General features: G+C 59.4%; 45 protein-coding genes and 1 tRNA gene (1 of these 46 only partly in view). 19 read left to right on the forward strand and 27 right to left on the reverse strand.

Features of this window, described 5'->3' with window-relative positions:
* From G8764_RS22570 to G8764_RS17145, 4 genes are all read right to left on the reverse strand, one after another.
* On the reverse strand, positions 1–4,615 hold the 5' end (the start) of the coding sequence (locus G8764_RS22570) for a PKD domain-containing protein (RefSeq protein WP_243748880.1). The gene continues 9,311 nt to the left of window position 1, outside the view; the window shows 4,615 of its 13,926 coding nt (coding positions 1–4,615); it begins with the start codon at positions 4,613–4,615; its stop codon lies off the left edge, out of view.
* 189 nt (positions 4,616–4,804) lie between these two features.
* Entirely contained in the window at positions 4,805–5,467 is a 663-nt protein-coding gene (locus G8764_RS17135; protein ID WP_166165896.1) for a cohesin domain-containing protein, read from the reverse strand.
* Between the two features lie 401 nt (positions 5,468–5,868).
* A tRNA-Arg gene (locus tag G8764_RS17140) sits at positions 5,869–5,945 on the reverse strand.
* Positions 5,946–6,065: 120 nt separating this feature from the next.
* Entirely contained in the window at positions 6,066–7,241 is a 1,176-nt protein-coding gene (locus G8764_RS17145; RefSeq protein WP_243748858.1) for a type III PLP-dependent enzyme, read from the reverse strand.
* A 246-nt stretch (positions 7,242–7,487) separates the two neighbouring features.
* Here G8764_RS17145 and G8764_RS17150 point away from each other — a divergent pair, with 246 nt between their 5' ends.
* Positions 7,488–7,673 (forward strand): NF038104 family lipoprotein, encoded by a 186-nt coding sequence (locus tag G8764_RS17150; RefSeq protein ID WP_166165758.1) that lies wholly within the window; start codon positions 7,488–7,490, stop codon positions 7,671–7,673.
* Between the two features lie 197 nt (positions 7,674–7,870).
* Here the strand turns inward: G8764_RS17150 and pspC are convergent, their stop codons facing one another.
* From pspC to pspA, 3 genes are read right to left on the reverse strand one after another with little or no spacing between them, the layout of a single operon-like run.
* A complete protein-coding gene (pspC, locus tag G8764_RS17155) occupies positions 7,871–8,260 on the reverse strand; it encodes an envelope stress response membrane protein PspC (RefSeq protein ID WP_166165898.1) in 390 nt (129 codons plus the stop codon).
* 1 nt (position 8,261) lies between these two features.
* Complete coding sequence (pspB, locus tag G8764_RS17160; protein ID WP_166165899.1) at positions 8,262–8,531, reverse strand: envelope stress response membrane protein PspB; 270 nt, start codon at positions 8,529–8,531, stop codon at positions 8,262–8,264.
* A complete protein-coding gene (gene pspA, locus G8764_RS17165) occupies positions 8,531–9,241 on the reverse strand; it encodes a phage shock protein PspA (RefSeq protein ID WP_166165900.1) in 711 nt (236 codons plus the stop codon). The genes pspB and pspA overlap by 1 nt, the downstream gene beginning before the upstream one ends.
* Before the next feature lie 206 nt (positions 9,242–9,447).
* On the opposite strand from pspA, the gene pspF reads away from it, so the two are divergent.
* From pspF to G8764_RS23145, 8 genes are all read left to right on the forward strand, one after another.
* On the forward strand, positions 9,448–10,548 hold the full coding sequence (gene pspF / locus G8764_RS17170; protein WP_207951936.1) for a phage shock protein operon transcriptional activator: 1,101 nt from the start codon (positions 9,448–9,450) through the stop codon (positions 10,546–10,548).
* Positions 10,549–10,730: 182 nt separating this feature from the next.
* A complete protein-coding gene (locus tag G8764_RS17175) occupies positions 10,731–12,794 on the forward strand; it encodes a TonB-dependent receptor plug domain-containing protein (protein WP_166165901.1) in 2,064 nt (687 codons plus the stop codon).
* Positions 12,795–12,870: 76 nt separating this feature from the next.
* A complete protein-coding gene (locus G8764_RS17180) occupies positions 12,871–13,431 on the forward strand; it encodes a YfiR family protein (protein WP_166165902.1) in 561 nt (186 codons plus the stop codon).
* A gap of 3 nt (positions 13,432–13,434) precedes the next feature.
* Positions 13,435–15,534, forward strand: coding sequence for a sensor histidine kinase, YfiR-like protein-associated (locus G8764_RS17185; protein ID WP_166165903.1), 2,100 nt, complete (start codon positions 13,435–13,437; stop codon positions 15,532–15,534).
* A 117-nt stretch (positions 15,535–15,651) separates the two neighbouring features.
* Positions 15,652–16,608, forward strand: coding sequence for a DnaJ C-terminal domain-containing protein (locus G8764_RS17190; protein ID WP_166165904.1), 957 nt, complete (start codon positions 15,652–15,654; stop codon positions 16,606–16,608).
* A gap of 2 nt (positions 16,609–16,610) precedes the next feature.
* Positions 16,611–16,913 (forward strand): chaperone modulator CbpM, encoded by a 303-nt coding sequence (locus G8764_RS17195; protein ID WP_207951937.1) that lies wholly within the window; start codon positions 16,611–16,613, stop codon positions 16,911–16,913.
* A 63-nt stretch (positions 16,914–16,976) separates the two neighbouring features.
* Positions 16,977–17,750: a ribonuclease H family protein gene (locus tag G8764_RS17200; RefSeq protein WP_166165905.1), complete on the forward strand. Its 774-nt coding sequence runs from the start codon at positions 16,977–16,979 to the stop codon at positions 17,748–17,750.
* A gap of 77 nt (positions 17,751–17,827) precedes the next feature.
* Positions 17,828–18,274 (forward strand): VF530 family protein, encoded by a 447-nt coding sequence (locus G8764_RS23145; RefSeq protein WP_166165906.1) that lies wholly within the window; start codon positions 17,828–17,830, stop codon positions 18,272–18,274.
* Positions 18,275–18,656: 382 nt separating this feature from the next.
* Here the strand turns inward: G8764_RS23145 and G8764_RS17210 are convergent, their stop codons facing one another.
* Complete coding sequence (locus G8764_RS17210; RefSeq protein WP_166165907.1) at positions 18,657–20,246, reverse strand: dynamin family protein; 1,590 nt, start codon at positions 20,244–20,246, stop codon at positions 18,657–18,659.
* 72 nt (positions 20,247–20,318) lie between these two features.
* Between G8764_RS17210 and G8764_RS17215 the strand changes: the two genes are divergently transcribed.
* Positions 20,319–20,561 (forward strand): hypothetical protein, encoded by a 243-nt coding sequence (locus G8764_RS17215; protein WP_166165908.1) that lies wholly within the window; start codon positions 20,319–20,321, stop codon positions 20,559–20,561.
* A gap of 47 nt (positions 20,562–20,608) precedes the next feature.
* Here the strand turns inward: G8764_RS17215 and G8764_RS17220 are convergent, their stop codons facing one another.
* From G8764_RS17220 to G8764_RS17250, 7 genes are all read right to left on the reverse strand, one after another.
* Positions 20,609–21,925 (reverse strand): DEAD/DEAH box helicase, encoded by a 1,317-nt coding sequence (locus G8764_RS17220; RefSeq protein ID WP_166165909.1) that lies wholly within the window; start codon positions 21,923–21,925, stop codon positions 20,609–20,611.
* A 664-nt stretch (positions 21,926–22,589) separates the two neighbouring features.
* Positions 22,590–23,978 (reverse strand): ATP-dependent RNA helicase DbpA, encoded by a 1,389-nt coding sequence (gene dbpA / locus G8764_RS17225; protein WP_166165910.1) that lies wholly within the window; start codon positions 23,976–23,978, stop codon positions 22,590–22,592.
* A 120-nt stretch (positions 23,979–24,098) separates the two neighbouring features.
* Positions 24,099–25,484, reverse strand: a complete 1,386-nt coding sequence (locus G8764_RS17230; RefSeq protein ID WP_207951938.1) for a lipase — start codon at positions 25,482–25,484, stop codon at positions 24,099–24,101.
* 447 nt (positions 25,485–25,931) lie between these two features.
* Positions 25,932–27,734, reverse strand: coding sequence for a DUF3300 domain-containing protein (locus G8764_RS22340; protein ID WP_207951939.1), 1,803 nt, complete (start codon positions 27,732–27,734; stop codon positions 25,932–25,934).
* Positions 27,735–27,906: 172 nt separating this feature from the next.
* Positions 27,907–29,202, reverse strand: a complete 1,296-nt coding sequence (stpA, locus tag G8764_RS17240; RefSeq protein WP_166165911.1) for a glucosylglycerol 3-phosphatase — start codon at positions 29,200–29,202, stop codon at positions 27,907–27,909.
* A 133-nt stretch (positions 29,203–29,335) separates the two neighbouring features.
* Positions 29,336–30,670 (reverse strand): mechanosensitive ion channel family protein, encoded by a 1,335-nt coding sequence (locus G8764_RS17245; RefSeq protein ID WP_166165912.1) that lies wholly within the window; start codon positions 30,668–30,670, stop codon positions 29,336–29,338.
* Between the two features lie 179 nt (positions 30,671–30,849).
* Positions 30,850–34,878, reverse strand: coding sequence for a hypothetical protein (locus G8764_RS17250; protein WP_166165913.1), 4,029 nt, complete (start codon positions 34,876–34,878; stop codon positions 30,850–30,852).
* A 701-nt stretch (positions 34,879–35,579) separates the two neighbouring features.
* On the opposite strand from G8764_RS17250, the gene rhlP reads away from it, so the two are divergent.
* The 3 genes from rhlP to G8764_RS17265 all read left to right on the forward strand — a co-directional run bounded on the left by rhlP (position 35,580) and on the right by G8764_RS17265 (position 37,953).
* A complete protein-coding gene (gene rhlP / locus G8764_RS17255) occupies positions 35,580–36,467 on the forward strand; it encodes a rhombotarget lipoprotein (protein ID WP_166165914.1) in 888 nt (295 codons plus the stop codon).
* 149 nt (positions 36,468–36,616) lie between these two features.
* Complete coding sequence (rrtA, locus tag G8764_RS17260) at positions 36,617–37,318, forward strand: rhombosortase (protein WP_166165915.1); 702 nt, start codon at positions 36,617–36,619, stop codon at positions 37,316–37,318.
* 44 nt (positions 37,319–37,362) lie between these two features.
* Positions 37,363–37,953, forward strand: a complete 591-nt coding sequence (locus tag G8764_RS17265; protein ID WP_207951940.1) for a YceI family protein — start codon at positions 37,363–37,365, stop codon at positions 37,951–37,953.
* Between the two features lie 479 nt (positions 37,954–38,432).
* Here G8764_RS17265 and G8764_RS17270 read toward each other — a convergent pair whose 3' ends face one another.
* Together G8764_RS17270 and G8764_RS17275 are read right to left on the reverse strand one after the other, a co-directional pair.
* Positions 38,433–39,860: an OmpA family protein gene (locus G8764_RS17270; protein WP_166165916.1), complete on the reverse strand. Its 1,428-nt coding sequence runs from the start codon at positions 39,858–39,860 to the stop codon at positions 38,433–38,435.
* A gap of 170 nt (positions 39,861–40,030) precedes the next feature.
* Positions 40,031–40,654, reverse strand: coding sequence for a glutathione S-transferase family protein (locus G8764_RS17275; protein WP_166165917.1), 624 nt, complete (start codon positions 40,652–40,654; stop codon positions 40,031–40,033).
* 253 nt (positions 40,655–40,907) lie between these two features.
* Here G8764_RS17275 and G8764_RS17280 point away from each other — a divergent pair, with 253 nt between their 5' ends.
* From G8764_RS17280 to G8764_RS17295, 4 genes are all read left to right on the forward strand, one after another.
* Positions 40,908–41,702, forward strand: coding sequence for a universal stress protein (locus G8764_RS17280; RefSeq protein WP_166165918.1), 795 nt, complete (start codon positions 40,908–40,910; stop codon positions 41,700–41,702).
* Positions 41,703–41,987: 285 nt separating this feature from the next.
* Complete coding sequence (locus tag G8764_RS17285; RefSeq protein WP_166165919.1) at positions 41,988–43,784, forward strand: FAD-dependent oxidoreductase; 1,797 nt, start codon at positions 41,988–41,990, stop codon at positions 43,782–43,784.
* Complete coding sequence (locus G8764_RS17290; RefSeq protein ID WP_166165920.1) at positions 43,772–45,679, forward strand: 2-oxoacid:acceptor oxidoreductase subunit alpha; 1,908 nt, start codon at positions 43,772–43,774, stop codon at positions 45,677–45,679. The genes G8764_RS17285 and G8764_RS17290 overlap by 13 nt, the downstream gene beginning before the upstream one ends.
* Positions 45,680–45,710: 31 nt before the next feature.
* The gene (locus G8764_RS17295; RefSeq protein ID WP_166165921.1) at positions 45,711–46,763 is read left to right on the forward strand and encodes a 2-oxoacid:ferredoxin oxidoreductase subunit beta; all 1,053 of its coding nucleotides are present in this window, start codon (positions 45,711–45,713) and stop codon (positions 46,761–46,763) included.
* A gap of 50 nt (positions 46,764–46,813) precedes the next feature.
* Here G8764_RS17295 and G8764_RS17300 read toward each other — a convergent pair whose 3' ends face one another.
* The 7 genes from G8764_RS17300 to G8764_RS17330 all read right to left on the reverse strand — a co-directional run bounded on the left by G8764_RS17300 (position 46,814) and on the right by G8764_RS17330 (position 53,704).
* A complete protein-coding gene (locus G8764_RS17300; RefSeq protein ID WP_166165922.1) occupies positions 46,814–47,494 on the reverse strand; it encodes a Fe2+-dependent dioxygenase in 681 nt (226 codons plus the stop codon).
* Positions 47,482–48,621 (reverse strand): alpha-hydroxy acid oxidase, encoded by a 1,140-nt coding sequence (locus tag G8764_RS17305; protein WP_341806410.1) that lies wholly within the window; start codon positions 48,619–48,621, stop codon positions 47,482–47,484. Before G8764_RS17305 ends, G8764_RS17300 begins: the two co-directional genes overlap by 13 nt.
* 67 nt (positions 48,622–48,688) lie before the next feature.
* Positions 48,689–50,986: a TonB-dependent receptor gene (locus G8764_RS17310; protein ID WP_166165924.1), complete on the reverse strand. Its 2,298-nt coding sequence runs from the start codon at positions 50,984–50,986 to the stop codon at positions 48,689–48,691.
* Positions 50,987–51,037: 51 nt separating this feature from the next.
* Entirely contained in the window at positions 51,038–52,009 is a 972-nt protein-coding gene (locus G8764_RS17315) for a TonB family protein (protein ID WP_166165925.1), read from the reverse strand.
* A complete protein-coding gene (locus tag G8764_RS17320; RefSeq protein WP_166165926.1) occupies positions 52,006–52,446 on the reverse strand; it encodes an ExbD/TolR family protein in 441 nt (146 codons plus the stop codon). The genes G8764_RS17315 and G8764_RS17320 overlap by 4 nt, the downstream gene beginning before the upstream one ends.
* Positions 52,436–52,885: an ExbD/TolR family protein gene (locus tag G8764_RS17325; protein WP_166165927.1), complete on the reverse strand. Its 450-nt coding sequence runs from the start codon at positions 52,883–52,885 to the stop codon at positions 52,436–52,438. The genes G8764_RS17320 and G8764_RS17325 overlap by 11 nt, the downstream gene beginning before the upstream one ends.
* A 21-nt stretch (positions 52,886–52,906) precedes the next feature.
* Positions 52,907–53,704: a MotA/TolQ/ExbB proton channel family protein gene (locus G8764_RS17330; RefSeq protein WP_166165928.1), complete on the reverse strand. Its 798-nt coding sequence runs from the start codon at positions 53,702–53,704 to the stop codon at positions 52,907–52,909.
* 86 nt (positions 53,705–53,790) lie between these two features.
* Here G8764_RS17330 and G8764_RS17335 point away from each other — a divergent pair, with 86 nt between their 5' ends.
* Positions 53,791–54,810, forward strand: coding sequence for a LysR family transcriptional regulator (locus G8764_RS17335; RefSeq protein ID WP_166165929.1), 1,020 nt, complete (start codon positions 53,791–53,793; stop codon positions 54,808–54,810).
* 362 nt (positions 54,811–55,172) lie between these two features.
* Here G8764_RS17335 and G8764_RS17340 read toward each other — a convergent pair whose 3' ends face one another.
* Positions 55,173–55,766: a phosphoribosyltransferase gene (locus tag G8764_RS17340; protein ID WP_166165930.1), complete on the reverse strand. Its 594-nt coding sequence runs from the start codon at positions 55,764–55,766 to the stop codon at positions 55,173–55,175.
* A 135-nt stretch (positions 55,767–55,901) separates the two neighbouring features.
* Between G8764_RS17340 and G8764_RS17345 the strand changes: the two genes are divergently transcribed.
* Complete coding sequence (locus tag G8764_RS17345) at positions 55,902–56,228, forward strand: hypothetical protein (protein WP_166165931.1); 327 nt, start codon at positions 55,902–55,904, stop codon at positions 56,226–56,228.
* A 50-nt stretch (positions 56,229–56,278) separates the two neighbouring features.
* Here G8764_RS17345 and G8764_RS17350 read toward each other — a convergent pair whose 3' ends face one another.
* The gene (locus tag G8764_RS17350) at positions 56,279–56,506 is read right to left on the reverse strand and encodes a DUF3094 family protein (RefSeq protein WP_166165932.1); all 228 of its coding nucleotides are present in this window, start codon (positions 56,504–56,506) and stop codon (positions 56,279–56,281) included.
* Between the two features lie 273 nt (positions 56,507–56,779).
* On the reverse strand, positions 56,780–57,649 hold the full coding sequence (locus tag G8764_RS17355; protein ID WP_166165933.1) for a putative metalloprotease CJM1_0395 family protein: 870 nt from the start codon (positions 57,647–57,649) through the stop codon (positions 56,780–56,782).
* Positions 57,650–57,671 lie beyond the last annotated feature (22 nt).

Here is a 57,671-nt window from a genome sequence, read left to right on the forward strand (position 1 = left end):
GCAGTTGATCGAATACCCCGGCACTACCCGCGCGCAGCTGGTTGTCCGTCAGCAACCAGTCGGTGGCTTCGGTATTGCCCTGATTGGTAAAGTAAACCTCCTCCACGTTGAATGTCGTCAAACCCGGAGCAAGCGTCGTACCGGCCAGTTCGCCGTTAAGGGTTGCAGTGGCGCTGTCTTCGCCACCCCCCAAATCGAGGATGATGCGGCGAGTCAAATCATCGATTTGAGCCTGGTCATCACCCAGTCCCAGGCGCAACTCTACCTTTTCAATTGACTGGTTGTAACGCAAGGCACCAGGCGCTGCCAGGCCAACCAGGGCCAGGGTGCCTATCTCCGCCAGGCGGCCGGACACATCGGCACTGGAATCAAAAATCAAATGATCCACACCAGTACCGCCGCTGACATCCAGGTCGGCAGCAATACCTTCAACAGAACCGTCTTTGCCGACGGTTACCGTATTGTCGCCCCCAACCAGATTCACCAGGGTATAGCCGGCCAATGTCTCCAGTGCAATGGTATCGCCAAACTCACTGGCGTTGATGATTAGGTCGCCAGCGATGGTGTTATACACCCGCAAATCACTACCGGCGGTGGTTGGCCCCAGGTCCAGCTGGAAGCTTTCAATGCCGGTATAATTGATCTGGTCGGTGACGGCGCCTGCGTCGGTTTCCATGCGGGTAACCCGCAGGGTATCGTCAAATAACTCCAGCCCGGCAACACCGTCGAGGCTCTTGCCGTCGCCCTTGACTATCGCCGCGTCCTCACCGTCGCCACCGATCAGGGTCACGTTATCGAACGCCGTTACCAGAAGGTCGTTATCGCCACCACCATCAAGGGTGACGGTAATCAGGTCGGAGACATCAATATTGTTGCTGCCGGCGGAGACTTCCAAGCGATCATTACCCCCCAGCCCCAGCACCTCCAGTTCATCCTTGTCGGGCGAGCTGTTGATAATAAAGGCCGTGGAATCGCGACCCGGTGTGCGATCCTGTAATTGCACTATGTCCCGGGAAATCTTTTTACTGCTGCCCCCTTCAGGGTCGCCTTCCAGGTCGGTCTCATCGAAGCTGGCGAGCACACCGGTGACCACCAGGTCGTCCGCCTCGCCCGTGCCGGTAAAGACCACCCTGTCGACGTCGGCATTGGCTTTGGATTTATCCGCTGAACTCAAATCCACTGCCAGTAATTCGATGTCTGTACCGGTCAGGTCGCCAATGGTTAGCTGATCGGAACCCCCTGCAGCCGTAATGGACAAATTTTCGATATTGTCGATTACCAGGTTTTCCAGCTTGCCGTTACCACTGGCCATGGTGGTCAACAATACCTTCTGCTCGCCGCCCTCCATAAAGCGACTGAGCAATATATTGTCATCGGCTTCAACCGCTCCCACCACACCTCCGCCGTAGGTGCCTTCCGTCAGGGCGAAGCTACCCCCGACGGTCAAACGATCCGTATCGCCAGTGGCATCTGCCGCTTCGATAAGGGTGTCGACACCTTTGCCCGGTGCCCAGAGGTAGGTGTCACTGCCGCTGCCCCCGGTCGCGGTGTCATTGCCGTCCCCGCCTGCGAGGCGATCATCTCCCTCGCCGCCAATCAGGTTGTCGTCACCACCGCCGCCCTGCAGGCTGTCATCGCCCGAGCCACCGTCCAGCGTATCCCCGTTGCGGCCGCCGACCAGGCGGTCGTCGTGTTCATCACCACGCAGCATGGCGACACCACCACCGGCATAGGAGAGTACGTCGTCGCCACTGCCACCTCTGAAATTGACACTGGCCATCACGGTGCTGTCGACCACGATAGAGTCGTCACCCGTACCCCCGACCGCCGTTATGTGTTTGACGTTCTTAAATTGCTGCTGGGCGCGCTCTTCGCCGCCGTTGACGTGAAAACGCACCAGCAGGGTTTCACCGCCGGCCGGGTTGTTCTCATCGGTCAAACCCAGCGACGTCACCGTGAAGCCTTCATTTACCTCTGTGTCGGAACCCTGGCGACCGACTCCGGTATTGACCCGCCGGTCGGCGGTACCACCGGTACCATCACCCATATGCAGCTTCAGCGTTCCGTTGCTGTCCACCGCGCCGATCTCCGGTGGATTCAGCACTACGCCTGCGAGCACCTTGGCATCGTCAAGCTGGTAAATATCAAAATCAAAAATAAGTGCACTGGCCAGGAGATAGGTTTCGTCGGCCAGAATCACTTCCAATGGGCTGACACCCACGGAAGCAAAAATAAATGCTTCCAATCCGGCGTAGAGGGAGCCGGACATATTAAACAAGCCAAAGGGGTCGGCATTCAGAATAAGGTCCTGCTCGCCGAGGCGCACTCTACCGTCGTAGGTAAACGGGCTTTCAGGAACCTCAATGGCGGTGCCATTGCGCACTCGATTTACGTAGTCGTTCTGGGAGTCGTTCTGTGGCTCGGGCAGGTCATTCAGGTCAAAATAAATATCGGTGGCAAAAAATACTTTCACACCGGCTTTGAATTCAGCAACCAATAGATCGGGACCAACACTGGCGCCCGCAGACAGCTTGGCGCTAATAGTAATTTCAGGGCCATCACCGGCATCCGCATCGGTGGGCACATAGACACCGTCCTGCAGATTGGCGGGAGCATCTTCACCGATATGGTCATCCCAAAAAAAGCCATCGGCGAGTCGATGAGCATTGTCGTCGATACTCTGTTGCAAAGCGTCATCGCTGGAAAAATCCAGGCTTTGGGTAAGGGCATTGGCCCCAAACAGGTCGAAGCCGGCGTCGATATCAAATGCCGCACCGATATCAAAACGAAAATCTGCGGTTAAAAACGGCGCAATAATGGGTATGGATATTTCAAAGAAATAACCGAAATTAAAATCCAGGGCGGCGTTAATCAGCACCGGCGAAGTGTCGCCCAGTAGCATGGCCTCTACCAGCGATGGATCCTGCAAGAACGGAAAACTGATCGCGCCACTGACATCGCCGAAAAACTTGGATGTTTTTTCACTCTCTGATTTTACTTCTTCCAACAGTGTCTTGTTGGGGTCTCTGCCAATTACCTTGACCGGGCGCTTCTTGGCGGCCTCTGCATTGGCCTCATCGTCATCCGGATCCGGATCTTCCCCGACATCGCGTTTGCCGTTAGCGCCAATCTGGAGGGTAAAGCTGAGCATACTGGGGGCATCAGGCAAGCCCTCGGCAATAGGCCCCATCTGAAAAATAACATCCAGCAATTCGACCACAGCCTTGGCCTGGGTCAAATCCTCCAGCAGTGCATCTTTTTCCTTTTTAGAGAGGTCTGTGCGAAACGGCGTTGAGATAATACCCAGGTCGATGGGCGTCACCTTGCCGAGGTCTAACGCCTCACCGATATCGCTGAGTACCGGGATAGGCAGGGTGAGAAAATCGATCACCGGCTTGAGCGGCGCAGCGCCCAATTGAAAACCCGCGATAAACGGGTCCACCGTTTCGGAAATAAAAGTGCCCAGATCCAGGCGCACGTCTTCATATTTGAAAATAATATCATCGCCAAAAGCATTCGCCTGGGTGTTGTCATTGGCGAAAAACTGTTTGATATTGACGTCACCCTCTACCCCGAGATTAAAAGTACGGCTGGACTCCGCCACATCGGCAAAGTCCGGCAACATGGCAGCGTCGATATCCAGATTGATTTCAGCGGCGCCGCTGACTACACCGTCCACCACCAGGGAATCGATCTCAGCGCGAGTCATGCGACTGTCGTCATCAGTGCCGGCAATATCAATCGTCATTTCACCGAGGAACTGGCTGCCGCGGGCAGCGATGGGCGCGATCGCGGGATCAATCAGGGTTGCGTCCTTGCCCGGGCGCCCGACATCCATCTGGATCAGGGCGCCGAAAATTCCCGCCGTACCTTTGGCCTGCAGTATTCCATCCGTGCCGCCATCAAGTACGGCGCTGAGGTTATCCAGCATCAATTCATTGCTGAATCCGGTTTCGACAAAAAAGATTGAGAAATCATCGACGTCCTCGTACACACCAAAGACCAGGTCGAGACTCCAGTCGTAGCTGAGAGAGACTTCTTCATCAATGCCGAGTTTGGCATCGAGTACGGCATCCGGGCCAAGCGCCAGGTCCAGCGCTATGCGCGCGCTTTCAGTGCCGCCCAGGGTAAGGGAAAAGAGGTATTCGGAATTGTCGCCGTTGGTGCTGTCGAGGATACTATTACCGACGATCAAGTCGCCCAGGGAATTGCGCAGGCCTTCTTTGACATCTTCGGCATCGGGTCCAAACGGGCCCGACGATACTACGCTGAAACTGTCCAGCCGTGCCGATATGCGCTCGGCAATTTGCCCCACCTGTTTGTCCGCCAGCTGGGTACCGATCAGAGGGATCGGCGCAGAGAATATTTTGTCGTTGAGTTCGCTTTGCAGCTTATCGAAATAGTCGTTGAGGCCGCCGTTATCGAGAATGCCAAGGTCGGCCGATAACAGTAATCTCGGTTCCAGCGCTTCGAACTGCACTTTGCGCTGCACTTGTTGCGGTCGCCTTGCTGACGCCAGTGATTTTCCCAGTGGAGGTTTGGGCCAGTTTTTTTTTCTTGTACCCAGTAGTGAACCAATAAGTCCCTTGCTCTTGGCGGCAAATGGAAATGCCATGCCCCTTCTCCCTGCCAGGCTTGCGCCGTGCGGCGGTATGTGTCGGCTTCCGGTGCACACTTGAAGTAAAACGCGGAGCTGGGCAGTGCTGATCGGCTAACAGACAATGAATTTAGGTATCACGAGTGTTTTTCGAAAAATCCTTGCAGCAAACTTTTTATAAGGCAATAAAACCGGGCTGTCCATACTTTAGTGGCAGCGTGTTGTTCTGCGCGCCAGCCGTAACCCCAGTAACCCCAGTACCAACAAGAGACCGGTGGCCGGAGTGGGCAGGGTGCCGGCATTGGGGTTGGTGATAGTGATGGTTGCGGCAGCACTACCGAATACCAATTCAACAGCGAATGGATTGGTCAGCTCCGTCAGGGACGAATCAACGATGAAGCTATTGTTGCCGGAGCTGAGGGCATCGAAGCTCACGGTTGCAAGCAGGCCTTCAATCGCTGGCGGAGCGGATAACAAAAAATGCTCGGCATATCGCACGTGACCTGGTGCTAGAGAAGTAAGTAGCACCAACGGAACAGGGAAAAAGCCGCCACTTACAACACCCGTTGCAGCTACCAGGGAAGGGTCGAACAGCAGGGTAAAATCAAACCCTCCCAAACCTGGTGGTGGTGACAGCCCACTGACCCAAATATCAACACTAAACGAATCGCCCACCTCAATGGAGCGGGCAGCCTGAATCCCCGCAGTAGACGGGTCAGCGTCCACAGAAAGTATCGGTATCGCACTCGCGGGTGCCGCCAGCAGAGGGCACAGAACGCAGAGCAGCAGCATTAGCCGGTGGCGATAGCTGGCGATACCTGCGGGCATCCCGAACTGACTGCGTTTGGTTGACAGCGTATACGTGGTCAACTGTGTGCCTGGCGCAGACAATTCCCGCGCCGGCGCTCCGATCAAGCTCCAGCAGTGCATACGCTTCCCCCAAAATTTGATGTTTCGGCCCGAATTGCAAGTAACGCAAGATTCAGTCCAATGGGGGTTATGCCGCTAATACCGGGGCCTGAGTCGCAGCGGACGGTGCCGCCAAAGACAAACTGTAAATTATACTGACAGTGCCCTGCAGCACAGGAGTGAGACCGGATCGGTCCGGGATAAAGCGACAAGGAGCCGAAAAATAAATGATATTACGTTGCAGGGCACGCAGATTGCGGCTGGACAAGCGCCATCCCTGCCGACTATGTATGCTGCGAGATGTTGCGGTAACGACAAGCGTCAATCTGTAGAGGAACAGACAGGGGAATAAAGAAATAAATTGGCGCGCCCGGAGAGATTCGAACTCCCGACCAACTGGTTCGAAGCCAGTTACTCTATCCAGCTGAGCTACGGGCGCACGGGCGGCATTATAGAGGTTTTGCCGGCGATCACAATACAGCCGCTCACTTTTTCAACGCTCGCCCCTTTTCTTTAATCCAATACGTACTGGGCCTTTAATCCAATACGTACTGGGCCTTTAATCCAACACGTACTGGGCCAGCGGCGGAAAGCCATTGAATTCCACCGAGCTGTAGCTGGTGGTGTAGGCTCCGGTGGAGAACCAGTAGAGGCGATCGCCGATCTCCAACGCCAGTGGCAGCGGGTACTTGTGGTCCTCATAGAGAATATCGGCACTGTCGCAAGTAGGGCCGGCAATGACCGTATCCTCCAATGGCCCCTGGCGCTCGGTATAAATGGGGTATTTGATCGCCTCTCCCAACGTCTCGATCAAACCGGAAAACATACCCACATCGGTATAGACCCAGCGATGCAGGGAGGTCTGGGACTTGCGTGAAATAAGCACCACCTCGCTCACCAGGATACCGGCGTTGGCACACAGGGAGCGGCCGGGCTCGAGGATGATTTCCGGCAGGTCATCGCCGAAATCGTCGTGCAGGAAACGCTGGATCTCGCGGGCGTAGGTGTCGATATCGTGGGTGCTGGACAGATAATTACCCGGCAGGCCGCCGCCCATATTGAGCATCTTCAGGTCGATACCCATCTCTTTGTGCAGCCGGTCAAAAATGACCTTGGCCTTGCCGATCGCCGCATCCCAGGCGCCGATATCGCGCTGCTGCGAGCCGACGTGAAAGGACAGGCCGTAAGGCTCCAGCCCCAACTCCTTGGCCAGCGCCAGCAATTCCACCGCCATCTCCACCTGGCAGCCGAACTTGCGCGACAGGGGCCAGTCGGCCGTGTGACTGCCTTCGGTCAGGATACGCACATAGACCTTGGCCCCGGGGGCATCGGCGGCGAGATTGCGCAGATCCGCCTCCGCATCGGTAGCGAAAAGGCGCACCCCCTTGGCGTAGAAATAACGTATATCCTTGCGCTTCTTGATGGTGTTGCCGTAGCTGCAGCGCTCCGGCGCCACCCCCAAAGCAAGAATCTTGTCCAGCTCGTACACCGAGGCAACATCGAAACTGGAGCCGGCATCGCGCAACAACTGCAGGATCTCCACCCCCGGATTGGCCTTGACCGCGTAGTAAACCTTGGCCGCGGGAAAGCAGCGAGTCAAATCAGCGTAGTTCTTGCGCACGATTTGGTTATCGATAACCACAAAAGGGGTTTCCTTGCCGTCGGCAAACGCCTTGATGCGGTTGAAGGTTTCGGCCGGGTAATAGTCTTCGATACGAACACTGTAGTCTTGCATAAAATTCCAATTCATTTGAAGGAGATACACTATACTGGCTGTAACGCAGAGCAGAGCTGCCGCGGCGAGAGGCCTGGAGTAACGCCCTCAGCGCGCAATTCATTGTGTTTGGCAACAACTTCCTGGTTTATTGACTCCATTGCCTCGCGGCTTAGTCACCGCGAGCAGCGGCCCTTTGCGGGCTTGAGAGTCAGCCTTCAGGGGTGGAAACCAGGCCACAAAATCCAAATTACAGAGACCACTATTTTGCTGAAACTGTCCCTGAAAGTAACTCTTTTTCTTGCCTTGACCCAATTATTCGGCTGCACCGCCATTGCCGTTGTCGATGCAGTCGCCAGTACCGCAGTCGGCGTCACCAAGGTGGCGGTCAAGGGCACCGTAGCAGTGGCGGATGCAGTTATTCCGGACGGGGACGACGACGAGGAAGACTGAACCGCAACTGACCGGCAGCCTTCACGCCAACACTAGGAGCCTGTCGGACTTAGGGTTGCCCTGCTGCGAAAAAGCCGAGCTTGGCCATTTTTTAACCACTTTCTCGTTAAATAGAACCACTATTCGCCTCAAAAATGGTTAAAAACTGACTCAAATCGGACTTTCTCTCGCTACGGGCACCTAAGTCCGACAGGCTCCTAGAGCTTGCGAAACGCCTCATTCACCTGGTAGCGACTGGACGTCACGTAGCGCTCGATAGCCTGCAGCCGTACATCCATTTGCTCCAGCCGCTCCACCACCCGCCTGGCCCGGGTCGAGGCACGCTCGCCATAATCAAACAGGGGCGGCGAATGGGTCACAGAAGCCACGTTTTGCGGCCGCACCGCCAGCAAAAAGTAACCGGCACAGTAGATCAACACGGCCAAACTGCCGCTGAACAAAAACAGCGTCAGCATAGCGATGCGGGCCAGCCAGATGGGCTTGTCGTAGGCCTGGGCGACACCGGCACACACCCCCAGCAACCAGCCCTTGTCGGTATCCCGGTAGAGATTGCGATCGTAACCGCGGGATCTATTGTCACTGCTCATATCAATGCTCCCTGGCGCTGGCGTTTGGCCCTGCGTCTCTGGCTGCGGTGCGCCAACCCTCGTGGTCGGCATCGAGAATGGTTTCCAGCGTGGCCAGGCGCTTCTCCAGGCGCTCCACCGTGCGCTGACTCTCCAATAACAACTCCCGCTCCTCCTGAGACAGGCCGCGCCGATTGCGGGCCTGGGTCCAGTAGTGCAGGATCAGCCACAGCGGCGCCACCAGGGTCAGGAAAATGACCGCGGGTATAAAAAACTGCATGGCGGAGGACATTATTGGCGCCCTCCGCGATCACTGCCGGCCGCTCCGGCAGGGGCAGATTCGGCAGCCGCCATGGAGGCCTTCAACTCGGCCAGGGCAGCGTTGATCTTGTCGTCTTTTTCCAGCTCCGCGAATTCATCACTGAGACTGCGGCTGCCCCCCAGATCCTCGGCTTCGACCCGCGCCTCCAGGTTATCGACCCGACGCTCATAGCTTTCGAATTTATTGAAGGCGTCCTCCAGCTTGCTGCGGTTGCCGGAGCGGCGCAGATCCATCCGCGAACGCACCGTTTGCTCCCGCGCAATCAGCGATTTCTGCTTGGCTTTGGCGTCGTCCAGTTTTTGTTGCAACTGCTGGATATCCCCATCGAGCGCCTGTAACTGGTCATTGATGGCGCTCACCTCAGCCACGGCCATATCCCGGTTTTCCTGCACGGTTGCCTTTTCCAGCAGTGCCGCCCGGGCCAGGTCTTCCCGCCCTTTGCTCAACGCCAGGCGGGCTTTTCCCTCCCACTTTTCGATTTCCCGCTCCAGGAACTGACTGCGCCGCTCCAACTCCTTGCGATCGGCGATAATCCGGGCCGACGCGGTACGCACTTCAATCAGTGTCTCCTCCATCTCCTGGATCATCATGCGGATCATCTTGGCCGGATCCTCGGCCTTGTCGAGCAGTGCATTGAGGTTGGCATTAACAATGTCACCAAACCGCGAAAAAATACCCATGAGCCATCTCCTGATTAATTGCTGTAAACACGGTCTGTATAGCGAGAGCTGTGCCAAAAACTACAAGCCTTTGTTTTATATGGGGATTTGCACAATCAAGTGCATTATCCCCGCGCTCCCACGCAGAAATAATGGCTTTTTTAACCAATTACTGGTTAAATAATTCAACAAATAGGTTTATTTAGCCACTCGGTAACTTATAGCCAATGCCTGTGATTGAACAGCGCCAAAACCTGATCGGCAGCTCCGAAACCTTGCATCGCACCCTCGACCAGGTCTCCCAGCTCGCCCCCCTGAACCGGCCGGCGCTGATCATCGGCGAGCGCGGCACCGGCAAGGAAATGATCGCCGAGCGGCTGCACTTTCTGTCGCGCCGCTGGGACCAGCCCTACCTGCAGGTAAACTGCGCCGCCCTCAACGAAAACCTGCTGGACTCGGAACTGTTCGGGCACGAAGCGGGGGCCTTTACCGGCGCCAGCCGCAGCCGCGCCGGCCTGTTCGAGCGCGGCGACGGCGGCACCCTGTTTCTCGACGAGCTTGCGGCCGCCTCCCAGGCGGTGCAGGAGAAGTTGCTGCGGGTCATTGAATACGGTCACTTCCAGCGGCTCGGCGGCAACACCACCCATCAGGTGGACGTGCGGGTGGTGGCGGCCACCAACGCCGATTTACCAGAGCTGGTGACCCAGGGCCAGTTTCGCGGCGACCTGCTCGATCGGCTGGCGTTTGATGTGGTCTTGCTGCCCCCCCTGCGCCAGCGCGAAGACGACATTCTCGAGTTGGCCGACCACTTCGGCCTGCGCATGTGCCAGGAGCTGGGCTACGAAATGTTTCCCGGTTTCAGCGCCAGTGCCCGCCAGCGACTGCGCGCCTACCACTGGCCCGGCAACGTGCGCGAACTGAAAAATGTGGTGGAGCGCAGCGTCTATCGCAACCCCAATCCCAGCCAGCCGGTGGCAAACATTGTGCTCGACCCTTTTGTCGCGCCCTGGCAACAACCTGCAGATGCAGCCGCCAAGCCCGGTCCAGCCATCGCCACGCCCAGCCTGCCTATCGAGACGTCAAATCTACCTGCCGAGACGTCCAGCCGCGGCGCCGCGCCGCCCAAAGACGACCCGTCCAGCCCGTCTGCCGCCATCGACCTGCGCGACCAGCTGCGCGACCTGGAGCAGCAGTTGATTCGCCAGGCCTTGCAGCGTCACGGCTATCAACAAAAGCGCGCCGCTACCGCCCTCGGCCTGAGCTACCACCAGTTGCGCGCCGCCCTGCGCAAATACCCGCAATTGCTCAGGGGCGAACCGGCACAGTAGCCAGCGCTAAAATTCGCGCAATCCCGATTTGCAGTCTACATTAGAGGTTACTGATGCGGCCTGCCGAACCTGTGAATCCACTGGCGGGGCAGACCCGGTTTAAAGCAGTCGACCCGGCTCTGCCGGCAAGGCATCTGCGAACCCTGAACAGGCCACCCTGGGCATTCCACCAGCCACTGACGATGACGACCATGACACGCCCCGCCACGGACCATCCCACTGACCCGAACGCGACCACAGCCGCCTCGCCGAGGATGGCTGCCGCGTTGCTGACGGGCCTGCTGCTCACCTCGGTATGCAACCCCATAAGCGCGGCCGCAGCGGCGGCGGATGATGACCCCGAGCAGCCCGTGCCCGCCTTTACCGACATGTCACTGAAACAACTGCTGGACCTGGATGTTTTTACCTCCGCATCGCTGCTACCCACCCAGGCCAGTAGCGCACCGGGCACCGTCTACAGCTTCCGCCGGGCCGAGTTTTCCCGCTTCGGCGTGCGCCGGCTGGACGGATTGCTGCAGTTTGTACCGGGCTTGCAACTCAACCAGGACCGCAAACGCCACCAGGCGGTCTGGGCGCGCGGCATGCTGCAGCGCCACAACAACAAACTGGTGCTGATGGTGGATGGCGTACGGGTACGGCATCTATATTACGAACACTTTTCCCTGGGCGATAACTTGCCGCTGGAAAAAGTCGAGAAGGTAGAAATTATTCTCGGACCCGCCTCCAGCCTCTACGGTGCCAATGCCTTCGCCGGCATCATTTCAGTGACCACCAGGGATTTCGCCAGCCAGCCCCGCTTTGAGGCGAGCCTGGAGGTGGCCGCCAATCAGCGGGGCAAAGCCTCGCTCACCTACAACAGCCCGGGCTTGCAGGCTTTCGCCAGCCACCTGGCCCAGAACGCGCCATTTCGCGAACAGCGCAAAAGCTTTATCGGTGGTGAGGTAGTGCAGCCGCTGGAGGAGGAGTACCAGACCCTGCTCCTCAAGGCCAGGCCCATTGCCGACCTGACCCTGGCGCTGGATTACAGCCGTAACGACACGCCCTATCTGTTTATTCCCGCCAGCCAGGATGCCTTTATTGAAGAGCGCGCCCTGAGCCTGAGCGCAACCTACCAGTACGGCGACCTGGAACGGGGCAAAATCGACGCCAACATCTTCTACCAGAACGACCGGGGTCATGAGTACGAACTGGAGCAGGAAAGCGGGGCGCTGGGTTACAGCGAGCGACACGACAGCGTGATGGCCGGCGGCACCATCACCGGCCTGAAGCGACTGGACAACCATGTCGTCGCTCTGGGCCTGTCCTGGCAGCACGAAGAAGTGCGCAATATGCGTTTCGAGCGCCGCTTTCGCTTTGACCTGGGCTTCCTCGACACCCCGGACCAGGGCTCGCTGGTGTCCAACCCCGACCTCAAGAACGACAACCTCGCCGTCTATATCCAGGATGTATGGGACATCACCCCCGCGCTGGCACTCACGATTGGCGCCCGCCACGATCGCTTCGAGCAGTTTGACGACTACCTGAACTACCGCGGCGCCATGGTCTACACCCCCAATGACCGACAAACCTGGAAGCTGCTCTACGGCACTGCGATTCGCACGCCCGGCCTGCGCGAATACCTCAAGGTGCTGGAAGGCACCAGCTTCCAGCCGCCGGTCCCTGACGCCGAACACATCGAGTCAGTGGAACTGGGCTACTTGCATCAGTGGGAGCAGGCCAATATCAGCGTCAACCTGTTTCACAACCGCGTGGTGGATTTTATCCACGAAACACCGACCCCCGACGGCGCCGACGAGTATTTCACCAACAGCGCAACCGACCTGCACCTGATCGGCGCAGAATCCCTGCTTCACATCCGGCCCACTGAGCGCCTCGACCTGCGTCTGGGGCTGGCCCTGCTCGACGCAGACGGCGACGAACTGGACGGCTCCATGTTCCTCGCCTCAAACTCCGGCAGTTTCAATATTGACTACAACTATGGCGGCCAGCACCATATTGGCCTGGCACTGATCTACAACAGCCCGCGCGACGATGAAAATGGCTTTGCCGACGACGCCGAGTCCTTTACCCTCGCCCACCTGTTTGGGTCCGGCCCCATCACCTCGGAGCTGTCCTACTCATTCGGCATTAACAACCTTTTCAATCGCCGCATCTACGACCCGGCCGCCGACTTCGGCAACCGTCACAACAGCGAGAAGAGCGAACGCGAGATCTGGTTGCGCCTGCAATGGACCCCGGGAAACTGATGCCATCTGCCCCGTCATCAATAGCGCAATGCCTGCCGGTTGCAACCAGTGCAAACCGCGGCCAGGAGCAAGCCCCATGAACTTGCGTTCGCTTGTGCCAGCGTTGGTGCTGCTGTTCGCCTCCTGCCTGGGGGCGCCCGCGCTGGCGGACCAGGTGTCCGACCGCGCCAACCGGGTCAAGGCTGCGTTTATTCTCAATATTGCGAAGTTTGTCAGCTGGCCTGCAACCGCCCTGCAGCAGCCCGACAACCTGACCCTGTGCACCTATAGATTCAACAGCCTCGGGACTGCCCTCAATACTATTACCGCAGAGCAAATCTCCGGCCGTCACCTGCTCAGCCTGAACATCAAACACCTCGACCAAAGCGGTAACTGCCATATTCTGCTGGTCCCCACCAGTGAGCTGGAAGCGTTCAAGCGGCAAGCCGAGCCGGGTTTTGCGCAGCCGCTGCTGACCATCGCTGATATGACCGACGGACAGCCCAGCGGCCAGCCACAGACCGGCGTGCTGGTGGCGCTGGTGCGCAAGGGCAAGGGCATTGGCTTTGAAATCAACCTCAAGCAAGCGACCAAAGTCGGCCTCAGGATGCGCTCCGAACTGCTCAAGCTGGCCCACATTGTCGAGGCAGACTCCTGAAGCATGACCTTCTATAAGCGCAAGTCCATTCGTAAAACCCTGATGCTGGTGCTGCTGTTGACCAGCAGCAGCGCCCTGGTGCTGGCCACGCTGGGCTTTGCCATCAACGACCGGTATTCACTGCGCGCAGAGATGATTGCACGGCTGCACTCCCAGGCCGGTATCATCGGCAACAACAGTATTGCGGCGCTGGTTTTTGGCGACGCCGAGTCCGCCGAGGCAACCCTGGCCAGCCTCAGGGGCGAGGCCTATATCGTCAGCGCCACTCTGTTTAACCGCACCGGCAAGCCCTTTGCCACCTATCGGCGCGACGGCGAATCCACTCCCCCTAAAACCCTGCCGGCAAGCGATTCCGGCGCCATTGATAACGCCCTGTTTGTCATGCAGCCCGTGTTGCTGGACCACCAGCCGGTCGGCAACATCGTGATCGTGTCGCGGCCCGATTATTGGCAGTCCAGTCAACGCAACCAGCTGTTTACCTTGCTGGGGCTGTTTGTGCTGTCCCTGTGCTTGTCCGCGGTGGTCTCAGCCCGCCTGCAGCGAGTGGTTACCAAACCCATCTTAAAGCTGGCCGCCACTGCCCGCCAGATTACCCTCAGTCGCGACTACTCACTGCGTGCGAAGAAGCTGTCCAAAGATGAAATAGGTCATTTGGTCGAAGACTTTAACGGCATGCTGGAGCAGATCCAGCTACGCGACAGCGAACTGCAGCGCTCCCGGGAACTGCTCGAGCAAAAGGTGGAGGAGCGCACCCAGGAGCTTACTGAGCTGACCCGGGAGCTGGAGCACCAGGCCTATCACGACATGCTGACCGGGCTGGCCAACCGCATCACCTTCGACAATCACCTGAGCATGGCGATCAGTGATGCCCAGCGCAGCAATAGGCGGGTTGCCACCCTGTTCCTCGATCTCGATCGATTCAAGGTTATCAATGACACCCTGGGTCATCCCATCGGCGACAAACTGCTGATCGAGATCGCCCGGCGCCTGAGCTTATGCCTGCGTAAAAGCGACACCCTGGCCCGGCTCGGCGGGGATGAGTTTGCGGTGCTGCTGCTGCACAGCAACCCGCGCGCGGCAGAGGAAGTCGCCCACAAAATCATCGCCAGTATCAATGAGCCCATCATTATCGACGGCTACAACCTGCACATGAGCACCAGTATCGGCATCAGCCTCTACCCGGACGACGGTGCCACCGCGGCGGAAATCCTGAAGAACTCCGATACCGCCATGTACCGCTCCAAGGACAGCGGCAGGAATCGCTACACCTTTTTCACCCAGGAGATGAACACCCGCGCCACTCGCCGCCTGAACCTGGAAAACAAGCTGCGCGCCGCCATCCGCCACAACCGCCTGAGTGTCTACTATCAACCCAAGCGGGATGCCGAAACGCTGCGACTGGTGGGCGTTGAAGCGCTGGTGCGCTGGTTCGACCCAGAGGAGGACGCCATCTCGCCGAGCGAATTTATCCCGCTGGCCAACGAGTGCGGCCTGGTCTCTGCCATTGACGAGTGGGTAATGGAAACCGCCTGCCGCGAAGTACTGAGCTGGTTCCGCGGCGCTACGCCGGATATATCCCTCTCGGTCAATCTGTCTCCGGCCAATTTTATTCGCAAGGACCTGAGCCAGGTCATCGCCAATATCCTCGCCAAAACCGGGTTCAACAGCCAGCGGCTGGAGCTGGAAATCACCGAGGACCTGTTTGGCCCCAACACCGAAGACAGCTGCAGTGTACTCAAGGACATCCAGAAGCTCGGTGTGGAAATCTCTATCGATGACTTTGGTATCGCCTACTCCTCCCTCAGCCGGCTAAAACAACTGCCCCTGCACACCCTCAAGATCGACCAATCATTTATCCGCGACCTGGGCCAGGACCCGGACGATGAGATTATTGTCAAAACCATCATCAATATGGCCCACAGCATGAACCTCAAGGTCGTGGCCGAGGGCGTGGAAACCCCGGCCCAACTCGACTTTGTCAAACGCAATGGCTGCGATACCGTGCAGGGTTACCTGCTGGGTCGCCCCGCTCCCGGAGCGGAAATCCAGAACCTGCTGGCAGCCCGCCGACAGGTGGCGGCGGAGTTGCGCGCCCACTTCTGACCCACAGCAATAGCACCGGCTCCTGCCCCCTGCCCGGCAACCGCTTAATACAGTTGCTACCGCGCCAAATCACAGTAATATTGTGTACGACCATGGCCGAACCAGGTGGTGACACACATGGAGTTTAAAGACTATTACAAAATATTAGGGGTGGCAGCGGACGCCGACGACAAGGCGATAAAAACCGCCTACCGCAAACTCGCGCGCCAATACCACCCGGATGTCAGTACCGAACACCAGGCGGAAGACAAATTCAAGGAAGTCACTGAAGCCTACGAGGTGCTGAAAAGTTCCGAAAAACGCGCCGAGTACGACGAACTGCGCCGCTATGGCCGCGGCGGCAAGTTCCAGCCACCACCGGGTTGGCAAGCGAATCGCGACTCGCATGCAGGCGGCTTCGGCGGCGGAGAGCACGTCTATGAAGGCGACTTTTCCGAGTTCTTCAGCTCCATATTCGGTGGCGCTGGCAACTCCGGCTTTACCCGCCAGGGCGGCAACTTCGCCCAGCGCGGCCAGGATATCGAAACCGACCTGCCCATCTTCCTGGAGGACACCCTCAAGCCGGAAGAGCGCACCATTGAATACAATATGCCCCATATCGACGCTCAGGGGCGGCGAAGCAGCGTGCGCAAGACCCTGAAAGTCAAAGTTCCCCCGGGGGTCGGCGACGGCGAGCGCATCCGTTTGAAAGGCCAGGGTGGCCCCGGTTTGGGGGGCGGAGCCAGCGGTGATCTGTACCTGCGCATTCGTCTGGTGCCGCACCCGTTGTTTGATGTGGAGGGGCACAACCTGCTGGTAACCGTGCCCATCAGTCCCTGGGAGGCGGCGCTGGGAGCCAAGCTCACCGTGCCGACCCTGGAAGGGGATATTCGCCTGACTGTGCCCGCCAACAGCCAGACTGGCCAGCGCCTGCGCGTGAAGGGCCGCGGTCTGGTTATGAAGCAGGGGCGCGGCGATCTCTACGCCGTACTAAAAGTGGTGATGCCCCCCGCTGCCGATGACAAACAACGGCAGCACTGGCAGGCCATGGCCGCAAGCAGCGACTTTAATCCACGCGCCGAGTGGAGGAAGTAATCGTGAGCAAACTCGTATATTTCAGCTTTGAACAGTTTTGTGAAACTGTCAACCTGCCCGGCGACCGGGTGCAATACATCGTCGAACTGGGCATTCTCACCCCAAAGGGCGAGCAGCCCGAAGAGTGGCAGTTTGACGCCGACATGCTCAGCACCGCGCGCCGGGCGCAGCAACTGCACCGCCAGCTGGAGGTCGACTGGCCGGGGGTCGCCCTGGCATTGCAACTACTGGAACAGATCGACAATTTAAAGTCCGAGAACCAGCAGTTGCGCCAGCGCCTGGCCCGATTTATCGACGAGCTTTAAACGCGTCTTTCCTTTGCATCTCGCGCCAATAGGCTATATAAGGTGCGGCAAAAGGAAACCATCATGGCAGCAAAGAAATTTTACGTGGTCTGGGCCGGCGTCGAGCCCGGCATCTACAGCACCTGGAAAGAAGCGGAACGGCAGGTCAAGGGCTTCCCCAACGCGCGCTACAAGTCCTTCCCGACCCAGCAGCAAGCGGCCGCCGCATTCGCTGGTAACAAACCTGCAGCCCGGTCATCAAGCGCCACCAAGGCCGCTCGAAAACCTAAGACCAGCAATGCGGTCAGCGCTAGCGAGTATTCACTCACAGCCGATATCGATATTTTCTGTGACGGCGCCTGTGACCCCAACCCCGGCCAGGCCGGTACCGGCATCGCCGTTTATCAAAAACAGCAGTTAGGGCAACTCTGGTACGGCCTCTACAACCCCGCCGGTACCAATAACACGGCGGAATTGCTGGGCTTGCATCACGCCCTGTTGCTGGCCCGGGAGCAGCTCCAGCAAGAGCTCTCGGTGACCATTCACTGCGATTCAAAATACGCTATCGACTGCGTAACCAAGTGGGCCTACAGCTGGAAAAACAAGGGCTGGAAAAAGGCCGGTGGCGAAATCAAAAACCTCGACATCATCAAGCTCGCCCACCAGCTCTACACGGAACTGGCCAGCGCCGCCGGTGCACAACTGCAAGTGCTGCACGTCAGGGGCCACGCCGGGGTTGAAGGCAACGAACTGGCCGATCGCATGTCGGTGGTGGCCATAGAGCGCGCAGAAACCGACTTATGCCTTTATACTGATAGCCACTCCATCCCGGAACTGTTGGCACTGAGCCGGGGTTAGCAGTTGCACTGGCTGTATTCTTGGAAACAGACACGGTTAAGCAGGCACAATTGAGCAGAGATCGATAAAGAACAGATATGACTGAAGAGCAGAGAAACAACCCGCTGCACGGCGTCAAACTCGAAGCCCTGCTCACCGAGTTGGTGGAGCACTACGGCTGGGAGGCGCTGGCCAGCGCCCTCAACCTCAATTGCTTCAAGAGCAACCCGAGCATCAAGTCGAGCCTGAAATTTCTGCGCAAGACCCTCTGGGCGAGGGAGAAGGTGGAGGCGTTCTACCTGTATAAATACAAGCGCTTGCCCAAGCCCGACGACACCCAGTACGCCCTGCCACCGCGGGATCGAACCGTACCCCTCGATCAAAAGCCGCGCTCGCCGGCGCCGATAACGGCAGCGCCCACCAAGCAAGACCGGGCACCTCGTACCGAAGCGCGCCGCACAACCGCGCCGGAATCCCGGCGCGACTCCGGTAAAACGGCGACTGACGACGTGTGGAGCAAGTGGCGCAAAAAGGATTCTGATTAATTCAGCCGATCAGCGCTGTGAAACCCCTGCCTTCCAGCCCTGGCCGCAAACTCTTTGCGCTATCAATTTTTTCGCTGTACCTAATTACCCCTATGAATAAGCCAGCTCTCGGCGATAGCAGACATATACCTCGTAAACCTTGGGACATCAGCTTTTTTCCCGGCCTGGCTCCAGGGGCTTGCTTTCAAGACTCGCCGAATACCCATCCTTGGGGGCTCCACGACAGCATCCATGCTGTCGAGGGTCTTGAAAGCAATCCCCAGGAGCCAGACCTACCATACTGCCAGCCGGACGACGCTTGGCTTTAGTGATAATTAGGTCGCTGTAAGACTTTCCCGTCGCTAATTGATGCGCCGGCTGGTGACTGTGCGCCGGCACCTGACTACTTGACCGGTTCCGCCGTTGCAGACGGCCCCTTATCCGCTGAAGGCTCTTTACTGGCTGAAGGCTCTTTACTGGCTGAAGGCTCTTTACCGGCTGAAGGCTCCTCACCCGCGGCGACCGGTTCAGGCCGGGCCTTGCGTTTGCCCTTGCGGCCGGGCTCCATGCCTTCCCCGGAGGGGTGCGCGTAGCGATCATTGAGGGATTGCACGAAGGCATCGGCCTCCGCCAGCACCTTGTTCAACTGGCGCTGTTTGCGCCGCCCCCAGCCTCTTGGGTTGGCATTGCCAACCGAGCGCCACCAGGCCTTGAGGTTGTATTTAAAGGCTCGCAGGATGGCCTGCCGCTCTTCCCCAAAGGCGCTGTCACGCTCCAATTTGGCCAGCGTCAGCTTGCCCGCCACCCGTCGAAGCTGATGATAAATCACCACTACCAGTAATGTCAGCGCGGCCGCCACGGCAATCTGGGTGGTTGTGTTAAGGTTTGCCAGCGGCGTAAAAGTGAAGCCATCCCAATAGTCGGCGCTGACTGTATACCACCCCAGCAGGATCAGCAGCAGGCCAAACACCGCGTTGCTGAGCCAGAAGGTGGCGCGGCGCCAGTGCTTGCGCGCCGCCGCCAACAGTGGCAACTGTACTGTTTCAATATGGCGCGCTGTCTTTTCCAACACCCCCACGATCCGATAGGCCCGCTCCACCTCCACCTGGCGAATACGCGCCTCGATGTCGGCCAGGTCTTCATCGCGGATGCGCTCCAGCCGCTTGCGCACCTGCTCGTCGACCCCTTCCAGGTTGGAGTGGCGGGCGTAGATTCGATAGAAGCGACCAGCGGTGAGGCCGTGCTGTGCCAGGGCGCGCTGCCAGGCGGCCACCACCTCCTCCGGGTTATCCTCGCGCGCGGTATTGTCGATCTGGTTCAGCACATAGAGAAATTTGGTCGCGTCGGCACGGTTGATCGTGCTGCTCACCAGGTGCGTCAAGGTGTCCGCCATCGCCCCCGGTTCGGGGTGACGGGAATCAAAAAACACCAGCACCAGGTCGGAGAGATCAATAATATGGTCGATGATCAAAAGGGTGGAATTGCGCTGCTGATCGGCATCAAAACCGGGCGAGTCGATAAATATCTTGCCCTGCAGGGCCTCCGAGCGACAGGTCTTGAGTTGCAGGTAGGAGTCCACCCGGCGCCCCTCTCCGGTGGCAACGTTCTCAATATCGCGACTGATCTGGTAGAAGGGAAAGCGCGGGTCACTGTCCAATGCCAGTCCCGGCAGGGCACTGGAGGATTCGGCCGCGCCGTAGCAGAGCACAGTAAACTTATCGTCCACCGCCTGGTTGCCAGTGCGCTGTATTTCCTGGCCTACATACTGGTTGAGAAAGGTCGACTTGCCGGCGGAGAAGGTACCCAGCACCGAGACAACCGGCCACCAGGATACCTGGGTGGCGTAGGAGTCGTCCGCGTCGATCAAGCCCAGTGAGCGGGCAATGCGATCCAGTTTCTGAAAGCTGGTAACCACACCTGCGAGGATAGGGTTTTCCATCTGCAGGTGTTTTTCAAGCCGCTTGATACGTTCCTGTTTCGAAGATTTGGCCATGTGCTCTGTCGCCCTGTTGGTGCGAGGATGATTTTTTGATGTTGTTCTTGTCGCGCCCTGGCGCTGGTGACTATGCCAGTGCAGACGCGGCGATTAGACCTGGTGGTTTGCCGCGCATCCGGCTCGGCAGTTTTCCTGGATGGCTTGCAGGGCACCGTCGCCCACGCGCACGGCCAGCCCTTGCTGTTGAATATAAATTATGTGGCACGGGATGTCGATGCTGGCTCGAGCCGGGGGGCGTATTGGATTCGCCGCTACAGCGGCGCCCCGGCGAACTGGCGCTGCGCTGCAACTAGCGGGCGCCAGCGGGTGTAAAGCGCGTGGCCTGGCGCCCTGCGCCACAGACCCCGCGCATCATTGCGCTAGGCAGGCTTGCGGGCGGGGCGGCGACGGCGCGCCGGGCGGCTGGAATCATCGCCGGACGCCTGCCTTTGGTGTGCTTTCTGGGCGTGGGCACTGCCGCTGCCGCGAACTCCGTCGCGGTGTTGCACTTTCGGCTTTTTCGCCCTCGGCGCCCGGCTGTTCAGCCTGGACTCCTGCAGCGGGTTGACGGGTTCAAAACCGCTGACCAGCTCCCGCGGGATCAGCTGCTGGATCAGCCGCTCGATATCGAACAACTGCTTGGCTTCGTCGGCACTGACCAGCGACACCGCCTGGCCACTGGCGCCGGCACGACCGGTGCGACCGATGCGGTGCACGTAATCTTCCGGCACATTGGGCAGGTCAAAATTGACCACCTGCGGCAACTGGTCGATATCGATACCGCGGGCAGCGATATCGGTGGCAACCAACACCCGGATCTTGTTGCTTTTAAAGTTCGCCAGCGCACTGGTGCGCGCGCCCTGGCTCTTGTTGCCGTGGATCGCCGCGGCACTGAGCCCGGCGGCGTCCAGCTGCTTGGTCAATTTGTTGGCACCGTGCTTGGTACGGCTGAATACCAGCACCTGGTGCCAGTTGTGGCTTTTAATCAACTCGATCAACAGACCCGACTTCTGGTTTTTGTCCACCGGGCACAGCCAGTGCTTGACGGTCTCCACGGTGGTGTTGCGCGGCGCCACATCGATTTCCACCGGATTGTGCACCAGACCTTTGGCCAGGGTCCGGATGTCGTCGGAGAAGGTGGCGGAAAACAACAGGTTTTGGCGCTTGGCGGGCAACACCTTGAGAATACGCTTGATGTCGTGAATAAAGCCCATATCCAGCATGCGATCGGCTTCGTCCAGCACCAGTATTTCCAGGTGCTTGAATTTGACCGCGTTCTGTTGGTAGAGGTCCAGCAGGCGCCCCGGTGTTGCCACCAGCACGTCGACCCCGCGACGCAAACTCTGCATCTGCGGGTTGATACTGACACCACCATAGACCACCGCCGAGCGCAGTGGCAGGTGCTTGCCGTAGGTGGAAACACTGGCGCCCACCTGGGCGGCCAGCTCGCGAGTGGGGGTCAGCACCAGCGCGCGCACGTGGTTGGCCGGGGCTCTCTCGCCCGCCATCAAGCGGTGTAACAGTGGCAGGGTGAAGCCGGCAGTCTTGCCGGTGCCCGTCTGGGCGGCGGCCATTACGTCCTGGCCTTCAATAACGGCGGGAATGGCCTGGGCCTGGATGGGTGAGGGAGTGTCGTAGCCCTGCTCGGCTACGGCATCCAACAGCGGGGCCGATAGGCCAAGATCAGAAAATTGCATGTTTTACCTGAAAATCATTAAGAGCCAGCACAGCTGGCGGGGCGGGCAGCTTACCTTAAGCGGGCGCCAAGCTCCACCGGCAAACCGCGCAGGCGCCCCCAGAGACCCTGGTTCTGGCGGGAGATTGCTTCGAAACAGCCTTGCGAGCTGCTTGAGAAACAGGGTTTAGGGGCCACAAGGGGCGTCAGAAAAAATAATTTGCGATCTGGTGAAATTATTTTTGAACTATCTGCAATTGGTCCGGTCTGAATTAGTAAGATTTTTCATGGTGTCTTGCTCTCCTTACTTAGCCTCCTTTATGGAGGCTCTCTTTTTTCTGGACCAGCAATTGACCGCCTCCCTGCTTCAACCCCAGCTTACCACCTCTTCTGACTCGATATCTTCCAGCCCGATTCCTTCTGACTTGATCTGTCCCGGCCCGATATATTTCGGCCTTATCCCGCTTCGCGCGGCTCCGGCAGGCCTGAAACCCGCCTTTTGCAACCCATGTCACATTTTTTTAGCCCTGCCCTGAACTAATGCAAAACCGCTCGGTCCTACTTTGTAAGATTTTCATGGTCTTGCTCTCCTATACTTTGCCCCCGTTACCGGGGGCTTTTTTTTGCGCTGGCGGAAACAAGCTGACGCGACTACCGATTTTGGCACCCAAGCCATTCTTCTGGCGTCAAACACCCACTACCCGAACCCTGAAATTGCGACCCTTGAGCTTGCCCTTGCCCAGTTTGGCCAGCGCCTGGCGAGAACTGGCACGAGTGACAGCGACATAGGCTTTCAGGTCAAAGACATGGATCTTGCCGATAGCGCCACCGTCAATACCATCGGCCCCGGTGAGTGCCCCGACGATATCGCCGGCGCGCAGCTTTTGCTTTTTGCCGCCGTCGATCTGCAGAGTCACCATAGCGGGCTTGGCCGGCGGCTCAGCACCGCCCGTCGGCAACTTCTCCAGGGTGAAAGATTGCTGCAGGGTGTCTTCCAGGCGGCGCAGCTTGAAGGCCTCGCTGTCGGCCACCAAACTGACCGCGACCCCCTGCTGGCCGGCGCGACCGGTGCGCCCGATGCGGTGCACATGCACCTCCTCATCCCGGGACAAGTGATAGTTGATCACCATATTCAGGTCTTCGATATCCAGCCCGCGCGCCGCCACATCGGTGGCCACCAGCACCGAGACACTGTTGTTGGCGAAGCAGACCAGGGTCTGGTCCCGGTCTCGCTGCTCCATGTCGCCGTGCAGTGCCAGCGCGGTATAACCCGCCGCGCGCAGCTGGTTGGCCACCTCGTCAGTCTCGCGCCGGGTATTGCAAAACACCACGCTCGACTGCGGCCGATAGTGCCCCAGTACCTGGCACAGTGCCTCCGCCCGGGTGTCGGCGGCTACCTGGTAGAAATGCTGCTCGATACTGCTGGCGCTGTGGGTGGAGGCCACCTCAACCCGCACCGGTGTCTTTTGCACCCGGGCAGCCAGGGCTTCAATGCTGGTGGGAAAGGTGGCGGAGAACAGCAGTGTCTGGCGCACGGCCGGCAGGTCGGCGACGATATTATCAACCGACTGCTGAAACCCCATATCCAGCATGCGATCGGCCTCATCCAGCACCAGGGTCGCGACCTCGCTGAAATCCAGGTTGCCCTTGCGCATATGCTCTTCGATACGACCCGGGGTGCCAACAATGATATGGGCACCGTGCTCCAGTGAACCTTTTTGCGGCCCAAAGGGCATGCCGCCGCAGAGGGTAAGAATCTTGATATTGTGGATGCGGCGCCCCAGGGTGCGCAGCTCCCTGGCCACCTGGTCGGCCAATTCACGGGTCGGGCACAGCACCAGCGCCTGGATGCGAAAGCGGTCCACCTGCAGCTTGTGCAGCAGGCTCAAACCAAAGGCGGCGGTTTTGCCGGAGCCGGTTTTGGCCTGGCCGATCACGTCCTCGCCCTTGAGCATGGGCGGCAGTGCCGCCGCCTGGATTTCGGTCATACTGTGGTAGCCGAGCTCGGCGAGGTTGCTGCGCAATGCCGCTGCCAGCGGCAGCGAATCGAACGACAGCGGATCTGAATTGGACAAGGGCGACTCCAGAAAAATGAGTGCAGGTTATTTCTCCGCAGCGGCCTCGTCAAGGCATGAATCTGGCAGCCCCACTTATGTAGGGCTGCCACACCGGGCTGCCAGCCCGGTCAAGTTGCGCTAGTCCTCCCGCACCGGGGTGGTGGAGATCATTATCAGGTCTTGCAAAAACTTCTGGATACTGTCGCCCCATATCTCATTATGGCCCGGGATAAGGCTGCCATCGACGTAGATGTTCAGGTACGGGTTGAGCGGGCTGGAGCGCCCCAGATGGGACAGCTCTACGGCTTCAAAGCGCAACTTGCTGCCGTAGTCCTGATCACTCCAGTTGTTGCCCAGCGAGCGATAGCTAAAGTTGGCACTGCGCTCGCTGGCGGTGACAACAGGGTCCAACCGGTGCGTCCAATAGGGCTGGAAATGGCCAATGGTGTTGTTATCCGCATCTTTCTCGCTCAGCACCACGGCCTCGGCGCCGTTGGCGGTGGCAATCAGGCGCTCGATATCATCGTGGGTTTCAAACAGGGTCGAAAAGAACCGCCCGGCGGGAAAGGCATAGCGAGTGGCGTAATCGGCCTTGGATGTGAGCACCGCCAGACGCGGCAACTGGGGCGGAAACTTGTACTGGCGACAGCTGGCGGCGACCGTATCGGCAGCCACAACCTTGTCGGCACCGGTAAATTTGTAACTGCACTGTTGACCGATGTCGTACAGGGTGGCAAAGCGCATCGCTTCAAAAGCCGGGTTTAACAGTATAACCAGGTCGCCAAAGCCCTTGGCGTCTTCCTGCCGGGTTTTGCCACGCTGGCTACTGAGGTAGCGGTCCGCCAGTATTTGCTGCAGTGAGGTGTACACCACCGCGCCCCCAAAGCTGTGGCCAATCACCACCATACGATTATTCAGTGGCTTGGGGGTTTGCTGCTCCCAGCCCGCTTTGACGTTGACGATTTGCTCCAGCTGTAAGAGAACCTCGCTGACTCCCTGCAAACCCACTTCCTGGGCGACCGCTTTGCGCCCCCAAAAAGTGGCCTGGCGCAATATCGGCACGGTGATGGAGTCGCCTCGCCAGCCCAAATAGACGCCGATGACTTTGCGCTTGGCCCTGGCATCCTGTTGACTGGCTATCGCTTCCCGGGCTGAGATCTTGCTCAGCATCCCCTTAAAGGATTCAATATTGCCGTCCCCAGGCGCGGCGCTGTGGTGCCAGCCGTGCACAAACACTGTCAGGATCACGTCCTCGCGCGCGGCGATATTGCGGTAGTGATCCAGCACAAATTGCATTTGTTTGCGGTCGCGCAACTGGCCCTGGTCATCGTATTCCACGAACCCCAGCAGAAACTCCTGGGCGCTGCCCGGCTGGTGGATGGAAACCGCCGCTCGATCGCAGTAGCTCGAACCTGAGACACTGCAAGCCTGGTAGCTGTCCCGATAGATTTTGTTGGGCGCACACGCCGTCAGTGCAAACGCCGCGGCAATGACTAGCCAATATCGCAATCCAAACCCGTCCATAAGTTTCTCCAGATGATTATCAGTTGTTATCGACCCGTGAGAATTGATCGCCTGTTGACCTGCATAGCAGCACATCCCGGAGCGGAAGGCAAGCGAGCGCAGTTGGCTTTTAGCGGCGGTAATTTACGCGGCGAACTAACGCGGGCGCAAGGGTTGCGGCAGTGCCGGGCGGCCAGCTATCGATTGTGACAATTGCAGACAAGCGGCGTCAGGAGCAGACATGAGGGGAAAATCTGAAGGGGAAAGGCCGTCCCCGCGGAAACACCCTGGAAGGCACTCGCGACCATTGCGGCCGCGCATTTATTTCTCGCTGATTTTGGAGAGAATAATTATTACAGACTTGACGCGAGCAACACATTATCGCGGATAACACTTTGGCAGGGGTAGCATTCGCACAATTCGATTTTGTCCCCGGAGATAATGCCTGGTAACAAGCCAGCCGCTTCGTTACTTGTTCGAAAAGCGGGGGTGATCGGTGCGTGGTAGCCGTCGCTCCATGGTTTTATGCAGCTTCGGGTGCCTGACCTTACTGACAGCGGCGGGTCGAGCCTGAGTCACTGGCCGCCCCTGCTGCACCTGGCGGCCAGGCTGGCTGACCTGGCGCGGCGGAGCCGTTCGCTCGACCCGCGCCTTGCTGCCGGTATTTTCTTTACTGCCGCTCCTGAATTCGCTGCCCGAGCGAAAGCCCTTGCTGCGCTGCGTATCCTTTGGCTCGCGCAAATCGCTACCGCCACGCACTGTTCGGTTGCCGGCGCTGGCGTTATCCGGCCGCCCTGGGGAATTACCCGAACGCTGCTTGCCCCGGTGCGAATCGGACCGGCTGTCGTTGGCCCCTTGGTAGCGGCTGCCGTTATACTTGCTATTGCTGTATTTGCTATCGCGAAAGTTGTTATCGCGAAAGTTGCTATCGCGAAAGTTACTGACGCCGGCTGTTCCTGCGCTGTGCTTGTCAATCTTGACGCTCCGCTCGCGCCGCTCCCCCTGCCCTCGATCAGCTGGCTCGTGACCGCTTTTTTCCCTTCTATCTGTGCCTAATCGATCTGTGCCTGATCGATCCCCACCTGAGCTTCCCCTGTGAAACCTGTCCCTGTCGAACTTGTCCTTATCGAACCTGTTCTTTCCGAACCTGTCCTTGTCGAGCCTGTCCCTGTCGAATCTATCCCTGTCGAACCTGTCCTTATCCAATCTATCCTTGCCCGGCCTGTACTTGTCTAAATCCTGTCGCTGCTGGCCATGCAGGCTTGAGCCCTGCCAGCGCCGGTCGCTGCCCGGTCGCTCATCATCTCTCTGCAATTGCCGCCCCCGCCATTCGCCGGGGTTAAACTGGCGCTGGTGAAAATCCCGGGAATGGGAGTAGCGCGGGTCAACCAATCGGGTTTTGTGCTGCCGGGGATAGCGCACACCGTGCCGGTGATGCGGATTGTGCTGCCAGCGGCGCCAGGCCCCATGTCGATGGTCATCAAACAGTTTGCGCGCGCCGTGATGATAAAGGTGATCCCGCCGCCACTGGTAGTCCACAAACAAATGGCGATTGCGCCAGCTGAAACTGCTGAAATAGAAGCCGGAATAGACCAGGTAGCTGTTGCTCCAGTAAAAACCGGAGTGCCACGTGTAGTGGTGCGGCTGGTGCCAGTGATAGGGTGGGTAGGAGCTCCACCACCAGGGACCGTAGACAATCCGGGTATCGTAGTAGGGCACATACACCACATCCCGTTGCCGCGGCTGAATAACGATATCGCCGTCGTCGTGCTCAACATCGATATAGTCATTGTCGGTGAGAGAGCCGTGGTCGTAAGCTCGCTGCCGCAGTTTTTGCACGGCGGCCAATACCCGCTCTTCGTCCAGCAGAAACGCGTTGCCCAGTTTTTCCAGCCAGTCCAGGTCCTCGCTCATGGTTTGCAACAGATCGTGAAACGGCGCCAGGGCTTTCACACTGGGATCCCAGTTTTCGTCCTCCGCCGCTGCCAGGGCCTGTTGCTCATCCAGGCCCTTGTGCTCGGCCCGCCAACGGGCAGCCTGGACGACTTCGAGGGGATAGGTGGCGGCCACCAGAATATGGGACAGCAAGGTGTCGGGATAGAGTGCGACAGGCGCCAGAATCTGGTCCAGCTGCTGTTCATCCAGCAAGTGCTGTTCACCGATGAGTTGTTCATCCTGGTGAGGGTCATCCGCCAGGGGTTCCGCCGTCGCTGCCGAGACAACAGCGAACAACCCCACCCAGAGCAGCAGACACCTATAGAAATAACGCATAAGAGATACCTCTTTAGAGCCCCGCAGCGCTAAACAATCCGCCGCCGAAGCCTGGTAGAGGTTACTTATAACACCCTGCGCCTTAACTTTATCTGAACGAGCGCCGCTGGATTAAGATAGGGAAGCGAACGAAGCCAACTGAAAGGGTCCGCGCAATTCGTCGGAAGGCTGTTTAGCCGGGGGGCGTGGCGGCGTGGCGACCGTTGAAATAGTCCCGGGCCAGCTGGCAGAAAAAGTCCACATACTGGCTGTGTCCCCCCGGGAAGGCAAAATTGACCTGCAGCGGATCGGCGGGATCGCTGATGCCTCGAACGGCGCCCCAGTGGCGCTTGCCCCAGCGTTCTGCAGTGGCGGGCAAACAGTCGCGCTTGAGACCCGGTCGCCGGACTTCACCACCGCTGCTGTCCACATAGACAATCGTATTGTCGACCCCGACGCAGCCGCCAATGGCCTGCACAAAACTGAGAAAACCGCGATCGCTGCCACCCCGGACCACCTGCTGTTGTCCGTCCAGCTCTATGGGCTGGGAAGTAATGGTATCACCCACGGCAACGATGTGCGGCATCAGGTCCGGGTCGAAGTGTTGCTGTAGCAGCGCCAATAACTGCTGCTGGTCCCGCGGCGCCTGGCGCACACTGAAATCGGCACCCAGCGGATAGTGACCGCTACGCTGCTGGAAGTAGTGATTGAGAATCACCAGTACCCCGGTTTCCTTGACCGCGCCGGCCAGCATAAACTGGAAATCCGTGGTACCGGCGTCGCTCCCCTCAGCGTACTTGATACGCTCACCGCTGGCATCACTGCCGAGATTGGGGGCGTAGTGGACAAAGAAGCTGGAGCCCAATTGTTGCCGACTGGCCTCTGCCAACAGCGACTCCATCAGGTTTTTCAGGTCCCGCTGCAGACAGCGATACTTCTCCGCCTGGCCGGCAAACTTCTGGAAAAAGTTATTGATGTTCACCGTGGGCGAGACCAGGTTATCCAGCACCGTGCTGGCCAGCAGCGACTCTATTTCCGCCGCGCTCAATTGATAGGGCTCAGCTCCCAGCTTTTGCTGCATAAAATCGCGGCAGCGGTCCGGTACTGCGGCGAGAAACTCCAATTCGGCGTCACTGACGCCCGGGTGCGATACCGCACCGTAGCAATCCTGCCACTGCACTCCTCCGCCGCCGAGACCGGGCAAATAGTAGCCCTGTTGCCTGGCAGCGGCCGCTCCCAGGGTTCTGTCCACAATCAAATTTACCCCGCGCCGGCCAATATGCTCGCCGTTGCTCAATACAAAAAAATGACCGTCGAGTTGCTTTGCCGCTTGCAGGTAGCGCGGCTCAATCTGGCGATCGAGAGGATCCCGCACCAGCCCCATACACACCCCGTCCAGGTCCTGGATAAACAGCAGGTTGTCGCGGGCTTTGAGTGTATTGAGCAGGCGTGCATGGTCGAGGGAGAAACGCTCGGAAGACAAAGGCATAATAATATTTTAACGGTTTCCTGCTGGTAATTCGGGGTTGACGGAATGCCGCGGCGTTATTGCCGCCGCAACCACTGACCATGCTAACATCAATTGCCCCACCGATAAAAATTGACGCGGCGCCAGCACCGCACTACGGCTTGTCCACCGGCGCCGCTGCCACCGTAAAGTTTTTGTTGAGCACACGCACTTCCCGCTGCGGAAAAGGAATCTCAAAGCCGTGCTCGCGCATGGCCTCGAAGATCAGCAGCAGCAGGTCCCCGCCGACCCTATTTTTGCCATCGTCGATGCCATGCATCCAGAACTCCACGAACATATTGACCCCGGAATCTCCAAAGCTGTCGATTTCACAATCGGGCCGCTCTTCGATGGGGAGCTCGTCACCACTCAATACCTGCGGGTGATCGGCCACCACTTTTTTAATGACTTCCACCAGCTTGCGAATGTCCGAGTGGTAGGCGACGGAAAAGTCCACCCGATAGCGCTGCTTTTTGTTTTTGTGGGTCCAGTTGGTAAAGCTCTCCACGATAAACTTCTCGTTGGGCACCATGATGTCCTTGCCATCGAAGGTTTCCAGCGTGGTAGAGCGCAGGCTCAACTCCCGCACAATACCGGTGCGGCCATCTTCCAGTTCGATATAGTCATCGATGGAAATCGAGCGGTCGAGCAGGATAATAATCCCGGAGATAAAATTCGAAGCAATGGCTTGCAGGCCAAACCCCAAACCTACACCCACAGCACCGCCAAACACTGCCAGGGCGGTGAGGTTGATCCCCATCACCTGCAACAGCAGTAGAAAGATCACCACAAAGATGACGACTTCCAGCAGCTTCGCCGCCACCTCGCGGGTGCGGAAATCCAGCTGCTCCTGGCGCCGGATCATATCCTTGCCGGTAACGTTAGACACCCGCCCCAACCAGAACAACAGCGAACCAAACAACGCCACACGCAGCAGGCCGTAGGCCGACACTTCGATATTGCCAATGGTCACCGACATGGACTCGAGTATTTCCACCAGCCGCCCGAGAATACCCACCAGGTGCAAGAACAGCAGTGGCAATCCCACCCAGCGGAACGCACTGGCCACCACATAATTTTTAATAAACTCGCGAATAATCTCGTTAAACACCAGCAGCATGGCGATGATCAATGCGGCTCGAACCAGCCAGCCCTGGCCCAGGGTGCTTGCACTGATATTGACAGCAATGCTGAGCATTAAAATGGCCAGCAGCGGGAATACCAACTCGCCCAGCTTGGTGAGAAAGCGGCGCAGTGGATGCTCCGGGGTAGTTGCAGATCTTGCCCCGAGGAAGGGTACGTAGCGCAGGATTCGATTGGCCACCACATAGGCGCAGCCGTAGATGGCGACCACAAGGCCGAGCTGTGCATAGGTCTCGGTTTGCAGAACAACCTCGAGCGCTTTGGCGCTGGTTTCGACAGCCAACTGGGAGAGCTTTTCAAATGCCATGGGCGGTAATCCTGAGACATCCCCCGACCGGCTGCTGCGCGGCTGCGCAGGCAGGGCGGGAATGAGTATTATTTTGGTATTATAGTTGGGCCTTGCGGCCCTGCTGCCTGCTACCACTTCGTATACTGCCAAAGTTTGGCAACTTTGTCCCGCGTCCTGCCAACACCGCTCTTACCCCGCTACGACGGCGGCCCGGTTTCCGGCCCGGCACCACCCCCGGTTTTGGACTCTGCCGCGCTGTCAACTTTGGCTCGCCAGGTGCCCTGAGCGGAGAAACAGTGCCAGCCCCAGCTGGCCCACTGGATAATTTTAGTCGCCAGCCACAATGACCAGAGCAACATCACCAGGCGATAGGCGATGATGGGTACACTCACCACCGTCACTCCGGGGAAGTCTTCGCTGCTGACCCGGTCCTGGTAATAGTTGTACCAGTGGCTGTCGCTGCCATTGCCAACCACTTTCATTTCCGGGCTCGCCAGCAACCCCATGGGAATTGCAGAGATTATACTGAAAGCGGTTAGCACCCCCATAACGACGATAAACACCTGCAACAAATTGAAGCGATTGCGGCTCATCGCCTGGGGATCGATGTGCTGGCGGCGCACCGCCAACAAAAAGAACAACACCGCAGTGACCAGCACCCCGTAGCTGTTGACCGTCGACAAGCCGATACCCAGCAGCAACCAGCCAAACAGGGTAATGGGCATGGCCAGCCGCAAACTCGAACTCAGGTAGGCCAGGGCAAACGCCCCCAGCACGATCACGCACAACACGCCCCAATAGAGCATCGCCGGGCCGATGGCCGGGCCACTGATAAACAGCGGCCAGCGGTCCCGCGGCAGGCGGTAATTCAGGGACAGGTTGGTGGCCCCGGTGGGCAGGGTAATCTGTGGCGAGCGGTCGATCAGTCCCAGTGGGATCACCTGTTGAAACTCCAGGCTCAACTGCTGGTAGCCCGGCTGTAGTGGCACCACCACCCTGTTACCGGGGGGCAGATTCATCGCCCGGCCATTGAGCGAGAGGCCGAGAACTTCCGCGCTCTCGGGCAAGAGCAGGGCGTAGTCTTCGCCGAGACTGGAGCGTATTTCGAGGCTCAAGCTGGACTTTTGCAGTTGCTTGCCGGCATTGACCTGCAACGCGGCTTTTTCCACCGTATGGGTCGGCCCCGACACCCCTTCCGGGCGGCTGATATCCACCAGCAGCTGCTCACCGGGCCAGGGCTTGAAGGTGGGCCGCAGGGCACTGCCACCATCCCGGCTCTGCAGCGGCGGGATACCGCGGTAACCGAGGCGCCAGCGGGAAGACGGCACAAACTGCCACTCCTCCACGTAGTGTGACTCCGTGGCTGCGGTAAGGGCCAGCTGGTCCACCGGTGCGAGGATCGAGCTCCAGGACACGGCTCGCTGGTGATGGCCCAGCTGCACACTGATCTTGCCGTCTTTTACCACACCGACATCCGTCAACAGCTGCTCATTCGCCAGCAGGGGAATGGCGATGGAGATGGCACCGGCGGCCGGTGCCTGTCGCTCCACCCGGGTGTTGACGCGCCACTGCTGGGCAAACTGGAAGCTGCGCCTGACCACCACAAAATCTGCCACCGGGTCGGGCTGCAAGGTATCGCTGACCTGCACCCGGTCTTTGTCGACGGAGCGGAAATTTAGCGTACTGTTGAGTATACGGCCATTTACCAGACCCTCCACCCGCCAGTCCGGCGCCACCACCTCGACATTGTGCAGTGGCAGGGGAAAGTTGATTGCCACCTGGTCGCCGCTGAGCGCGGCGAGCATCTCGATACTGTGCTGCCCCCGCGGCAGCTGCACCAGCACGCCGCCGGGACCGGCACCGAGCGGCACTCTCTTGCCGTCGGCCAGCACTTGTTGCAACTGCCAGCTACTGCCGCCACCGGGTAAGGCCAGCGCCAGGTTCGCCTCGGCGTAGACGTCAAATGCAATCTGCATCACGCTGGCGCGCACAATCACCTTGCCATTGTTGAGACTGACACAGGCCGGCAGGCATTCCGGCGCCCGGGTCAGCCGTTGTTCCAGTTGCTTGAGCAGGTACTGGGGCGGGTACTCCGCGGCCAGCCCGGGCTGCGGCAGCCACATTACCAGCAACAGCAACCCTGCCCCCAGGGTCGCCATCGAGCCCCCAGCCGCCGCTGTCCCCCTGCGCCGCTCGATCAACTGCGCCAGCCGCCGCAACACCAGGCCGGCATAGCCACCCACCAATAGCACCGCCAACACCCGCCAGCAGGAGGTCAGCCAGGGTGGCGAGTAGTAAAGGGCCAGTTGCTGATCCGCGCGCACCGGTCCGCTGGCACGTAAGTAGACCGCGTCCCAGGTCCAGGTGGGCAGGCCCGGACCGGTCTGGACCCGGTCGTCGTCGGCAACTTCATAGAGCTCAAGATCACGCTGCGGCGGCGCTTCCTGCATCTGCCGCTGCTTGCTCTTCAAGGGCCCAAGGCGGGCGTCCGCCGCCTCCTCCAGAGCCATCTGCGGAGCCGATGTGACCGCATAGTTGCCGGCCGAACGCGACCGGCTCGGGTAGTATTCACCCACTGCTGCGCGCTCCAGAGAGGGATAGATGGCGAGCCGGAACGAATCCACCGCAAACCCGATAAACAGCAGCACAAAACCGGCGCCCAACATCACCCCCAGGCTGGTGAGCGAGGATTTGATCCAGCTCGACGTCAGGGGCAGCAGGGCAATAATAATCAACAGCACCGGAATCACCAGCAGCGGCGCATTGGGCTCCTGCAACGCCAGCAGGAAGGTGAGTCCAGCCAGCGCGGCGGCGCGATTGCTGAGCAGTTTGCGGGTCGCCGCCACAATCACCAGGATCAGGAACACATCCCACAAGTCCCACTGGCTGAGCCAGGTACCGGCGATTTCATCGACCCCGGCTGCGTGCAGGACGCGCCAACCCGGCGGCAAGTGCAAGGTCGCGGCGTAACTTTCCGCCCGCGCCTGCCAGCCAATGGCGCTGAAGCCGGACCTTGTCTCCAGCCGGCTCACCGCTTCCAGGTTGATATTCGGGCTGCGCACTTCAATGCCCTGCTGCGCGTCGTCCAAAGTTATCAATACCGGCTCACCATCCACAGTGGCGCGACCGACCCGGGTATCAGCAGCAGCGTTCAAGCGCCAATCGCGCTGCATGCGCCCCTTGATTTGCTCCAGTGTGGTCAGGCCCCTGCCGTCAAAATCCAGCCACAGGTCGCGCTGCAGGTTGAGCTCATTGGCCGCTGGGGCGTGGTCGCCGCGATACTCCGTGGTCAGGGTCAGGCGGGTGTCTTTATCCAGCCGGTAAGTGGGCAATTCGACCCATTGCGGCGGCAGGCCTATTTGGCTGGTATCGACGCTGACCGCGCCGCCTAACTTCAACTGGCGCAACTCCGGCGCGGCGGCCACGCTGATGTATTCAGCCTGGGGCCAATCCGCTGAAGCGGGTTGCAACAACTGCAGCGCCTCCGGGTTTACAGTGAAGCGGGTCAGCAGTTGAATGACGTGTTCACCGGCGCCCACCTGGGCGCGCATATCACCGTTGGCCTCGACCCGGGCCGGCACCGGAGACTGCAGCTCCATAACTTCGGAATTGGCCAGCAATACCTTGCCAAAGCTGACCTCCCGAGGTTTGCCGCTGACCTGCAGTTTAATCCGGGTTTCCAGCAGCAGCGGTATACCATCGCTCAACTTGCGATACACCTCTATGCCGAGGCTGTCACGACTTTGCGCAACCCGGGCGTCGCTCTTGCTGGCAAAAACAATCTGGTCCTGGCGGCGATCAACACTTTGCGGCTGACCATCGCGGGTGAGCGTAACCAGCGCAATACTGGTTGGCACCGACAACTGCCCCGGCAGTTTCGCCCAACTGAAACTGCCGCTGACCAGGTGCGAACCGGGCCCCAGCACGACGTGGGGTATACCTTTCTGCTCCAGCAGCGCGGCCGGCTTGCCATTCACCTGCACCGCTCGCGGCCAGTGTTGCTGATCCCCCGGCAGCGCCACCGTGGCAGATTGGCCAAACACCTCGATATCGAGGGCAAAGCTCAGCCCCCGCGGCTGCAATTGCAAATGCATGCGCCCCGGCCAGGCACACTGGCGCGCGTTGGTTTGGTCCGCCAACCAGGGACAACCCAGCTCGGGATGATCTTTGGCCACCCAGCTCTCCCAGGCGGACAAGTCGGCCGGCGTCGCCGCGGTCGCAGCCACACTAAAACCTGCCGCGCTGACTAATGCCAGACCGAGCACTGCCAGCAATCTGGCAAACGCCCGTAAACATTGATGCAGTGACGCCGGGAGCGATGTTCTTCCCTGACCGGTTGGCTCGCACATAAGCTGGCACCTGCTATATGACTTTAAAGGAAAACAGAACGTTGACGGAAAAGAACTTTAAAACAAGAAAAACCTGAAGCAATACAACTTTAAATACTTGGATAAGTCGAGTTGCAAATTTCTAAACTGCGGCCTGCACTATCAGCCATTCTTCTCAATACTCAAGTTTCGGAGTTCGTAAGCCAATTCGCTAGCACTAAAGCCGGGCGGGGCAGTCCCTTCCGGGACCGTCGGAGGCATGGATGCCGACGCCGAGCTTACAGGGACGTACTTGCAGCGTGTCCTGGAAGGGACTGCCCCGCCCGGCGTGGTGGAATGAACTCCGAAACTTGAGTTATTATCCCCGTAGTTTAGCCTAGTCGCGCCCAGCTTACTTGCTCTTTTCACACCGCCACAGGCGACCGTAACCCGGCCGCGCCGCGCACAACTTTCTTATCTATGCTGCTCATAGACGCACCCGCAACCTACCGCTACAATCGAGCGGCGGTACAACGCAATCCTGCCTGATTACCACCTGAGTTATGCGTCGTATCAACCGTCCACCCGCAACATTTCCGCACACAACCAAAGAGCATGCCATGAAACTATTCAGGTCGTTTGTCGTTGTTGCTTTAATCGTCAGCCTCAGCTCCTGCACCAACCTCTGGCAGCAGTTGTCCGGCGACGGCGGTCGCCAGCAGGGCGTCTCCAGCAGCCTGGTGGATTTCCTCTATCCCCAGGGTGAAACCCCACCACCTGCGCCCAACAACATACCCAATTTGCAGCTGCCGCTGCGGGTGGGTGTTGCCTTTGTGCCCTCCAACAGCAGCAACGTCGAAGGCCTGTCAGAAGCGGAAAAAAAACGCCTGCTGGAGCAGGCCAAACAGAGTTTTACCGGGCGGGATTTTATCGATCACATTACCGTGATTCCCGATACCTACCTGCGCTCGCGCAAGGGCTTTCAAACCATTGAGCAAGTGGCGCGACTGTACAGTCTCGATGTGATGGCACTGGTCTCCTACGACCAGGTTGTGCACTCCGATGACACCAAATCGTCAATACTCTACTGGACCGTTGTCGGCGCCTATTTCGTAAAAGGCAGCAAAAACGACGTGCAAACTTTCGTCGACACCGCGATTTTTGACGTCAAAACCAACAAGTTGCTATTCCGCGCCCCGGGGGTAAATAAAATCACGGCCACCTCCACCCTGGTGGGCAGCCCGGAAGCCATGCGCGACGCCCGCAGCAACAGCTTCTCCCTGGCCATGGCCGACATGACCCGCAACCTCAATGACGAGCTGGAGCGATTCCGGGAGCGCATCAAGCAGGACGCCAGTGTCACCGTCTCCCACCGGCAGGGCTACGGTGGCGGTGGCGCAGTCGGGATCTATTCCCTACTTGCCCTGGCACTGCTGACACTGTCAGGTGGCGCCCTGCGCCGCTACCATCTGCGCCGGCGCCAAGCGGAGCGCAGCAGCCGGTCATGAACAACCGGCCTGCGCCACGCCAGCCCGAAACACACCAGTCTAGACTGCACCCGTCTGCAATAAACCAGCCTGAGTCAAACCTGTCCGGGTCACAAGAGGCTGCGCCCCGCCAGACAGTGTTGGGCCGGGCTACATTGGATCGGACCGGGTTGGACAAGACACGGTTGGGTCGGGCATGCCTGGATCCGAACGAGCTGGATCCAAAAGAGCAGGATCGGAACGAACTGGACCGGAAAGAGCTGGACAGGGTCGTCACTATTGTCACTGCCACCGGCGCCGCCATGGTGGTGGCACAGTACTTTCCGCAGCTGCTCCAGTACAACCGCTCAGCCATACTGGCAGGCGAATACTGGCGCCTGATCAGCGCCCACTTCACCCACGCCGATGGCAACCACCTGCTGCTCAACCTGGTCGGCCTGGCGCTGGTGGCCTACCTGTCACCGCACAGTGTCACTACTACCCGCTGGCTGGTTGCCGTGCTGGTGTGCGGCCTTGCCATCAGCCTCGGTTTGCTCCTGTGGCTACCCGAACTGCAATGGTACCTGGGCATGTCGGGGGTACTGCACGGCCTGCTGGCCATGGCACTGATACTGCGCCTCTACCGCGGCCAAATCTATTGCGCTGCTGGCCTCGGCCTGCTGGCGCTAAAGTTACTGCTCGAGCAACGGGTTGCAGTGTCCTCCTACGCCCACCCCCTCATCGAACTGCCAGTTATCACCGAGGCGCACCTGATTGGCGCCCTTGGCGGATTCCTGATCGCCCTGTTGCTGCCGATACTGTACCGACAGCGCAACCGCCGGTCCGACACGCCAACTCCTATCAATGGACTTGCGAGCAGGCCACCAGAATGAGACTCTTCGAATAATACTATCGCCATCAACACAGGACTCTAATCATGCACAAGCAATCCACCCTGCTGCAGTTACTGGCCAGCACCCTGTTGGCCGCTGCCCTGAGCACCCCGGTCAGCGCCGCCGACTATGTCATCGACACCAAGGGCGCCCACGCCTCCATCGAGTTCAAGGTACTGCACCTGGGTTACAGCTGGCTAAAGGGGCGCTTCAATAACTTTAGTGGCGAGTTCAGCTACGACAGCGAAGCGCCGGAAAATTCCAGCGTCCAGGTCAGCATCGATGTGGCCAGCATCGACTCCAACCACGCCGAGCGAGATAAACATTTACGCGACAAAAAATACCTCAACACCGCCAAGTACCCCACCGCCACCTTTGTCAGCACCGGCTTCTTCCCGGGCTCGGAGCCAGGCAGCGCAACCCTGAGCGGCAACCTCACCCTGCACGGCGTTACCCGCCCCATCGAAATTGCGGTCTCCAAGATCGGCGAAGGCAAAGACCCATGGTTTGGTTATCGGGCCGGATTCAGCGGTACCACCGCAATAAAACTGGGGGATTTTGGCATTGAGCACAACCTCGGCCCAGTGTCCGAAACCATATACCTGGAGCTGGAAGTAGAAGGGGTAAGAAAGTAGTCAGCGGCGAGGGAGCTCAGTGTTGTTAACAACTCGAAAAACCCCATTGCTCTTAAATGCCAAAATGTAGTCAGCGATGGGGGGAGCCCGTTGCTCTTAGATACCACAATGTAGTCAGCGATGGGGGGAGCCCGTTGCGGATCAATCAGGCCATGCTTATCCCCCCGACCACATTTGGGGTAGTCGGCAAGGACTGTCTGAATCCCAATTTTTTGCGCGTCTTTTTGCGCAAAAAATGGTTGAGTTTCGCAGCCGCCAAATGTGGTCGGGGGGATATGGCCGATCCGCAATGGGCTCCCCCCAGCGCTGACGGGCAGCCTACTCATACACCATTAAGTATCACTCGTACCAAACGAGCCCCACTCGCACCAAGCAAGCCCCACTCGTACCAAACGAGCCCCATACCCCAAAACACGCCCACCTGACTGAACACTTGCAGAGCAAACCCTAACCCAGCCCAGTACAACCCCAGCAAACCATCAAGATTTAGGCTTGATCAGCAAATCAATACGGCGATTGGTTTTTCGACCCTCAGCTGTTTCGTTATTGGAAACCGGACGATTCTCACCATAACCCATAGACATAATGCTGCTGCCAGACAACTCAGGCATATTGGCCTTCAGGTACTCCACCACCGCATCCGCCCGCTTCTGCGACAGGTTGATATTGTTCAACTCGGAGCCGAGGGAATCCGTGTGCCCTTCGACAATCAAGCTGGCGCCGGGAAACAGGCGCAGGGAATCGATCACCTTGCGCAGCAGGCTAAAATACTCCGGCAAAATCGCCGCGCGGCCGGTATCAAAATTCAAGCCGACCATGCGAATCAGGATATTACTGCCCTGCTGGTAGACCACCGCTTCATCGAGGGAAAACGCCGAATCCACCTGCAACAGCTTGCGACGCATTTCATCCTGGGCGTTAATCCGGTCCGACTGAATACCCAACCGCTGCTGCAAGGCTTGCACCTCACCCTGCAAATCCGCCACCTCTTCGCGCCGCACCCCCAGCTCCAGCGACTCCTCCCGCAACTGCTTGGCCCGGTTCACCAGGCGCTGGGTTGGCGCCTCAATGCCACTGTCAAACTGAACCTCCATATCCAACGCCCGGGCAATCTGCTGCAGCGGAGCTTCAGCTTGCAGGGCGAACTCTTCCAGGCTGACCTTCTTGCGCGCAAGCGGCTGCAGGGTATCCGCTAACTGCATAGCGTGCCGGACTTCGTACCTTGCCTGTTGCGCCAGCACCCTGGCGTCGTCACTGTTGTAGCGGTCCGCATCCAGAATATCCACCGCCCGTTGCAGGGTCGCTGCGGCAGCCGCCAGTGTTTGCGGCGCATACTTGTCGACTTTATCCCGATCTGCCTGCTCCAGCAGTTGCCGCACCTCACCCAGGTAGCGGTTCTTGATCGCGACCAACTCGGCAGCCAGGTACTCTTCCTGGGCAGTTTCCGCCCTGCTGCGAGCCGAGTTGACATTGCCGTCCTCCAGTTTACCGGCGGCATCGGCGAAGCGTTTCTCCGCACTCTGCCACAAGTCCGGCGCGAATTGACTGGTTTCCGACTTGATCGCGGCATTGCGCACCCGCAGCACATCGGCAAAGGTCACCTCGGCCAGGCGCGACGCCTTGACGGCGGCTTTAAAGTACTCGATCGACTCTGCCAGGTCATCATTGATTTTATCGATGGATTTTTTGCGCTCGAGCTTTTCTTCCGCCGCCGCGTACAGCTTGCTGGCCCGGGCAAAGTTGTCCGGTGCCAGGATATCCGCCCGTACCTGCTGCGCCGCCTCCAGCGCCGCATCGGCGCCCCGGAACAACTCGCCACGCAAATTGTTATCGTCCGCCGCCTGGGCCAGCGCCACGGTACCCAGCAACAGCCATAACGCCATTGCCATGCCGGTAATTTTACTCATGGTTACTCTCCTGCGCCGCGCCCGGGACCGCGATGCCTGGCATCGGATCCGGCTGGCTGATTGTTATTTAAACCCTGATAGTCCGAAGACCTGTAGTTAGACCAAGGACGTGTAGTTAGACCAAAAAGCTGTAGATATTCCAAAGACTTGCACCCGCCAGGTCAGTGCTGCTAAGCGGCCGCTTGACTCTCCCGCTGCACCGCAGCCTGCAGCGCCGGCCGGGCTTCCAGCCGCGCCAGGTAATCCTGCAGGTTCTGTTGCGGCAGCGGTCGCTTGAACGCCAGCCCCCAGCGCAGGGTGTGACCGAGCAGAATATCGGCGCCACTGAACTGGTCGCCGAGAATATAAGTTTTCTCGCCCAACCCCTGGGACAGCAATCCCAGCGCCTTTTCGTGTTCCCAATTGGCCGTCTCCAGCACCGCCGGCACCCGCTTCTCCGCCGGCAGGGCGAATTTGTGCTTGCCGATGGTCCACAGTGGCTGCTCCAGCTCCGACAGCGTGAAGAAACACCAGCGATCGTACTCGGCCCGCAGCCGGTTATTATTGCGGGGAATCAAGTCGTCGCCAAATTCGGTGGCCACATAATTGACGATAGCCGCCGACTCGGTGAGGACAAAATCTTCATGCAGAAGGGCCGGCACCTTGCCGGCCGGATTGATGCGCAAATACTCGGGCTGCAGCTGCTCACCCTTGAGGAAGTCCAGGGGAATAAAAGTATAGTCTTGCTGCACTTCTTCCAGCGCCCATAGCACCCGCGTAGAACGGGATTTGGGCAAACCGTATACTGTGATCATGTTGCTGCTCCTGCGGTCATCCACTTTTTACAACACGATACCACAGGTTATCGTCACTGGCGTCAATCCGGATGACTCCAGGCAGTCACAGTGATAAGCCTGGCCGTACTTCCCCGCCGTGAAAAGTGAGTAGTAAACATTATTGAATGTAACCGCTGCCGGGATTATCTTATGCTGATCCACATCAACCGTTACACTGGTACTGCTCCCTATAATCAATAACCAAATACGCCTAACCGCTCGGAGTTTTACTATGACAGCCAAACTGAATATTCTTGTGGTCGTTGACCCTACCCAGACTCACCATCCATCCCTGGATCGGGCCCTGGTTATGGCACGCCAGTCCCAGCGCCAGCTGCACCTGATTTTCCTGCTGCTCTCCACGGAACAAACCCGCAAGAGTGATGACCTGACCAGTCTCACCTGTTCCGGGCAGTGGGTCAACGAGCATATTCACGCGCCGGTGGCGGAACTGGGTATAGAACACTCCATCCTGATTTCCTGGAGCAAGAACTGGTCGGAAACATTGCTGGCGCTGGAAACCCGGGAGGACGTTGGCATGACCCTGATTTCCTTCTACGGCAGTGGCAGGGAGCACCTGCTGAGTGACGACAACTGGAAATTACTGCGCAATTCCAGCAAGCCAATCCTGATCGCGCGCCAGAAAGAAGGGGAAACCAGCCGCCGCCTGCTGGCGTCTATCAAGACCCAGGACAGCAGTTATGAGGAACGCAACAAAAACGTGATCAACGGCGCCCAGACCCTGGCCGAGGTCTACAATATGGAACTGCACGTGGTCAACGCCTACACCGACTCCCTGTCTTTTCCGGATCGAGCCAAGGTGGCCGCACTGGCCGCTGTGCCCAATGAACATGTGCATATCAAGGTCGGTGAGCCGCAAAAAGTGATCTGCGATGTGGCCAGGGATATCAACGCCGATCTGGTGCTGATTTCCAGTCACCAGCGCAAGGGCTTGCAAGGTATGTTGCGGGGCAACACCGTGGAAAAAATCATCGCCGGCGTGGGCCGCGATGTGCTGATGATTTAAGCCGGCAGCGCAGCTGTGAAAGAAGCCCTCGCCGCCGGAGGCGGCGAGGTTTAATTGCTTGCCAACGGCACCCGCCACGCCAGCCACACCCACAAAACCAAATGGGCCCGGCTTACCTGAATTTGCCCGCCGGCACCGACCCGATCATGGAATTTCTTCCACAATCGCTCGCACTCATTGCCATCGCCTTGTAATATTAGTTTGTTGCCTTGTCTTTGGAGCAGCGCCTCCAACAGGCCGTCATTAATAAAAACAGGTCGGCCAGCAGCCGCCAGAAAGGTCCAGATGACTGAGCCCAGAGATCTTGTAAATCACTATCATCGGGTGGTGGATTGCCAATACGCCTGTCCCGCCCACACCCCGGTTCCCGAATACATCCGCCTGATCGCCCAGGGCCGCCACACCGACTCCTATATGCTCAACTGGGAATCCAATGTCTTTCCCGGCATTCTCGGGCGCGTCTGTGATCGCCCCTGCGAACCCGCTTGCCGGCGCGGTCGCTTACAGGAAGAGCCGGTCGCCATCTGCCGCTTGAAACGGGTTGCCTCCGACTTTAAAGAGGATATCAGCGAGCGCCTGCCGGACATCCCGACCCAGAAAAATGGCAAGCACATCGCCCTGATTGGCGCCGGTCCGGCCTCCCTGACCGTGGCCCGGGACCTGCTGCCGCTGGGCTACGACATCACCATTTTTGATGACCTGTCCCAGGCCGGCGGCATGATCCGCAGCCAGATTCCCCGCTTCCGCCTGCCCTCGGAAGTGATCGACGAGGAAGTGGGTTACATCATCGACCGCGGCGGTGTCACCTGTCACCTCAACCACCGGGTCGACAGCCTCAAGCAGGTACTGGCGCAAGACTTTGACGCGGTGCTGATCGGTACCGGCGCCCCCCGCGGCCGCGACCTCAATATTCCCGGTCGCAATGACGCCGACGAGCATATTCATATCGGCGTGGAGTGGCTCGCCAACGTCGCCTTCAAACACGTGGAGAGCATCGGCGAAAAAGTGGTGGTACTCGGTGGCGGCAACACCGCCATGGACTGCTGCCGCACCGCCCGCCGCATCGGTGGCAAGGAAGTCATCGTCACCGTGCGCAGCCCCTTTGCCACCATGAAGGCCTCGCCCTGGGAAATCGAGGACGCCCAGCACGAAGGCATCCCCATTCTCGACAACCACGTACCAAAGCGGTTTCACACCGATAACGGCCGCCTCACTGCCATAGAGTTCGAGCTGGTGCGCGCCGAATACGACAGCAATGGCAAGCGCCGGCTGATTCCCACCGGGGAAGACAATGTCGTTATCGAGTGCACCGACGTGTTGATTGCGGTGGGCCAGGAGAACAGCTTTCCCTGGATCGAGCGGGATATAGGCATCCAGTTTAATGACTGGGACATGCCCGAAGTGGACCCGGTCACCTACCGCACCAGCCACGAGCGGGTGTTCGTCGCTGGCGATGCGGCCTTTGGACCGGAAAACATCATCACCGCCGTAGCCCAGGCCCATCAGGCAGCCATATCCATCGACCTGCTCTGCCGCGGCCTGTCCCTGACCGAGAAACGGCCGCCGCCGGACTACACCCTGGTGAGCCAGAAAATGGGCGTGCACGAATGGAGCTACCAGAACTCGGTGGCCAATGATGAACGTTACAAAGTGCCACTGATCGCCACCGACAAGGCCCTCGCCGACCTGGGTACCGAAGTGGAACTCGGCTACGACATCGAGCTGGCGCTGCGCGAGGCCAGCCGCTGCCTCAGCTGTGATGTACAAACGGTCTTTTACGAAGCGCGCTGCATTGAATGCGATGCCTGTATCGACGTCTGCCCCACCAATTGCCTCACCATTACCCACTTCGACCGGGAACAGGGCAGCGAGGATGAGCTGCGCCAGCGACTGGTGGGTCCATCGAAAAACACTGAGCAACCGCTCTATATTTCCGCCGACCTGAACACCGGTCGGGTCATGATCAAAGATGAAGATGTCTGCGTGCACTGTGGCCTCTGTGCCGAGCGCTGCCCCACCGCGGCCTGGGATATGCAGAAACTCCTCTATAAAGAAGCACAGGTGACGGCATGTCACAAGTAACCCTCTCCCAGGTAAGCACCCGGAAACTGCGTTCGGACGATATTTCCGGGGTCAACGAACTGGTGGTGCGCTTTGCCAACACCAACGGCACCGGCTCCGCCTCGGCCAACAATATGTTCGCCAAGGCCGTCTTCCGCATGGGCGTGCCCATCAGCCCGAAAAACATCTTCCCTTCCAACATCCAGGGCCTGCCCACCTGGTACGAAGTGCGCGTCAGCGAAAAAGGCCATCTCGGCCGCCGCGAAGGGGTCGATGTACTGGTGGCCATGAACCCGCAGAGCATGGCCAAGGACGTAGAGATGGTGTTGCCCGGCGGCTACTTGCTGTACGACAACACCAAGCCGCTGGATTTGCGCCTGATCCGCGAAGACGTAACCTATATCGGCGTGCCGCTGACGGAAATCTGCCTGCGGGAATACCAGGACCCGCGCCAACGCCAACTGTTCAAGAATATTATTTATATCGGTTGCCTGGCGGCGCTGCTGGACATTGAGTTTTCCGTGCTAACGGACCTGGTCGGCGACCAGTTCAAGGGCAAGGAAAAACTGGTGGCACCCAATGTGCACGCGCTGGAACTGGGGTACCAATACGCGCGCCGCAATTTTGACTGCCCGCTCAAGGTCCGGGTTGAACGCCGCGACCTGGTGGGCGACAGCATCCTCGTCAGCGGCAATAGCGCCACCGGCCTGGGAGCGGTCTACGGCGGGGCCACCGTCGCCGGCTGGTACCCCATCACCCCCTCCACCTCGGTGATCGAGGCGTTTGAAAAATACGCCCGCCGCCTGCGTATCGACCCGGGTACCGGCAAGAACAACTTTGCCATCGCCCAGGCCGAAGACGAACTGGCGGCCATCGGCATGGTCATTGGCGCCTGCTGGAATGGCGCCCGCTCCTTCACCGCCACCAGCGGCCCCGGCGTCTCCCTGATGAGCGAATTTCTCGGCCTCGCCTACTTCGCCGAGGTGCCGGTGGTGTTAGTGGATGTGCAGCGCGCCGGCCCCTCCACCGGCATGCCCACCCGCACCCAGCAGTCGGACATTACCAGTGCCGCCTACGCCTCCCATGGCGACACCAAACAGATACTGCTGTTTCCCAGCACCCCGAGGGAGTGCTTCGACATGACCGCCCAGGCCTTTGACCTGGCCGAGCGCCTGCAAACCCCGGTCATCATCATGAGCGATCTCGACCTGGGCATGAACGACCATATGAGCGCCCCGTTCGAGTGGGACGACGAGCGCACCTATGACCGCGGCAAGGTCTTCGACGCCGAGCAACTGGAGCAGCTGGCTCGGGACGGCAAGCGCTTCGGTCGCTACCTCGACGTCGACGGTGACGGCATTTGCTATCGCACCTACCCCGGCACCCACCCCAACAAGGGCGCATTTTTTACCCGCGGCACCTCCCGCGACAAATACGCCATCTATACCGAAGACGGCGACGAGTACGTCGCCAATATGGAGCGCCTGCAGCGCAAGTTTAATAGCGCGAAAAAACTGCTGCCCCAACCGCTGCTGAAAACCAGCAGCGAAGTTGCCCCCATCCAGGAGAGCGAGCGCTACGGCGTCATTTACTTTGGCACCAGCGACGCCGCCACCGAGGAAGCCATGGAGCAACTCGCCGCCGACGGTATGGTCATGGACGGTTTGCGCCTGCGCGCCTTTCCCTTCAGCCGGGAGGTGGAAACCTTTATCAGCGACCACAACAGGGTCTTTGTGGTGGAACAAAACCGCGATGCCCAGCTGCGCAGCCTGCTGGTCAACGAACTGGAAATCGACCCGAAAAAATTGCTGCGCGTACTCAACTACGACGGCTCCCCCATCACTGCTGCCACCATTTGCAGCAAGATCCGCCAGCACTGTGCCCAGCAGGGCTCCGCCGGGTTGCGACAAGCCTAAGCCAGCGCCGCACTTATTCAGGTAATTGACCATGTCCTACATCATCACCAACTTTCGCCACCCCCTGTCACCCACCAACAAACTGGGCTTTACCCGCAAGGATTACGAGGGCGCGCTCTCGACCCTCTGCGCCGGCTGTGGCCACGACTCCATCAGCAGCGCCATCATCAGCGCCTGCTTTGAAATGTCCATCGAACCGCACCGGGTGGCCAAGTTATCCGGCATCGGCTGTTCCTCCAAGACCCCCACCTACTTTCTCGGCAACTCCCACGGCTTCAACTCCGTGCACGGCCGCATGCCCTCCATCACCACCGGCGCCAACCTCGCCAATCGCGACCTGACCTATATCGGTGTCTCCGGCGACGGCGATTCCGCCTCCATCGGCCTCGGCCAGTTTGCCCACGTGGCGCGCCGCAACCTGAACATGCTCTACATCGTCGAGAACAACGGCTGCTACGGTCTCACCAAGGGCCAGAACTCGGCCACCACCGACCTCGACTCGGTCAACAAGTCCGGTGTCAGCAACACCTTCGAACCCATCGACCTGGCCAACCTGGCCCTGCAACTGGGCGCCACCTTCGTCGCCCGCAGCTTCTCCGGCGACAAGCAACAACTGGTGCCGCTGATGAAAGCCGCCATGTCCCACCGCGGCTTCGCCTTTATCGACGTTATCTCCCCCTGCGTCACTTTCAATAACAATCCCGGCTCCAAGAAAAGCTACGACTTTGTGCGCGAACACCAGGAGGCCACCTCCAGCATCGACTTCGTGCCCATGGAAAAGGAAATCACCACCCAGTACGACCCCGGCACCACCCAGGAAGTGACTCTCCACGACGGCTCCGTCATCCACCTGCACAAGGCCATCGAGGGCTTTAACGTGCACGACCGCCGCTCCGCCCTGCGCGCCATCAAGGACCATCAAGAGCGCGGCGAAGTACTGACCGGCCTGCTCTACGTCGACACTGACCCGGTCGACTTGCACGACGTGATCAACACCACCCACAAACCCCTCAGCAGCCTCACCGAAAGCAGCCTCTGCCCCGGCAGCGGCATGCTCAAATCCATTAACGACAGTCTGCGCTAAAAGTCCCGGCCCGGTACGATCCCAATCGTTACCCGGGCCGGTATCCGGCGTTACAACCCCCAACCCCGCAACAAGTTGTGATAGACCCCGTTCAAGCGCAGCACTTCAGCGTCATCCACCCCCAACTTCCCGGCCAGGGCCTGGATCGACTGATCCAGATCGAACAACAGGCTGCGCTGGGCGGCGTCGCGCACCATACTCTGCACCCAGAAAAACGCCGCCACCCGCTCCCCGCGGGTAACGGCCGCCACTTGATGCAGGCTGCTCGACGGATACAGCACCAGGTCGCCGGCATTGAGCTTCACCTGCTGCGCGCCGAACTCGGTTTCAATAATTAACTCGCCACCCTCATACTCATCCGCCGGCGATAAAAACAGCGTGGCCGACAAATCGCTGCGCAATAACTCGCCGCTACCCGGCAGCACCATCATCGCCCCGTCCACATGGGTGCCGTAGCGGCCGCCATTGGCGTAGCGATTAAACCGGGGCGGGTATATTTTTTCCGGCAGGGCGGCACTGGTAAACAGCGCGTGCTGACCGAGGCGGGCAAGAATTTGCTCGCCCAGCTGCTGCGCCAGCGGATCGGCCGGCGCCAGCTGCTGATTGCTCTTCACCTGCTGCGCCAGGGCGCCGGCCGTTGAGCGACCGTCCTGCCACTGGCCACCGCGCAATCGATGTCGCACCTGCCCGGCCTCCTCCGTACTCAACAGCCCCTCGATCACACACAACACGACAGCTCTCCCGCCGGATTCACCAGTGACTGGGGGCCGATAGCCGCCAGATTCGCGCAGCCGCACAGGCTCATGGTCACCTCCAACTCCTCGCGCAAGCTGCGCAGCATATGCGCCACCCCCAACGCCCCGGCAACGGCCAGGGCAAAGACCTGGGGGCGCCCCACCATCACCGCATCGGCGCCCAGCGCCAGGGCCTTGAACACATCCTCACCGCTGCGCACGCCTCCATCCAGCAACAGGGGGAATTCCGCCCCCACCGCCATGCGCACCGCCGCCAGCACATCGATACTGGCCGGCAGGCTGTCCAGCGCGCGGCCGCCGTGATTGGACACCACCACCCCCGCGCAGCCCAGCTCCCGCGCCCGCACCGCGTCGTCCGGGTGGGTGACACCCTTCAACAACAGTGGCAAGTCCGTTTGCTGGCGCAACCAGGCAATATCCTGCCAACTCGGCGCCTGTGCCATGATGCCCTGAAATACCCGACTGGCGCCGGGGGCCAGTTCCACGGTTGCGGGGCTGGCAAACTCCGACAAGTTGGCAGCCGCCTGGGCCGGCAATTGAAAACCGCTGCGCTGCTGCCGATTGCGCAGCGCCTGTACCGGCACATCCACGGTCAGCAACAGGGCGCTGTAACCAGCCCGCTCGGCCCGCCGCAGCAGACTGAGGGTGTCGGCGCGGCGCTCCTGCCAGTAGAGCTGAAACCACTGCGGTGCGCTGGAGTGGGCAGCGATATCCTCCAGCCGGTAGCTGGACAAAGTGCTCACCGCCATACAGGCATCCACCGCTTCAGCCCCGCGGGCGGTATCCAGTTCCCCCTGCGGATGCACCAGCCCCTGGTAGGCCAATGGCGCCAGCACTAGCGGGTGTTCCAGCTCCTGCCCCAACAGCCGGCAGCGTGTACTGCCCTGGCTGACATCCGCCAGCACCCGGCTGTACAACTGCCGCGCCGTAAAGCGCTGGCGGTTTCTAACCAGGCCGTGCTCGTCGGCACTGCCGCCAGAAAAATAGGCGAGCACCGACTCCGGCACGAACTGCGCCGCGAGGCGCTCATAATCCTCCACGCAAACCAACTCCGGGGGGATATGAGTCAACTTGGCGGGCCACTCTGAAGCTGACCAAGACACCGAGTTCTCCATCTGCTAGAGCCCCCCGTGCACTAAAACAAGCGCACAAGCCTGCACACGTTTCGGATTAGAACTCATAGGTGAGGCTCAACTGCGCATTGCGACGATCCCCCAAATAGGTAAAGGCGCCACTGCGGTAAGCGGTCAGGTAGTAGTCCTTGTCGGTTACATTGCCCAGGTTCAGGCGAGTTGTCAGCTTGTCGCTAAAGGCGTAACTGGCGAACAGGTCGTAGACTGTGTAGCTGGGAACCCCCAGGTCTTCGTTGGCGGCACTGTCCGGCTGTCCGGTGTACACCGGGCTCGAGTAGTTGGCCGAGACACCGAAGGCAAACGCACTGCTGAGCTGGTAGCGCAACTGCAGGTAGGCGCTCTTATCGGCGAAATTGGCCAGCGTTTTACCGCGGGCATCGCTGGTCAACACCGGGTTGCCACTGCGATCGCTGGTCATATTGACGCCATCATTGTAGGACTCCAGCACTTCCGCATTCATCACCGAGGCTCCGAAATAGACACTCAACTGCTCGGTAAGATTGCCCACCAGCGACACCTCCACCCCGTCGACGCGGTTTTTACCGGTATTCAAGGTGCCGGTGGTGGTGTAATCGGCGCCCTCCATAACGTCGTCCTTGGTCATTTGGAATACCGCCAGGGTGGCCAGCAACTTGTCGTCCAACAGGTTCCACTTGCTGCCGAGTTCGATATTTTCCGTTCTTTCCGGCTGGCTCTGGCCAAGGGTACTCACCTCGCCGCACAAGCCGCCGTAGCCACAGCTGCCACCCACATCGGATTCGCCGCCATTGATATTGGCCGAGGTGCTATAGCTCAGGTAGACATTGGCCACCGGGCTGATTTGGTAAACCACACCGACGTGACCGTTCCACAGCTCGTCGGAGTAGTCCCACTCGGAGGCAGTGCCACCGCTGGTGACCACGTTGTGATAATCAAAACTGTCGAGACGCAGACCGAGAAAAACACTCCACTGGTCATCCAGGGTAATGGTGTCCATCAACGCCAGTGACCAGGTGTCGATATTGTAGTCGGAGTCCGCATCCCCCTTACTGATACTGCGCTGCATCAGATTGTGAAGATCACTGTAGTAGTTGCCATCATCGTCGGCAATGCAGTAGCTGGTGCCGCAGTTAGGGGTGCCGTTGGCGGTGTAGTCATAGACTCCGTTCACCACATCGTGGCGAGTGTATTCGGCACTGAACACCCACTGGTGCGCCTTGCCCCCCAGCTCTGTATCCCAATAGAGGTTGGTCTGGTTAGCGAGGTATTCCACCTCCTGCCAACCCTGGTGGGTACTGAGGGTGGTGCCGCGAGTACCGGTGACCACATAGCCGTTATCAGTGCTGCCGTAGCGGGTCGCGTTTTCCAGCCGCAGGTTATCGGCCAGTTGATAGCCGGCGCGCAGGGTAAAGGTTTCCACCTCGGAGTCGAGGAAGTCTTCACTCTGGCTGTATACCGGAATATCACGCACCGGCTTGCCGCTGCTGCTGTCGATATAGGAGCCCAAATCCGGCAGGTCGCTGGCCTCAAGAAAGTAGTAGTCAGCTACCAGGTCGAGTTTGTCCGTCGCCTGCCAGGCGCTGGACAGGGCGATACCGTTGCGCTCCCGTTCGGCAGGCTCGCGATCGGGCACCTCCTCGTAAGCGCTCAACACATTGGCCCGCAACGCCAGGTCCTCAGACAGCTTGATGTTGCTGTCCAGGGTCAGGCGGCGATAGGCATCGGTGCCAACGCCGGCCTCGACCTTGCTGAAGTTGTACTCCGTGCTGGCCTGTTTGGTAATGCTGTTGACCGCGCCACCGGTGGAACCGCGACCGGCAAAGGTGGAGCTGGGGCCCTTGGTGATTTCGATCTGTTCCACCGCAAAGCTTTCCCGAGTGGTCATGCCCGGATCGCGCAGACCGTCGACAAACACATCACTGCGCGCCTCGTGGCCGCGAATCACATAGCGGTCACCAAAGGCGTTGCCGTTTTCACCGGTGCCCAGGGAAATCCCGGGCTGGGCCGCCAACACATCGCGCAGATCGCTCTTGCCGGAATCCTTGATCGCGGTCTGGGTCAACACCGTGATGGTCTGCGGTGTCTCGGCCAGCTCCTTGACCCGACGCTTATCGCCTGACACCCGCGCCTTGTAAGGGGCACCCGGCTCGGCGTAGGGGTTGGTGTCGAGGGTGCGGTCCTCGATGCTCATGGTATCGAGCATAATGGGCTCTTCTTCCTGCGCCAGCGCCGGGCTGCCAGAGAGGATACCGGTCAGGCTGAGCGCCAAAGCGCCGCGGTAAAACTGGCCACTGCCCGCCAGTTTTTGGGGGCTGCGCAAGGTGAGGGGCTGGGATAATTTGTTCTGCTCGGTCATGCTGTTCTCCTGCTGTTTCAACGTTAAAATTTGGCCTCTGTGTGCCGTTAATCAATCAGTGCGCAAGGCGTACTCAATCGGAATCGCGAGGGTCAATTGCTCGCGCTTGAATTGTCGCGGCAGGGGCGGCAGGGGCTCCGCCGCCGCCAGCATTTGCAGCGCCGCCTGGTCCAGCAGTGGATAGCCGGAGCTGGTCTTTACTTTCGAATGCAGTACCTTGCCGGCGCGGTCAATGGCAAATTGAATGACCACCGTGCCCTGCTGTTTTTTCTTTTTCACCGCGCCGGGATAGTCCTTGTGCTGGTTCAGCCAGGCCATCAACTCAGTAAAATAATCCTGCACACTGCCGGCCCGCCCGCCGCTGCTAACACTGCGGGCCGTGCCGCTGCCCTTGCGCAGTGCCGCCGAGGCCGGTTGCGGCGCCGCAGCGTTGGCTGGTCCGGTTGGGGACGCAGCAGCGGCCAATAATGCCTGCGGCTCCGCCGGTGACGCTGGCAGCAACTCATTAGGCCTGGGCGCTTCATTTACCGGCTCTTTTACCGACTCGTTTACCGATTCTGGCGGCAGCGCACCAGCGGCGGCCGCAGATAGCAGCGCTGCTTCTGGTATCGCTTTTGGTGCTGTATCTGGTGCTGCTTCTGATACCGGGAATGGAGCAGGCAAGTCCGGCTGCACCGGGGGCGGGGCCTGGCTCAGCTCGCGCTGCAAAGGCGGGGCTGCTACCGGCCTGGCTGCATGGGTCTCAGTGTCAACAGGGGTCTCGGTTTCAACAGGGGCCTCGGTGCTAGCAGGCGCGCTTTGCTCCGTTGCCGGCTCAGACTCAGAAGCCACCCGCTCCGCCGAATCGACATAGCTACCCAACATACCCAAACCCACTTCCACCCCGCCCTCACCGGCGCCACGAGCCCCCGCGGTGGCACTTGGCAGCAGCCACAAGCCGGCCACACCGAGGTGCACTGCGCCGGCCAGCAGAAGTGCCAGTAGCAACTGGCCGCAGCCAATGTCCGCCCGCTCCAGGCTCATCGACCGGCACCCGAACTCTCGACCACCAGCTGCAAGCCGGCGAGGCCGGCACTGCGCAAAATTGGTAACAGCGGGTCCAGGCTCGCGGCCGGCAAATTGGCATCGGCTTGCAACACCAGCGTCTGGTCGGCAGCAATTCCGGCACCGCGCAATGCCTCCAGCGTCAATTCCGGCAACAACTGGCCATCCAGCCACAGGCTGTGGTCCGCCCCCAGCAGCAGTGTATGGTCGCCCTCTGCCAGCGGCTGTTGGACGGCGCTGTCCGGGGCGTCAAATGCGGCACTCGGCGGCGCTGCCAGCTGGCCCGCCACCATAAAGAACACCAGCAGCAGGAAGACGATATTGATCAGCGGAATCATGCCGTCGTCGGCGTTGCTGCGGGGCCTCGCCGTCGGCTCAAGCAACTGGCCGGAAAACCGCCTGGTATTAATCGACATGGGCAGCCCCCCTGTCTCGTGAGGGAACCAGATCCAACTTCTGCAAGCCCGATTGCTGCAAGTGTTCGATGCCACTCACCAAACCCTGCAGCGTCAGTCCATCCCCGGCACTCACCAGCACCCTGGCATCGCGCTGTAGAAGCTCTTCCAGCACGAGCTCAAACCTATGGTCCTGCCTCCGGTATTCCTGCTCATGCAGACGCCAGCGATCGCCGGGCAGTACTTCCACCAGCACTGGCGCCTCAGTTACGATCGAAGGAGCTGCCGCAGCGCCCCCCGAGATATTGAAATCAAGACTGTGGTAGCGGGCAAAACTCGTGGTCAACATAAAAAACAGCAACAAAATAAACACCACATCAATGAGAGGTGTAAGGCTGACCGCCACGGGCCGGCGCCGGCCGGATGCAGCCAGAGATTCAAACAGCGCAACAGAATTCATGACCGGGTCTCTCTGTCGGGCTCAGGAAATCGCCCGCGGGTAACAGCGCGGATTCTCACCGGCACTCTCACCGGCAGTCTCACCGGCACTCTCACCGGCAGTCTCACCTGCAGTCTCACCCGCCGCCTCTATCGCCCACAGCGCCCCCAGGCTGTCGCCCATCTGCTGGCCGCAGACCTCCACCTGGCGGTCAAACCAGTTGTGCAACAGAGTCGCCGGTATCGCCACCAGCAACCCCACCGCGGTGGTCAGCAAAGCCTGCCAGATACCCCCGGACAACAGCGCCGGGTCGACGTTTTTACCCGCCGCCTCCAACGCCTGGAAAGCTTCGATCATGCCCAGTACCGTGCCCAGCAAACCAATCAGCGGTGCCAGCGCGGCGATAACCTCGAGCGGCCGCAAGTAAGTGCGCAACAGCGCCAACTGCGCCAGGGCCAGACGGTTGAGCTCATCCACCAGCGGCTGGCCTCGCAGCTTGCCTGCCAACAATAGCGTCAAGGCCTGGTCCAGCAGCCGCAGGCGCGGATGCCGGGCCCCTGCCAGCAAGCGGCGCGCCTGCTCAAATTCCCTCTGGCGCCAATGCGCCAGACCAGCGGCGGCGCGCCGGGTCGACCTGCGTGAATACAGGCCGCAACGGGCAAACTGCCAGATTTTCACCAGCGCCAGGCCACTGACCAGCACCGACAACAACGCCAGCAGCAAAACAATAGGCCCGCCACTGCTGGCCAATGCCAACGCTTCAGACCATGCCTGGGCCGCGGCCCCAGGCATGGGAGCTAACAGGCCGGCGGCCGAATCCAGTTGGGTTGGGGTGGACATGCTCAAACCTTCTAAATGCAATTGATTCTCATAATCATTATATATACTATTTGCGCCGAATTAAGAGGGCTTCACTCATGGATGGTATGAACAAACGCGAAATCAACCTTGGCACCAGGCAATTGCAGCTGCTGCTCACAGTATTGGAAGAGGGAACCATCACCCGCGCAGCGGACAAGCTGGGAATCAGCCAGTCGGCGGTAAGTCACGCACTGGAGAAATTGCGCGATGAACTGGGGGACCCGCTCTTTGTCAGGGCCGGCCGCTCGATCGTAGCGACGGATTACGCGCGCAGAATAAAGCCGAACATCGAACAAGCACTGCAACTGCTGGAAGGAATCACCGCCGCTCACAGCCTTGAACCGGGCCGCTACGCCAGCGAGATCGTCATAGCCGCCAACGATTACAGCCGCGACCTTCTATTGCCCGGGGTGCTGGCAAGCCTCCGCCAGCAGGCGCCGCAAGCCAGCCTGCGCATCGTCGACTGTCCCCCACAACCCTCCATCCTGCTGCGCCAGAATGCCGCCCTGTTAGCACTGAGCCTGCACCCCGCAACACCGACCGACATTATCAGCGAACCACTATTAACACTGCAGCAAGGCCTGTTCTACGATCCCCACTGCCGCCCTCCCGCCACCACAGCCGCCGAGATCCTCGACGCCGAATTTGTTGCCACGGCACTGCAAACAGATAACCCAAACCACCGCCTGACATTGCCACTGCCGGGAGCCCCCACAATCAAGCCAACCGTGGTAGTGCAGAGCCCCACCGCAGCGGCAGCGTTCGTGCGCAACAGCGCCCGGCTCGCCCTGCTGCCAATCGGCCTCTGCCAATCGGTAATCCAGGGCTTGAGCCTGTTGCCATTGGGGGCGAACGCCGAGCCGCTGCAGTTACACATGTGCTGGCACAACCAATTGCAGCAAAGCCCTCTGGGCCAATGGCTGCGCAATATCGTCCGCGAGGTGGCCCGCAAACAGGCACGGGTTGGAATGGACGCTGGTGATGGGATTGGGTCGGTTGTAGAGGTTGGGCCTTCTAATGGCGTCGAGCCTGATGACCCAGAAAGAATTGCGACTGGAGTTAAAGTTACCGCTGCACCACCTTAATATTTGCAAGGCGTTCGCGCTGACCAAAACAGCAATGCACAAAAGCACTCACAAATTTTCCTAAATACCTCTAACACTAAAATTCTTAAAGCTGGCGCGAAGGTAGGTCTGGCTTCGGGTGCTTGCTTTCAAGACCCTCGACAGCATGGATGCTGTCGTGGAGCCCCCAGGGATGGGTCAACGGCGAGTCTTGAAAGCAAGCACCCGGAGCCAGGCCGGGTTAAAACCAAAACCAGACCGGGTTAAAACCAAAACCAAACCGGATTAAAACCGAAACCAGGCCGGGTTAAAACCAAAACCAAACCGGGTTAAAACCGAATCCAGGCCTGGGTTTAATCGCAATAACTGGCGGAAAACCACATTCAGGGCGACAGCTTCCCCGCCAACACTTCCCCCAATGCAAATTCATCCAACAGCGCTTTTACCCCCGGTTTGTGCTGCGCAATTTCTGCTCCGGTCAGGCCGTCCAACTCATGGGGAAACACCAGCCAGCGATCGGTTTCATGCAAATAGAAGTGCGGCCGAAAGTCCGTCCGGTTGTTGGCCGGCTTAAACCACGGCGTGGCGATGCGAATATCCAGCGGCGCTGCAGCGGCAGCTTTATCCTGCAGCGCCTGCAAAACAGCGGCGAGACTTAAACCGGTATCGAACACATCATCCACCAGCAATACCGAGTGGGCGCGACTGACATTGTCCACCAGATATTCGAGCCCGTGCACCCGCACCTGCTTGTCCCGCGTCGCAATACCACTATAGGATGAAGTTCGAATGGCAATATGATCGGTGCTGATGCCGCACACCTGCAGAATCTCCTGCACCGCAATCCCCACCGGCGTGCCACCGCGCCAGACCCCGACAATAAAATCCGGCCGAAAGCCGCTGCGAACGATATCCAGCCCCAGCCGGAAAGAGTCTTGTAACAACTCATTGGCGCTGATGTAGTGCTTCTCACCCATGAAATAGCGGCCTGCCTGCCCTGTGAAGACTTGAAATCACCATTCTGTCACCGGAAAATAACCAGCTAGACGGAAAAGTACTGCATAATAGCAGGCTTGCCAGGAATGCTGGCAAAAACCCAATCATCAGGCGCTATGAAACCAATCAAGACCAAGGCACAAATCAGGGCTGAAATAGACCACCAGGTCGACGACTTCCTGGCCAAAGGCGGGGCTGTCAGCCAATTTCGCCAGGGCGAGAGTGGGCGCGAAAACAATTCCCAACTGGCAAAGCCGCCCCATTTGGAACGCAATGAGCAAACCCGCACCCCGGTAATGTCGGAGATCAAGGCCATCGAAGCGCGCCGGCAAAAACCAAAAACCACCACCGTCAAAAAGACCAGGCGCCGCAACGGCGAAGAAAAGAAAGCACTGTTGGTCGACGACTTTGGCGAACCGCTGCGCTGGGTACCGAAATCCTGAAGCGACGCGCCCCTAAAGCGAAGCGATCCTAAACTGGCGCGCTGCCCGGCTTAAACCACACCGTGCTCCAGCGCGATCCAATAGCTCACCGCACTCAAGCCCACTAACACCAGCCAGATCACCAGGAACAAGCGCCAGACCCGAAACGGGGCGCGCTCAACCTGATTGACTCCGGAGCCGATAACCTTGTCGACCCGGGCCTGGTCCTCGGGCGACAACTGATTGCCAGACTCGCAATGTTCAGACTTGTAATGTTCAGATCCGGGATGTGCAGACACGCCTCTACTCTCTCGCTGGGGTTAGGATGGACGGGCGATCACTGTAGCGCAAATAGTTGCCCATCACCATCCGCCTCATGGATTGGCTGCTCGGGGTATTACCCGCTGCCCGCCCGTAGGTTCGATTCCTCAGCTCAGACCAAGGTTCGACGGTTTATTGTGAGCGGATTTCCGCAATTACCGGTAAGACGCGGGGCACCATCCGCTTCGGACGAGAAAGGCTAGCAAGGGAAAAGGGCAGCACCAGGGATAAGGGCAGCACCGGCGCCAGATTCAGGCCAACAGATTCAGCAAGCCACCGGTGGGATTGGAAGTCGGGAAGACGCCGATTTCGATCAAGCGGCGATTGAGATCAATATTATTGCGCACCACGCTATCATCCAGCCCAGCCTCCTGCTGCTGCGCACGGACCTGTTCCCGCTGCGCCAGCTCTGCCTGCTGCTCCTCCCGCTGACGGGCTTTTTCCTCCCGCTCGGCCTCCAGCTCTGCGGCCAGTATCTCGCGCTCTTCCGCCGCCCGCGCCACAATCTCCTGCTGTGCCTGGCGCTCAACCTGGGCTGCCTGGGCTGCCACGCGCCGGTCCTGGGGAGAGGGCTCCGCCGGCGCCAGTGCCGCACGCTGCACCCGCCGGGCATTTTGCAATGTCGCCTCCGGGTCACCGGCAACCTGGCCGATACTGATGGGCACTTCCCCACCGATGGCGTAACTGACCCCGTCCGGCCCGCGCTGAAACTGGTAGACCGGTGCACCGGCCAGGGCACCGCCCACCGCCGTGTGCGCCTGCTCGTGGGCGCGAACTTCGCGGTCGCGACTGGCCAGCTCCCGAATCAGCTGTTGCTCGGCTTCCCGTTGTTTACTTTCCTGCTGTTTACTTTCCTGTTGTTGGGTTTCCTGCTGCTGGCGCTGGCGCTCTTCCTCCTGCTCGCCGTTATGCCGCACACCCTGGGGCTGCTCCTCGGCCAGCACCGCGCGCTCGGCAATGGACGAGCGCGATTGCTGGCGACTGCTCTCGGCGAGTTCTTCGACGGGTTTAAAGGGAGTGTTAAGGGCCTCGATATTTTCGGTGCCCACGGGAGAACGCCCCACCGAACTGAAGGGTGAGACGGCATTGGCAAAATTGGATGGCAGTGAGGGAGTAATCATTGCTGCTGCAGCTATTTATCCA

Origin of the sequence: Pseudomaricurvus alcaniphilus (assembly GCF_011440395.1) — a bacterium.
GTDB classification, from domain to species: Bacteria; Pseudomonadota; Gammaproteobacteria; order Pseudomonadales; family Cellvibrionaceae; genus Pseudomaricurvus; species Pseudomaricurvus alcaniphilus.

What these genes read in the sequence shown, in the direction of transcription:
- G8764_RS17325 (WP_166165927.1), bottom strand. Translation starts at nt 52,885, where the DNA reads ATGAATTCTGTTGCGCTGTTTGAATCTCTGGCTGCATCCGGCCGGCGC.
- G8764_RS17340 (WP_166165930.1), bottom strand. Translation starts at nt 55,766, where the DNA reads ATGGGTGAGAAGCACTACATCAGCGCCAATGAGTTGTTACAAGACTCT.
- G8764_RS17295 (WP_166165921.1), top strand. Translation starts at nt 45,711, where the DNA reads ATGTCCTACATCATCACCAACTTTCGCCACCCCCTGTCACCCACCAAC.
- G8764_RS17215 (WP_166165908.1), top strand. Translation starts at nt 20,319, where the DNA reads ATGCCAGTGCAGACGCGGCGATTAGACCTGGTGGTTTGCCGCGCATCC.
- pspF (WP_207951936.1), top strand. Translation starts at nt 9,448, where the DNA reads ATGCCTGTGATTGAACAGCGCCAAAACCTGATCGGCAGCTCCGAAACC.
- G8764_RS17315 (WP_166165925.1), bottom strand. Translation starts at nt 52,009, where the DNA reads ATGAGCCTGGAGCGGGCGGACATTGGCTGCGGCCAGTTGCTACTGGCA.
- G8764_RS22340 (WP_207951939.1), bottom strand. Translation starts at nt 27,734, where the DNA reads ATGCGTTATTTCTATAGGTGTCTGCTGCTCTGGGTGGGGTTGTTCGCT.
- G8764_RS17200 (WP_166165905.1), top strand. Translation starts at nt 16,977, where the DNA reads ATGGCAGCAAAGAAATTTTACGTGGTCTGGGCCGGCGTCGAGCCCGGC.
- G8764_RS17310 (WP_166165924.1), bottom strand. Translation starts at nt 50,986, where the DNA reads ATGACCGAGCAGAACAAATTATCCCAGCCCCTCACCTTGCGCAGCCCC.
- G8764_RS17320 (WP_166165926.1), bottom strand. Translation starts at nt 52,446, where the DNA reads ATGTCGATTAATACCAGGCGGTTTTCCGGCCAGTTGCTTGAGCCGACG.
- G8764_RS17190 (WP_166165904.1), top strand. Translation starts at nt 15,652, where the DNA reads ATGGAGTTTAAAGACTATTACAAAATATTAGGGGTGGCAGCGGACGCC.
- G8764_RS17335 (WP_166165929.1), top strand. Translation starts at nt 53,791, where the DNA reads ATGAACAAACGCGAAATCAACCTTGGCACCAGGCAATTGCAGCTGCTG.
- pspB (WP_166165899.1), bottom strand. Translation starts at nt 8,531, where the DNA reads ATGTCCTCCGCCATGCAGTTTTTTATACCCGCGGTCATTTTCCTGACC.
- G8764_RS17285 (WP_166165919.1), top strand. Translation starts at nt 41,988, where the DNA reads ATGACTGAGCCCAGAGATCTTGTAAATCACTATCATCGGGTGGTGGAT.
- pspC (WP_166165898.1), bottom strand. Translation starts at nt 8,260, where the DNA reads ATGAGCAGTGACAATAGATCCCGCGGTTACGATCGCAATCTCTACCGG.
- G8764_RS23145 (WP_166165906.1), top strand. Translation starts at nt 17,828, where the DNA reads ATGACTGAAGAGCAGAGAAACAACCCGCTGCACGGCGTCAAACTCGAA.
- G8764_RS17265 (WP_207951940.1), top strand. Translation starts at nt 37,363, where the DNA reads ATGCACAAGCAATCCACCCTGCTGCAGTTACTGGCCAGCACCCTGTTG.
- G8764_RS17275 (WP_166165917.1), bottom strand. Translation starts at nt 40,654, where the DNA reads ATGATCACAGTATACGGTTTGCCCAAATCCCGTTCTACGCGGGTGCTA.
- G8764_RS17330 (WP_166165928.1), bottom strand. Translation starts at nt 53,704, where the DNA reads ATGTCCACCCCAACCCAACTGGATTCGGCCGCCGGCCTGTTAGCTCCC.
- G8764_RS17145 (WP_243748858.1), bottom strand. Translation starts at nt 7,241, where the DNA reads ATGCAAGACTACAGTGTTCGTATCGAAGACTATTACCCGGCCGAAACC.
- pspA (WP_166165900.1), bottom strand. Translation starts at nt 9,241, where the DNA reads ATGGGTATTTTTTCGCGGTTTGGTGACATTGTTAATGCCAACCTCAAT.
- G8764_RS17345 (WP_166165931.1), top strand. Translation starts at nt 55,902, where the DNA reads ATGAAACCAATCAAGACCAAGGCACAAATCAGGGCTGAAATAGACCAC.
- G8764_RS17290 (WP_166165920.1), top strand. Translation starts at nt 43,772, where the DNA reads ATGTCACAAGTAACCCTCTCCCAGGTAAGCACCCGGAAACTGCGTTCG.
- G8764_RS17280 (WP_166165918.1), top strand. Translation starts at nt 40,908, where the DNA reads ATGACAGCCAAACTGAATATTCTTGTGGTCGTTGACCCTACCCAGACT.
- G8764_RS17230 (WP_207951938.1), bottom strand. Translation starts at nt 25,484, where the DNA reads ATGGACGGGTTTGGATTGCGATATTGGCTAGTCATTGCCGCGGCGTTT.
- G8764_RS17270 (WP_166165916.1), bottom strand. Translation starts at nt 39,860, where the DNA reads ATGAGTAAAATTACCGGCATGGCAATGGCGTTATGGCTGTTGCTGGGT.
- G8764_RS17180 (WP_166165902.1), top strand. Translation starts at nt 12,871, where the DNA reads ATGAACTTGCGTTCGCTTGTGCCAGCGTTGGTGCTGCTGTTCGCCTCC.
- G8764_RS17210 (WP_166165907.1), bottom strand. Translation starts at nt 20,246, where the DNA reads ATGGCCAAATCTTCGAAACAGGAACGTATCAAGCGGCTTGAAAAACAC.
- rhlP (WP_166165914.1), top strand. Translation starts at nt 35,580, where the DNA reads ATGAAACTATTCAGGTCGTTTGTCGTTGTTGCTTTAATCGTCAGCCTC.
- G8764_RS17175 (WP_166165901.1), top strand. Translation starts at nt 10,731, where the DNA reads ATGACGACCATGACACGCCCCGCCACGGACCATCCCACTGACCCGAAC.
- G8764_RS17185 (WP_166165903.1), top strand. Translation starts at nt 13,435, where the DNA reads ATGACCTTCTATAAGCGCAAGTCCATTCGTAAAACCCTGATGCTGGTG.
- G8764_RS17220 (WP_166165909.1), bottom strand. Translation starts at nt 21,925, where the DNA reads ATGCAATTTTCTGATCTTGGCCTATCGGCCCCGCTGTTGGATGCCGTA.
- stpA (WP_166165911.1), bottom strand. Translation starts at nt 29,202, where the DNA reads ATGCCTTTGTCTTCCGAGCGTTTCTCCCTCGACCATGCACGCCTGCTC.
- G8764_RS17245 (WP_166165912.1), bottom strand. Translation starts at nt 30,670, where the DNA reads ATGGCATTTGAAAAGCTCTCCCAGTTGGCTGTCGAAACCAGCGCCAAA.
- G8764_RS17355 (WP_166165933.1), bottom strand. Translation starts at nt 57,649, where the DNA reads ATGATTACTCCCTCACTGCCATCCAATTTTGCCAATGCCGTCTCACCC.